This is a genomic window from Microbispora hainanensis, from assembly GCF_036186745.1.
GTDB lineage: Bacteria > Actinomycetota > Actinomycetes > Streptosporangiales > Streptosporangiaceae > Microbispora.
This window is the reverse complement of the sequence record NZ_CP108086.1, coordinates 2443338-2499403: the sequence shown is the minus strand read 5'-3', so window position 1 is coordinate 2499403 and position 56066 is coordinate 2443338. Positions and strand designations below refer to the sequence as shown.

Annotated in this window: 57 protein-coding genes (1 of these 57 only partly in view); 33 read left to right on the top strand and 24 right to left on the bottom strand. The window is 70.6% G+C overall.

The features are described 5' to 3' along the window. Window positions 1-58, top strand: partial view of a hypothetical protein gene (locus OHB01_RS11635; RefSeq protein WP_142650246.1) — the 3' end only. 944 nt of this gene lie to the left of the window's left edge; only the last 58 of its 1002 coding nucleotides appear in the window; its start codon lies off the left edge, out of view; it ends in the stop codon at window positions 56-58. Window positions 59-61: 3 nt separating this feature from the next. Further along, a complete protein-coding gene (locus OHB01_RS11630) occupies window positions 62-892 on the top strand; it encodes a MauE/DoxX family redox-associated membrane protein (RefSeq protein WP_142650245.1) in 831 nt (276 codons plus the stop codon). 105 nt (window positions 893-997) lie between these two features. On the opposite strand, the gene OHB01_RS11625 is transcribed toward OHB01_RS11630, so the two are convergent. Together OHB01_RS11625 and OHB01_RS11620 are read right to left on the bottom strand one after the other, a co-directional pair. Next, on the bottom strand, window positions 998-2179 hold the full coding sequence (locus OHB01_RS11625; protein WP_142567879.1) for an ATP-binding protein: 1182 nt from the start codon (window positions 2177-2179) through the stop codon (window positions 998-1000). Between the two features lie 406 nt (window positions 2180-2585). Beyond that, window positions 2586-3551 (bottom strand): ankyrin repeat domain-containing protein, encoded by a 966-nt coding sequence (locus OHB01_RS11620; RefSeq protein ID WP_142650244.1) that lies wholly within the window; start codon window positions 3549-3551, stop codon window positions 2586-2588. A gap of 125 nt (window positions 3552-3676) precedes the next feature. On the opposite strand from OHB01_RS11620, the gene OHB01_RS11615 reads away from it, so the two are divergent. Beyond that, a complete protein-coding gene (locus tag OHB01_RS11615; protein ID WP_142650243.1) occupies window positions 3677-4087 on the top strand; it encodes a VOC family protein in 411 nt (136 codons plus the stop codon). 12 nt (window positions 4088-4099) lie between these two features. Here the strand turns inward: OHB01_RS11615 and OHB01_RS11610 are convergent, their stop codons facing one another. From OHB01_RS11610 to OHB01_RS11595, 4 genes are read right to left on the bottom strand one after another with little or no spacing between them, the layout of a single operon-like run. Continuing rightward, a complete protein-coding gene (locus OHB01_RS11610) occupies window positions 4100-4450 on the bottom strand; it encodes a hypothetical protein (RefSeq protein WP_328708645.1) in 351 nt (116 codons plus the stop codon). Further along, window positions 4447-6015, bottom strand: coding sequence for a radical SAM protein (locus OHB01_RS11605; RefSeq protein ID WP_147944562.1), 1569 nt, complete (start codon window positions 6013-6015; stop codon window positions 4447-4449). The genes OHB01_RS11610 and OHB01_RS11605 overlap by 4 nt, the downstream gene beginning before the upstream one ends. Continuing rightward, window positions 6012-6617 carry a hypothetical protein gene (locus OHB01_RS11600; RefSeq protein ID WP_328708646.1) on the bottom strand — a complete coding sequence of 202 codons (606 nt, stop codon included), beginning with the start codon at window positions 6615-6617 and terminating at the stop codon, window positions 6012-6014. The genes OHB01_RS11605 and OHB01_RS11600 overlap by 4 nt, the downstream gene beginning before the upstream one ends. Next, a complete protein-coding gene (locus OHB01_RS11595; protein ID WP_221889978.1) occupies window positions 6614-7420 on the bottom strand; it encodes a prolipoprotein diacylglyceryl transferase in 807 nt (268 codons plus the stop codon). The genes OHB01_RS11600 and OHB01_RS11595 overlap by 4 nt, the downstream gene beginning before the upstream one ends. 202 nt (window positions 7421-7622) lie before the next feature. Between OHB01_RS11595 and OHB01_RS11590 the strand changes: the two genes are divergently transcribed. Then, window positions 7623-8429 (top strand): M15 family metallopeptidase, encoded by an 807-nt coding sequence (locus tag OHB01_RS11590; RefSeq protein ID WP_142650239.1) that lies wholly within the window; start codon window positions 7623-7625, stop codon window positions 8427-8429. A gap of 385 nt (window positions 8430-8814) precedes the next feature. Here OHB01_RS11590 and OHB01_RS11585 read toward each other — a convergent pair whose 3' ends face one another. From OHB01_RS11585 to OHB01_RS11575, 3 genes are all read right to left on the bottom strand, one after another. Beyond that, entirely contained in the window at window positions 8815-9207 is a 393-nt protein-coding gene (locus tag OHB01_RS11585; RefSeq protein WP_221889977.1) for a hypothetical protein, read from the bottom strand. Between the two features lie 1441 nt (window positions 9208-10648). Further along, complete coding sequence (gene cutA, locus OHB01_RS11580; protein WP_142650236.1) at window positions 10649-10987, bottom strand: divalent-cation tolerance protein CutA; 339 nt, start codon at window positions 10985-10987, stop codon at window positions 10649-10651. Further along, window positions 10968-11576 carry a helix-turn-helix transcriptional regulator gene (locus OHB01_RS11575; RefSeq protein ID WP_142650235.1) on the bottom strand — a complete coding sequence of 203 codons (609 nt, stop codon included), beginning with the start codon at window positions 11574-11576 and terminating at the stop codon, window positions 10968-10970. Before OHB01_RS11575 ends, cutA begins: the two co-directional genes overlap by 20 nt. 214 nt (window positions 11577-11790) lie before the next feature. Here OHB01_RS11575 and OHB01_RS11570 point away from each other — a divergent pair, with 214 nt between their 5' ends. Genes OHB01_RS11570 through OHB01_RS11550 form a run of 5 tightly spaced genes read left to right on the top strand, consistent with a single transcriptional unit; the run spans window position 11791 to window position 15597 of the window. Beyond that, complete coding sequence (locus tag OHB01_RS11570) at window positions 11791-12261, top strand: hypothetical protein (protein WP_142650234.1); 471 nt, start codon at window positions 11791-11793, stop codon at window positions 12259-12261. 45 nt (window positions 12262-12306) lie between these two features. Then, window positions 12307-12705: an HNH endonuclease gene (locus OHB01_RS11565; RefSeq protein WP_142650233.1), complete on the top strand. Its 399-nt coding sequence runs from the start codon at window positions 12307-12309 to the stop codon at window positions 12703-12705. Between the two features lie 2 nt (window positions 12706-12707). Further along, window positions 12708-14132: a replication initiator gene (locus OHB01_RS11560; RefSeq protein ID WP_312845774.1), complete on the top strand. Its 1425-nt coding sequence runs from the start codon at window positions 12708-12710 to the stop codon at window positions 14130-14132. Continuing rightward, window positions 14129-14329, top strand: a complete 201-nt coding sequence (locus tag OHB01_RS11555) for a helix-turn-helix transcriptional regulator (RefSeq protein ID WP_142650231.1) — start codon at window positions 14129-14131, stop codon at window positions 14327-14329. The genes OHB01_RS11560 and OHB01_RS11555 overlap by 4 nt, the downstream gene beginning before the upstream one ends. Continuing rightward, the gene (locus OHB01_RS11550) at window positions 14326-15597 is read left to right on the top strand and encodes a tyrosine-type recombinase/integrase (RefSeq protein ID WP_142650230.1); all 1272 of its coding nucleotides are present in this window, start codon (window positions 14326-14328) and stop codon (window positions 15595-15597) included. Before OHB01_RS11555 ends, OHB01_RS11550 begins: the two co-directional genes overlap by 4 nt. Before the next feature lie 219 nt (window positions 15598-15816). On the opposite strand, the gene OHB01_RS11545 is transcribed toward OHB01_RS11550, so the two are convergent. Continuing rightward, window positions 15817-16716 (bottom strand): hypothetical protein, encoded by a 900-nt coding sequence (locus tag OHB01_RS11545; protein WP_328708647.1) that lies wholly within the window; start codon window positions 16714-16716, stop codon window positions 15817-15819. A gap of 674 nt (window positions 16717-17390) precedes the next feature. Next, a complete protein-coding gene (locus OHB01_RS11540) occupies window positions 17391-18995 on the bottom strand; it encodes a cellulose-binding domain-containing protein (protein ID WP_328855329.1) in 1605 nt (534 codons plus the stop codon). A gap of 1033 nt (window positions 18996-20028) precedes the next feature. Here OHB01_RS11540 and OHB01_RS11535 point away from each other — a divergent pair. Both OHB01_RS11535 and OHB01_RS11530 read left to right on the top strand, forming a co-directional pair. After that, window positions 20029-20904: an NUDIX hydrolase gene (locus OHB01_RS11535; RefSeq protein ID WP_142650226.1), complete on the top strand. Its 876-nt coding sequence runs from the start codon at window positions 20029-20031 to the stop codon at window positions 20902-20904. A 46-nt stretch (window positions 20905-20950) separates the two neighbouring features. Further along, window positions 20951-22051, top strand: a complete 1101-nt coding sequence (locus tag OHB01_RS11530; RefSeq protein WP_328855328.1) for a hypothetical protein — start codon at window positions 20951-20953, stop codon at window positions 22049-22051. 79 nt (window positions 22052-22130) lie between these two features. On the opposite strand, the gene OHB01_RS11525 is transcribed toward OHB01_RS11530, so the two are convergent. Beyond that, complete coding sequence (locus OHB01_RS11525) at window positions 22131-22811, bottom strand: TetR/AcrR family transcriptional regulator (protein WP_142650224.1); 681 nt, start codon at window positions 22809-22811, stop codon at window positions 22131-22133. A gap of 242 nt (window positions 22812-23053) precedes the next feature. On the opposite strand from OHB01_RS11525, the gene OHB01_RS11520 reads away from it, so the two are divergent. The 10 genes from OHB01_RS11520 to OHB01_RS11475 all read left to right on the top strand — a co-directional run bounded on the left by OHB01_RS11520 (window position 23054) and on the right by OHB01_RS11475 (window position 33052). Further along, window positions 23054-25411, top strand: a complete 2358-nt coding sequence (locus tag OHB01_RS11520) for a xanthine dehydrogenase family protein molybdopterin-binding subunit (protein ID WP_328708649.1) — start codon at window positions 23054-23056, stop codon at window positions 25409-25411. Between the two features lie 20 nt (window positions 25412-25431). Next, window positions 25432-26226, top strand: coding sequence for an N-acyl homoserine lactonase family protein (locus OHB01_RS11515; RefSeq protein WP_142650222.1), 795 nt, complete (start codon window positions 25432-25434; stop codon window positions 26224-26226). A 6-nt stretch (window positions 26227-26232) separates the two neighbouring features. Then, window positions 26233-27129: an FAD binding domain-containing protein gene (locus OHB01_RS11510; protein WP_142650221.1), complete on the top strand. Its 897-nt coding sequence runs from the start codon at window positions 26233-26235 to the stop codon at window positions 27127-27129. Further along, window positions 27126-27662, top strand: a complete 537-nt coding sequence (locus OHB01_RS11505; protein ID WP_147945056.1) for a (2Fe-2S)-binding protein — start codon at window positions 27126-27128, stop codon at window positions 27660-27662. The genes OHB01_RS11510 and OHB01_RS11505 overlap by 4 nt, the downstream gene beginning before the upstream one ends. Window positions 27663-27669: 7 nt before the next feature. Beyond that, the gene (locus OHB01_RS11500; protein WP_142650219.1) at window positions 27670-28848 is read left to right on the top strand and encodes an ABC transporter substrate-binding protein; all 1179 of its coding nucleotides are present in this window, start codon (window positions 27670-27672) and stop codon (window positions 28846-28848) included. 101 nt (window positions 28849-28949) lie between these two features. Further along, on the top strand, window positions 28950-29825 hold the full coding sequence (locus OHB01_RS11495) for a branched-chain amino acid ABC transporter permease (protein WP_168066303.1): 876 nt from the start codon (window positions 28950-28952) through the stop codon (window positions 29823-29825). After that, window positions 29825-30757: a branched-chain amino acid ABC transporter permease gene (locus tag OHB01_RS11490; protein ID WP_142650217.1), complete on the top strand. Its 933-nt coding sequence runs from the start codon at window positions 29825-29827 to the stop codon at window positions 30755-30757. Before OHB01_RS11495 ends, OHB01_RS11490 begins: the two co-directional genes overlap by 1 nt. Next, the gene (locus tag OHB01_RS11485; protein WP_328855327.1) at window positions 30754-31521 is read left to right on the top strand and encodes an ABC transporter ATP-binding protein; all 768 of its coding nucleotides are present in this window, start codon (window positions 30754-30756) and stop codon (window positions 31519-31521) included. The genes OHB01_RS11490 and OHB01_RS11485 overlap by 4 nt, the downstream gene beginning before the upstream one ends. Beyond that, entirely contained in the window at window positions 31518-32243 is a 726-nt protein-coding gene (locus tag OHB01_RS11480; RefSeq protein WP_328855326.1) for an ABC transporter ATP-binding protein, read from the top strand. The genes OHB01_RS11485 and OHB01_RS11480 overlap by 4 nt, the downstream gene beginning before the upstream one ends. Next, the gene (locus OHB01_RS11475) at window positions 32240-33052 is read left to right on the top strand and encodes a sulfurtransferase (RefSeq protein ID WP_328855325.1); all 813 of its coding nucleotides are present in this window, start codon (window positions 32240-32242) and stop codon (window positions 33050-33052) included. The genes OHB01_RS11480 and OHB01_RS11475 overlap by 4 nt, the downstream gene beginning before the upstream one ends. 84 nt (window positions 33053-33136) lie before the next feature. On the opposite strand, the gene OHB01_RS11470 is transcribed toward OHB01_RS11475, so the two are convergent. The 3 genes from OHB01_RS11470 to OHB01_RS11460 form a co-directional block, all read right to left on the bottom strand. Beyond that, the gene (locus OHB01_RS11470; protein ID WP_142650213.1) at window positions 33137-33982 is read right to left on the bottom strand and encodes an MBL fold metallo-hydrolase; all 846 of its coding nucleotides are present in this window, start codon (window positions 33980-33982) and stop codon (window positions 33137-33139) included. Between the two features lie 72 nt (window positions 33983-34054). Beyond that, window positions 34055-34477 carry a nuclear transport factor 2 family protein gene (locus OHB01_RS11465; RefSeq protein WP_328855324.1) on the bottom strand — a complete coding sequence of 141 codons (423 nt, stop codon included), beginning with the start codon at window positions 34475-34477 and terminating at the stop codon, window positions 34055-34057. Between the two features lie 105 nt (window positions 34478-34582). Then, a complete protein-coding gene (locus tag OHB01_RS11460; protein ID WP_328855323.1) occupies window positions 34583-36001 on the bottom strand; it encodes an MFS transporter in 1419 nt (472 codons plus the stop codon). A 127-nt stretch (window positions 36002-36128) separates the two neighbouring features. On the opposite strand from OHB01_RS11460, the gene OHB01_RS11455 reads away from it, so the two are divergent. Further along, entirely contained in the window at window positions 36129-37079 is a 951-nt protein-coding gene (locus tag OHB01_RS11455; RefSeq protein WP_142650211.1) for a sigma-70 family RNA polymerase sigma factor, read from the top strand. Here the strand turns inward: OHB01_RS11455 and OHB01_RS11450 are convergent. The 3 genes from OHB01_RS11450 to OHB01_RS11440 form a co-directional block, all read right to left on the bottom strand. Then, a complete protein-coding gene (locus OHB01_RS11450; protein ID WP_328855322.1) occupies window positions 37076-38623 on the bottom strand; it encodes an FAD-dependent monooxygenase in 1548 nt (515 codons plus the stop codon). The genes OHB01_RS11455 and OHB01_RS11450 overlap by 4 nt on opposite strands. Further along, entirely contained in the window at window positions 38620-39093 is a 474-nt protein-coding gene (locus OHB01_RS11445; RefSeq protein ID WP_147945050.1) for a MarR family winged helix-turn-helix transcriptional regulator, read from the bottom strand. Before OHB01_RS11445 ends, OHB01_RS11450 begins: the two co-directional genes overlap by 4 nt. Window positions 39094-39171: 78 nt before the next feature. Further along, window positions 39172-39849: an alpha/beta hydrolase gene (locus OHB01_RS11440; RefSeq protein WP_328855321.1), complete on the bottom strand. Its 678-nt coding sequence runs from the start codon at window positions 39847-39849 to the stop codon at window positions 39172-39174. A 142-nt stretch (window positions 39850-39991) separates the two neighbouring features. Here OHB01_RS11440 and OHB01_RS11435 point away from each other — a divergent pair, with 142 nt between their 5' ends. After that, window positions 39992-41203: an MFS transporter gene (locus tag OHB01_RS11435; protein ID WP_328855320.1), complete on the top strand. Its 1212-nt coding sequence runs from the start codon at window positions 39992-39994 to the stop codon at window positions 41201-41203. Here OHB01_RS11435 and OHB01_RS11430 read toward each other — a convergent pair. Continuing rightward, window positions 41200-41679: a hypothetical protein gene (locus tag OHB01_RS11430; RefSeq protein WP_261986003.1), complete on the bottom strand. Its 480-nt coding sequence runs from the start codon at window positions 41677-41679 to the stop codon at window positions 41200-41202. The two genes, OHB01_RS11435 and OHB01_RS11430, sit on opposite strands and share 4 nt — an antisense overlap. Window positions 41680-41789: 110 nt before the next feature. On the opposite strand from OHB01_RS11430, the gene OHB01_RS11425 reads away from it, so the two are divergent. Next, complete coding sequence (locus OHB01_RS11425) at window positions 41790-42608, top strand: PIG-L family deacetylase (protein WP_328855319.1); 819 nt, start codon at window positions 41790-41792, stop codon at window positions 42606-42608. A 37-nt stretch (window positions 42609-42645) separates the two neighbouring features. On the opposite strand, the gene OHB01_RS11420 is transcribed toward OHB01_RS11425, so the two are convergent. Next, the gene (locus OHB01_RS11420) at window positions 42646-42906 is read right to left on the bottom strand and encodes a hypothetical protein (protein WP_142650208.1); all 261 of its coding nucleotides are present in this window, start codon (window positions 42904-42906) and stop codon (window positions 42646-42648) included. Window positions 42907-43186: 280 nt separating this feature from the next. Here OHB01_RS11420 and OHB01_RS11415 point away from each other — a divergent pair, with 280 nt between their 5' ends. Next, window positions 43187-43432: a hypothetical protein gene (locus OHB01_RS11415; RefSeq protein ID WP_142650207.1), complete on the top strand. Its 246-nt coding sequence runs from the start codon at window positions 43187-43189 to the stop codon at window positions 43430-43432. A 61-nt stretch (window positions 43433-43493) separates the two neighbouring features. On the opposite strand, the gene OHB01_RS11410 is transcribed toward OHB01_RS11415, so the two are convergent. Then, complete coding sequence (locus OHB01_RS11410) at window positions 43494-44444, bottom strand: helix-turn-helix transcriptional regulator (protein ID WP_142650206.1); 951 nt, start codon at window positions 44442-44444, stop codon at window positions 43494-43496. Window positions 44445-44504: 60 nt separating this feature from the next. Here OHB01_RS11410 and OHB01_RS11405 point away from each other — a divergent pair, with 60 nt between their 5' ends. Then, window positions 44505-45044: a DinB family protein gene (locus OHB01_RS11405; protein WP_142650205.1), complete on the top strand. Its 540-nt coding sequence runs from the start codon at window positions 44505-44507 to the stop codon at window positions 45042-45044. A gap of 2 nt (window positions 45045-45046) precedes the next feature. Then, window positions 45047-45661 carry a GNAT family N-acetyltransferase gene (locus OHB01_RS11400; RefSeq protein ID WP_142650204.1) on the top strand — a complete coding sequence of 205 codons (615 nt, stop codon included), beginning with the start codon at window positions 45047-45049 and terminating at the stop codon, window positions 45659-45661. 191 nt (window positions 45662-45852) lie between these two features. Here the strand turns inward: OHB01_RS11400 and OHB01_RS11395 are convergent, their stop codons facing one another. Continuing rightward, window positions 45853-46587 carry an alanyl-tRNA editing protein gene (locus OHB01_RS11395; RefSeq protein ID WP_328855318.1) on the bottom strand — a complete coding sequence of 245 codons (735 nt, stop codon included), beginning with the start codon at window positions 46585-46587 and terminating at the stop codon, window positions 45853-45855. 246 nt (window positions 46588-46833) lie between these two features. On the opposite strand from OHB01_RS11395, the gene OHB01_RS11390 reads away from it, so the two are divergent. The 4 genes from OHB01_RS11390 (at window position 46834) to OHB01_RS11375 (ending at window position 51237) form a co-directional block, all read left to right on the top strand. Beyond that, a complete protein-coding gene (locus tag OHB01_RS11390; protein WP_328855317.1) occupies window positions 46834-47034 on the top strand; it encodes a hypothetical protein in 201 nt (66 codons plus the stop codon). Window positions 47035-47463: 429 nt separating this feature from the next. Continuing rightward, window positions 47464-49074, top strand: coding sequence for an ABC transporter ATP-binding protein (locus OHB01_RS11385; protein ID WP_328855316.1), 1611 nt, complete (start codon window positions 47464-47466; stop codon window positions 49072-49074). Between the two features lie 297 nt (window positions 49075-49371). Continuing rightward, entirely contained in the window at window positions 49372-50001 is a 630-nt protein-coding gene (locus OHB01_RS11380; protein WP_142650200.1) for a polysaccharide deacetylase family protein, read from the top strand. 51 nt (window positions 50002-50052) lie between these two features. Then, window positions 50053-51237 (top strand): endo-1,4-beta-xylanase, encoded by a 1185-nt coding sequence (locus OHB01_RS11375; protein WP_142650199.1) that lies wholly within the window; start codon window positions 50053-50055, stop codon window positions 51235-51237. A 260-nt stretch (window positions 51238-51497) separates the two neighbouring features. Here OHB01_RS11375 and OHB01_RS11370 read toward each other — a convergent pair whose 3' ends face one another. Further along, complete coding sequence (locus tag OHB01_RS11370; RefSeq protein WP_142650198.1) at window positions 51498-52955, bottom strand: MDR family MFS transporter; 1458 nt, start codon at window positions 52953-52955, stop codon at window positions 51498-51500. A gap of 392 nt (window positions 52956-53347) precedes the next feature. Here OHB01_RS11370 and OHB01_RS11365 point away from each other — a divergent pair, with 392 nt between their 5' ends. Both OHB01_RS11365 and OHB01_RS11360 read left to right on the top strand, forming a co-directional pair. Next, window positions 53348-54460 (top strand): molybdopterin-dependent oxidoreductase, encoded by a 1113-nt coding sequence (locus tag OHB01_RS11365; RefSeq protein ID WP_328855315.1) that lies wholly within the window; start codon window positions 53348-53350, stop codon window positions 54458-54460. Between the two features lie 47 nt (window positions 54461-54507). Then, window positions 54508-54912, top strand: coding sequence for a hypothetical protein (locus OHB01_RS11360; RefSeq protein ID WP_142650196.1), 405 nt, complete (start codon window positions 54508-54510; stop codon window positions 54910-54912). On the opposite strand, the gene OHB01_RS11355 is transcribed toward OHB01_RS11360, so the two are convergent. Continuing rightward, entirely contained in the window at window positions 54802-55980 is a 1179-nt protein-coding gene (locus OHB01_RS11355; RefSeq protein ID WP_328855314.1) for a hypothetical protein, read from the bottom strand. The genes OHB01_RS11360 and OHB01_RS11355 overlap by 111 nt on opposite strands. Window positions 55981-56066: the final 86 nt, after the last annotated feature.

Here is a 56066-nt window from a genome sequence, read left to right as displayed (position 1 = left end):
CGCGCTCGGTGGAGACTTGACCAAGGGCTGCTTCAATGCCCGCGTCGGATTGGGGTGACCGGTGCTTTCGACCATCGCGGCTGCCGCGCTGCCGATCCTCGTGGTGACGCTGGTGCTGGGGGGCGTCGCCAAACTGGCCACGGTCGGGCGCGAGACGTCGCCGGGCGCGCTGGCCCGGCTCGGCCCGGCGGTGCTCATGCCGGAACGCTTCGCCAAGGCCGCCATGATCGTCTGCGCGCTGGTCGAGTTCGCGCTTGCGGCCGGCCTGCTGGTCGTGGACCACCCGGCCGCCCGGTGGCTGCCGGCCGTGTTCTTCGCCGTGGCGACGTACGTGCTGTGGGATCTGCGCAGGCGCCGGCCGGACGTGGGGTGCGGCTGCTTCGGAGACGTGAGCGACACCCCGGTCGGACTGCGGTCGATCGGCCGGGCCGCGGCGCTGACCGCGATGGCGGCCCTGATCGGGGCCGAAAACCTCACGGGACTGCCGCATCTCACCGCGGAGACCATGCCGTGGATCGGCGGAGGGGTCGCCCTGCTGCTCGCCTGCTCACCCGAGATCGACGGTGTCGTCTCGCGTCTGCGTCACCGGGCGCCGTGCGAGCAGCGGCCGATGCCGCCAGGGCGGGCGCTGTCGCGGCTGCGGGCCAGCGCGGCGTGGCGGGCCCACGCCGGGTCGCTGGTGGCGGACGAGCCCTCCGACATGTGGCGTGAACTGTGCTGGCGGTTCTTCGTCTTCCCGGCCCGGGGCGAGGCGGAGGTCGTGTTCGCCGTGCAGCTCAGCGGGCGGCGTCCCGCCGTACGGGCCGTCATGGTCGGGGCGGACGGCCAGGTGGTCGCGCCCGACGAGCTCGGCGACGCCTCTCTGCGGGAATCTACGCCTGTATCGGCCTGACGCTATACACGCGTAGATTCCCGCATCGAGGTCTTTCACTTCAGCTCTCTACGGCTCTCTAGCTTCCCCTCTAGAAAGCCGTAGAGAGGTCGATGGGCGCGCCACTCATAGCGGCTGCGCGCGGAGGAACCTCCCGAAATGCGGCACGGTGAACCCGATCACGCCGCGCTCGGCGCTGTAGATCAGGCCTTTCTTGATCAGGCTGTCGCGAGCCGGGGACAGGCTCGACGGCTTGCGGCCCAGCGTCTCGGCCACCTCGGCAGTCGGCACCGGGTCGTCCCCGAGCTGGGCCATGGCGTGCATGTAGTCGCGCTCGGCGGGGGTGGCCCGCTCATATCGGCTGCCGAAGAAGCCCACCGCGAGCTCCTCCTCGGCCTCCGGGGCCGACACCTTGATGTCCTCGGCCGTGATCGGGCTGCGCGGGGCGAGGTCCCAGGCGACCTTGCCGTACGCCTGGACGAAGTAGGGGTAGCCGTCGGCCGCCTCATACAGCGCGTCGAGCGCGTCGGGAGTGAACTCGACGTCCTCGCGGGCGGCCGGGGCGATCAGCGCCAGGTCGGCGGCGTCGCGGTCGAGCCGGTCGATGCGAGCGTATCGGAACAGCCGCTCGGAGTAGCTCTTGCTCGCCGACAGCACGCTCGGCAGGTGGGGCAGGCCGGCGCCGACGACGATCAACGGGCCGCCGTTCTGCGACAGCTCGTGGCAGGCCGCGCACAGGGCCGAAACGTCGGGCGCCTGCACGTCCTGCATCTCGTCGATGAACAGCGCGATGCCGACACCGAGGTCGGTCGCCACGCCCGCGGCGTCGACGAACAGCTCGGTCAGGTCGATCTCCAGGTCGCCGGAGTCGGCCCGGCCGCGCGCGGCGGGCACGTCGATGCCGGGCGACCAGTGCGAGGTGCCCTTCGCCGCGGCGGGGTCGCGCATCGCGAACGCCTTGAGCACGCCGAGGAACTCCTCGATCCGCTCGGGGGCGCGGTGCCGGGGCGCGAGCTCCCTGATGGCCATGTGCAGCGCGGCGGCAACCGGGCGGCGGATCGACTGGTCGGGCCTGGCCTCGATCTTGCCGGTGCCCCACAGCCGCTGCATGGCCATGGACTTGAACGTGTTGAGCAGGACGGTCTTGCCCACGCCGCGCAGGCCGGTGAGGACCATGCTCCGCTCGGGGCGGCCACGGGCGACCCGCTCGAGCACGATCTCGAACTGCTGCAGCTCGCGGTCGCGGCCGGCGAGTTCCGGGGGGCGCTGGCCGGCGCCGGGGGCGTAGGGATTGCGCACGGGGTCCACGCTCTCGGACTTTATGACGGGATATAGCGGCCGTCGTAGATTTCCGTAGAGAGCGGTAGGGCGTGTCGCCCGGCGCGGCCGCGGCACGCACCGCCCGGCGGCGGGCGGAGCCTGAGCCGGGACGACCGGGACGACGACGGGCGGAGCCGGGGATGGCACGACCGGATCGAACACCACGGATGCGCCGCCGGCCGGAGCAGGGGCGACGGACACCGTGGAAACAGCCATCACACACCCCTTACCAGCCGGAACTCGACCGAACCCGTGTTCGATCCGATGGCCAAGACTGTAGCGCGTCATCGAACACCTGCGCGAGCTTTCCGCGAAAAGCTCCGTCAAACACCGTCGTTCAGCGGCGCACTCACAGGGGTTTCCGCGGCCCGGCCGGCGGGTCGGCTCCAGTCGGTCAGCCCCAGTAGTCGCGGTCGGGGAGCCTTACCCACGTGTCGGGCTGCCCCGCTATCGGTCCCGCGTCCGTCGGGCGTATGCCCGCGCCCGCACAGCAGTACGCAACGGCGTGCCTGTTGAAGAGGTACCTCCGGAGGATCTCCTCTGCCGGGTTCTCCGGCGACGGATCGCCACCACCGGGATGGGTGTCCCACTCCACGATCTCGCCGTCCCGGGCGACGCTGCCCTGGTTGCCGCTCTTGGGGTTGGCGAACATGGCGTAGCAGACCGTGCCGACCGACAGGCGCTCCGTGACACCGGGTGTTGACGGCGTGTATCCCCACGGCTGGCTGACCACACAGCCGCCGGGAACATCGGTGACGCCGACGACGGCGAGGCTGTCGTCGAGGTCCATCCACGGATCTTCCATGAGCGCTTCGGGATCGACCGCCTCCGGGCCGGCTCCCAGGCGGCGTACCACCTCGGCGGCCGTTATCCCTGCCACACAGGCCACGCTCAGGCCGTCGTCGGGGAAGCCACCCACGGCGGCGATCAGACGTCCGGCTTCCTGCACGGCGGCGGCCTCGGCGTCGGTCAGACGGGGCCGCCCGCCGAGATCGCCGAACAGGCCGGGGGTCGGCGTAGCCAGGCTCAGCCGTCCGGGCGACCAGCCGTTCATCATCGGCCGCCACGGGTCGGCTCCGGCCTCGGCCAGGATCCGGGCGTTGTCCGGACGGTCGGCGAAGACGGCCGTCCACAGCGCCGTACGGCCCTCGTGCTCGGCGTCCACGTCGTCGACCCGGGCGGCCAATTCCGCCACCACCCCGGGAGAGCCCCATTCGGCGGCTCTGTGCAAGGGTGGCCCGAAGTAAAAGTCGGCCGCATCGGGGTCGGCGCCCGCGTCGAGCCGGGCCCGGATCAGCCGCAGGTTCTTCCAGGCGTCCCAGCCGATGCCAGACCAGTCCGCTTCCCGGGCGGCAGCCATGATGCTCCCTCGGTGAGTAGGTACGCAGATCATGGCGAAGCCCACCGACAAATTCCGTGACGGAGCGGGTCTCGCGAGAACCAGGCCTTGCCGGGCTCCCCTTGATCATGTGACACGATCGCGGAATGCTGCGACTCACCGATTTCATCATCGACTGCCCGGACACGATGAAGCTGGCGGCCTTCTACTCCGCGGTGACGGGCCGTCCGATCAAGGAAGGCAGCGACGGCAACTGGGCCGGCATCACGTTCGGCGAGATCGAGCTGGCTTTCATCCGAGTGGACGACTACCGCGCTCCGCAGTGGCCCGACAGCGAGCACCCCAAGCAGTTCCACCTCGACTTCGAGGTGGACGACATCGAGTCCGAGCAGCGCCGCGTCCTCGACCTCGGCGCGACGCTGCAGCAGGACTTCATCGGCCCCGAAGGCTACGGCTGGCGGGTCTACACCGACCCGGTCGGCCACCCCTTCTGCCTGTGCCGCAACAAGGGCGTCATCTGGACCGACCAGGGCCCGATCTGGCCCAAGCGCGACTGAAGCCGCATCACCCTAGCGGGACACGTGCGGGAGCACGAGGGCCGCCGCGGCGGCCAGGGCGATCACGCCCAGGTAGGCGAGGACGAGCCGGGTGTCCCTGAGATAGCACTTGCTCCTGGTGAGCCCCGCGCGGCGGGCCCGCCAATATCCGGCGAACCCCAGGGCCGCGAACCCGAGCACGGCCCACGCCCCGAACAGCCAGGCGAGCAGCGCCACCGTCGCGTAGACGCACAGCTTCAGCGGGTCGTACGGCGTGGCCTGCCCGCCGCCGGACGCCTGGGCCTGGGCCGTCTCGGCGGCGCGCGCCTGCTCGTACGCGACGCCGGTCGGCCGGTCGCCGGGCTCCCCGTGCGGGAGGCTCACGTGATCTCCACCAGCGGGAGCCGTACGCCTGCGTCGGCCGCGGCGACGGCGGACAGGCGCTGACGCGCGAGCGCCGGCCAGGCCTGGACCGCGCAGAACGGCGCGCACTGGTCCTGGTCGGAGCGGGTGCCGACGTGGACACAGCACTGCACCAGGCGCTCCTCCAGCATCGTGGACATGTCCATGAAGGGCTTGACCGTGATGCGTACGACCCGTTCGCCCAGCAGCCGGCGCAACCGCCGCTTGCGGCCGGGCAGGGCCGAGGACGCGAGGGTCAGCAGGGTCGTCAGCCCGAGGTCGCAGTTTTCGCAGATGTCGCGCCAGACCTTGCCGATCTCGGGATGCGACAGCGACGACTGCTCCGACAGCAGGCCGAGCAGCGACTCCTGGACGGCCATGCGGAGCTGGCGGGGGATCTCCGAGTCGGCGATGCGGTTGGAGACGAGCCCGAGGTTCTCCTTGAGGCGGTCGTGCCCGATCAACGCGGTCAGCGAGCGCCACTGATCGGCGTCATCCTTGATCATGTAGCCGACCGAGCAGCAGTGCGGATGCGAGCACGGCAGCGCGGTCAGGTCGCGCCAGGTGACCAGGCCGTCCGTCTGGGGGCCGAGGCGTTTGAGCACCCCGGTGTGGGTGAGCCGGTCCATCGGGTCGATCACACCGGACCGCCCCGAGCCGAACTGCGGCTGGATCGACACCCCGCCGACGTACGGCGTGTCGAGGGCCAGGCGCACCACGTCGCCGATCTCGGCGTCGTTCACGCCGAGGGCGGCCGTCATGACCAGCGTCGTGAAGATCTCCCGTTCCGACAGCCGCCGGAGCGCCTCCGCCTTGAGCCGCCGCAGGTCGCCACCTCTGTGGTGCCGGGACGCCTCGGCCGACACGCCGTCGTACTGCAGGTAGACCTCGACGCGTTCGCGGTGCTCGGTGAGCAGGTCGAGCAGGGCGTCGTCCCTGGCCACCAGGAGCCCGTTGGTGTTGATCAGGATGCGGGTGACGGGCCGGGCCGTCAGCTCGGCGAGCAGCTCGGGCAGATCGGGGTGGAGGGTCGGCTCGCCGCCGCTGAGCATGAGCACGTCGAGACGGCCGTTCTCCCGGGCCAGCCGCTGGTCCACGTTGGCGAGCACCTCCCGGACCGGCACGATCCCCCGCAGATCGGGCGAGGAGTCGGTGAAGCAGGTCGGGCAGCGCAGGTTGCACGCCTCCGCGACGTCTTCGAGGAGGATGCATGTGTGCTGGGTCTGCATCTCCGGCAGCCCGCGCAGGTACGCCTCCGGGACCGGATCGAAGTTCCCCGCGACGTCGGGCAGATGCGCCTTGGTGGGAGCGGTCCATTCCTCCAGGTAGGCGAGGATCTCCGGGTCCTCGTCGTAGAGGGTCCTGACCATGCCGTGGGCGCGGCAGCCGCGCTCCAGGTAGACCCGGCCGTCGCGGGCCGCGAGCCAGCCGGACAGCCGCGGCACCTCCGCCAGCGGGCGGTCCGGCCGCTCCTCGTGGCAGCGCGGGCAGAACGCGTTGACGTAGCGGAGGATGCGGTCTCCCCGCAGGGGCATTCCGGTGGTCACAGAAAACCGTCCGTGTAGAGCGAGGGGTTGACGCCGGTGCAGAAGCCGGCAGTGAAGATCGTCAGGAGCGCCCAGCCGATCATCAGGCCCATCCCGAGCCCTCGCGACCACGGCTTGCGGAGGAGGATCAGCAGCGTTCCTCCGCCGAACGCGATCAGGGCGAGGACCACGGCTCCGCCGACGAGCGCGAGGCTCTTGTTGTCGCTCGCGACTCCGTCCGCCACCGCGAGGGTCACGAGGAAGAGCACGAAATTGACGATCCCGTAGGCCACGACCCCCACGATCGCCAGCGCGATGACCACACCGGTCGTGTTCGGGGGCGGAGGCGGCGGCCATGCGCGCGGCGGCCCTGGTGGCCCTGGTGGGCCGGGAGGGCCGGGAGGGCCGGGAGGGCCGGAGGGGCCATACGGCCCACCGGGTCCGTACGGCGCGCCGGGTCCGTACGGCGCACCCGGGCCGTACGGGCCGTACGGGCCGCCGGGACCGGGGCCATGCGGCCCGCCCGGGCCCTGAGGCGGCGGACCTGCCGGGCCGTGAGGCGGCTGGGGGTCGTGCGGCTGGGGGTCGTGCGGCCGCTCGGGCGGCTCGGGGGGTGTGCTCATCTCTCCTCCTCGCCCACAGGCGACAGACGGACGGCCGGTAACAGCGGTCGCCGCTCGCCCCGGAAGGGGAGCAGCCGATCATAGAACCCCTTGCGATATCCGATCCCGAGGCGGACGGCGAGGAGCATGAGCCCCGGGACGAGGAACCACTGCGGGCGGGTCAGGTCGAGCCAGACCGTCTCGTTCGCCCTGGTGAACTCCACGAGGAACCGGAAGACGGCGTACGCGCCCAGATAGAGGGTGAACAGCTCGCCCGGCCTGTCGACCCGGCTCCGCGCCCACAGCAACGCGCCGAAGGCGGCGAGCTGGAACACGGTCTCGTACAGGTGCGAAGGATGCATGGCCTGGCCGGACAGGCATCCGGGGCATTCCGGCACGGTGGCGGGCGCGTGGACGCCCCAGGGCAGGCTCGTGGGACGGCCGGGGGCCTCGGTGAGGAAGCAGCCGATGCGGCCGACGGCCATGCCGAGCGCGACGGCGGGCGCGAACAGGTCACCGGTGCGCTCCCGGTAGCCGATCAGCCGTTTCGCCACCAGCACCCCGGCGTACGCGCCGGTCAGGCCGCCGAGGATGCTCCGGGCGCCGAACATCCACGCCTCGACGAGGCTCGGATTGAGCGCGGGGTCGAGATGCTCGGCCCAGCCGGACAGCCGTATGCCGATCGCCCCGCCGACGAGCGCGCCGGTGACGGCGACGAGCGACTCCTCCCGTAAGGCTCCCCGGCGCCGCGCCTCCAGGACGAACACCACGCTCGCGAGGATCACGCCGAGAGCCACGAAAAACGCGTGGGTCGGCACGCTCACCCCACCGAAACGTAGTTGCTCAAGCACGACGCCACCCTAGCCGCGGCCCCCGACGATTCCGATCGTCAATTCGTACGGCTTGCAGCCCCTCAATACGGCGATTCCGGCCAATTGCCCCAGGCTTTATCCACAGGAGTCCCGTTGTCCACAGAAGCGGGCGCAACCCGCGTGCGCACGTTTCGGCCGCGGGTAACCTGCGCCTATGACCTCCTTGTGGAACCGCAGGTCAGCGGTAGTGATGGCGGCCCTCGTCGGGATGACCGGCTGCGCCGGGGTCGGTGACGCCGGCGCGTCCGCCACCGCCCGGGCCCGGGTGTCCGCGCCCGTCCCGGCGTCATCGGCGCCGGGCTCGTCCGCGCCTGCCGCTCCCTCCTCCGCACCGGCCTCCTCCGCCCCCGCCACCCCGTCGTCCGAGGCGCCCACGCCGAGCCCGAGCGGGCCGCCGCCCTTCTCCTCCAAGATCGAAAACGTGTCCCGCGACGAGGTCCGATACTCCTGGCGTCCGGGCTGCCCGGTTCCGCTGAGCGGGCTGCGGAAGATCACCATGACCTACTGGGGCTTCGACGGAAAGGCCCACACCGGCACCCTCGTGGTCAACAAGAAGGTGGCCGAAGACGTGGCCTCCGTCTTCGGCAAGCTCTACGAGATGCGCTACCCGATCCGCCGGATGGTGCCCGTCGACGTCTACAAGGGCAGCGACTACGACTCCATCGACGCCGACAACACCTCGGCCTTCAACTGCCGCAACGCCACCGGCTCCGGCAGCTGGTCCAACCACGCGTACGGGCTGGCGGTGGACGTCAACCCGCGCGAGAACCCGTACGTCTACGCGGACGGCTCGCACGCCCACCGCAACGCGGACGCCTTCGTGGACCGGCCGCTCAAGAAGCCCGGCGTGATCAACAGCGGAGACCGAGTGGTGCGGGCCTTCGCGCGGATCGGCTGGGGCTGGGGCGGCTCCTGGTCCGGCGCCAAGGACTACCAGCACTTCTCCGTCAACGGCCGCTGAGACCGGGGGCGATATCGCGGACAGGCCTCTGACCTGCGATTCGGCCCCTCATCGTTTCTCGACGTTTCCGGGCGTCTCGCATCTTCGTGTGCCCCCGTTGTGCCCCGCGCGCCTAGGATCGTTTCGTCCCGATCTCTTCGATACGAGCCCTGGATGAGAGCGCGAGGGCAGATCAATGGGTGCCAACCAGTGCCGTCAAGTCCAGCTCGGATGCTGCCCCGTGGGCCGCGTAGCTGTGTCAGCGAACCTGCTGACGAGTCCACTCCCGTCCGCCAGCGTCCAGCGTCGTTCGTCGACGTTGTCACGCAGTTATGCACGCAGACAAGGCACGCCGGCCCAGGCCAGGGATCATAAGTGGTAGATCTGCTTTCCGCGGACCAAGTTCCTATTGACTGAATTTCCTGTACAGATCGCGGTCGCGCCATGAATCAGAGAAGGCCTCCAGCATCGCTTCATAGAGTCGAAGATCACTGACATTCCTCCTGGGCTCCGAAATCCTACTCCTAATCGCTTCCTCAATCACCGGCCACCGCAACTCGTACATGACGAACGAAACCAATTCGACGACACCCTCCCTAATTGAGTCGATCAGGGTGGTGAGCTCGGTCTCAAATTGGGGCCTCAGGTCAGGATTTCGCTGCAGCACCGCGAGCGCACGCTCTAGATCTCGCTCAAGATCCTCAACTCCGCACGTAGCCTCAGCCGTATGCAAGACCTCTTGGATGATGAGCCGAAACTCGGAGACGGGATGAGCAACTGGGAGGTTCCCATCAGACACACTTTCCATCCGCACTGATTCCATTTCTATTTGAATGCGTCCGCGAGCGTCCAAAGTATAGATCGGGTTTGTCCTCAAGGTCGTCCTGTAGGCCGGGTTCTAATTCTGCAGGCTCCTCACCTGCATCGAATCGCCCTACGTGACTAGCAACCTGCGAGAACGCTTCCGTTCGTTGTCATCGCTTGCCAGCACTTTCCGACGCCGTGTGCCCCCAAGTGCCCCGGCCCGTTGGGCAAACCGCACGCTCGAAGTCAGAACGGCACTTCGACTCCGGCGTCACGCAAGTACGCAAGCGCGAAAGAGAGGCACTGCCCTGCGCTGACCCCATCAGTCCGAATGCCTTGGCTCAGTGGGCCGCCGCTAACGGCGAACGTCCATGGAGGCAGTCCCTCAGCCAATCTTTCCGCGTCAACCCTGATCATGGCGTTTATGCCTTGCTCAGCTAACCATTCCAGGATGAGCAGCGCGGCATCTTCGATGCCGCTGTTCTGATCGACCTTTGGCCATCGCCTCTTATGTGCCGTCACGACAGGACCCTACCGACAGGCCGAGCAAATGAGCAGCCCGTATCCTGATCTCTCGTCTGCCGTCGACCCATCGCGAAGCGACAGCGGGCCGGGGACGGAGGGTCAAGCCCTGCCTCGCGTGTACCTGCTCCCGGTGACCTTCCCCGCACGCTGGTTGCCCTACCGGCACGGCTGGGCTTGACCTGGAGGAGCCGGACTGCTGGGCTTGCCTGGGTCGATGGCAGGCGAGCGATCAGGACTTCCACCCCAGCCCGCTACGGCGCCAGCTCGCGGCTCCCTCTCGGAGTCGGAGGCCCCGGGGTTTGGGGCAGCGCCCCAAGGTCCTGTCCCCCTGCACCTTCCGCCTGCCTCCCCTCCCCGCCCCCTTCTTCCTCTCTCCCCTCGTCTGCCAGCGTCGCCCTCATGGTCTCCGGGTTCTTCGGCGTCGTGGTGCCGCTCATAGCCAACGACCCCGTTCACCACTTGGGGAGAGAGATCACTTCTCGCACATTGCCGCTTTGCCGCCATCGGTTGAACACCCGCGCCGCTTGTCGGCGCAGGGTGCGCGCCGCCTGCCGGCGGGACCGGCCGGAGAGCCGCAGCCCGCCGGCGGGGCGGGCGCGCGGCCCAGCGGGAGACACACTCGTGTCCGCGTGCCTTCCCCTTCGGGAGTGCGGGCCGTGATGGCTTCTGGCTGCGCTGTGCCTCCCACCGTCGTTCGACCCCCTCACGGTGTCACTGGAAGACAGCTCAGGAAACAGCCCGCTCCTCTGCCGATCCCTTCCCCGGCGGGTCCTCCTCTTGGTGGCCCGCCTTCTGTCTTGGATCGTCGAGCCTGCCGCTCCCTCGCGCATCCTCCCCGCGGTGCCTTCCCTCCCCTTCCACCGCTCCCCGCCGAAGGCGGCTTGAAGACGTAAGCGAATCCGTAACAGCGCCTACGCTGGCTCGGCGGTCTCGGCCAGTATCCAGTTCAGATATTTCTGATCTCCGCTGGTGATCGGCAGTGTGACCACGCATGGGACCTCGTATGGATGCTCCCGGTTGGTGCGCTCGATGATCTGCGGGACGAGATCACGCCGCGTGTGAAGCGCTACGCGGCCTTCTGGGCGGTCGTAGATCTCGCCCTGCCATCGGTAGATGGAACGGATCGGCGCGAAGTTGTGAGCGGCTGCGCATAGCCGGTCAGCGACGAGGCTTCGGGTGAACTCGACAAGCCAGTCGGGGTCCGGGGCCGTGATGATGACTTCGCAGACCTCATCCAACGCTCTGGCCATCGCGTTCCTTGAGCTCGGCAATGAGGTCTCGGGCCTCGTCTTCGGTCTTGGCCATGGATCCCCAGCCGGTCATGATCTGGCCGTCGTAGCTCAGGCCGACCCACCGACCGGCCATGTTGATGCCGTGGGTGTGCAGGACGAAGTACATCGTCCCCTTGGACCGTACGGAGCCGTCGTTGGCGGCGTACCAGCCCATCAGGATCTCGTTGTCCCACAGCCGCAGCTCACCACGCCACATGTATCCCCCGTCCTCGACGGAGATCCCACGGGTGATGGTCTCGAGCTGGATCAGTTCGCCTTGCTGGCGGAATCGCACTTCCTGGGAAGTGATGATCTCTTCGCCGTCCTTGAAGGTCTGCCAGGCCGCCCACCAGTCGCCGCTGAGGTTGACGCGGTGCTCGGGCATGCCGGCCAACTCGCCGACGGATATCTGTAGGGCGTTCGCGATCGCTACCGCGACGGACAGGAGCGGTTGCTGGTCTCCCGCCTCGTAGCGGCGGATCTGGCGTGTATCGACACCGGCAGCGCGGGCGAGGTCGGCCTGGGACATTCCCAGCTCGGTGCGCCGTCGGCGGATGACTTCGGACATCTCCACTGCTCCATTCTCCGAGGACTTATTAGTCCTTGACAACCGGACTCCTACGTCCTCATCATAGGACCTGTAAGTCCCCCATAGGACTAAGAGGGCAAGAGCGAGACATCACAACAGAAAAGGCCCCAGTGGGCTGCCACCCACTGAGGCCAGAGCATCGAGAGTTAGGACCCCTGCGATGCATGTTCAGGTTACGCCTGCGCTTGGTTCGGTGGAGACGGTACCGACCGAGGTAGCTCTCGGATCGATCCGAGAGGTGCCCTTCGGGGAACTGATCATCGCCCTGTACGCCTCCGACATGCCGGACGCCGGTCCGGCTCCCGAGGATCTTCCTGTCGGTCAGCTCGTCGGCTGGGCCGTGCAGGGCATCGCCCGGTTGGGTGAGGTCGAAGTCTGGCACCGCGACTACCGGATGCGCAGGAGACAGATCGACTCCTGCGAGGTGTTCGGCAACGCCACCCGCGAGCAGTACGCCGCCGATCTGGCCCTGCGCCTGGACGAGGCCATGGAGCAGATCGGCATCGACCGTGAGCCGCCCTTCGGCTGGGTCTGGGTGCTGCCGGACGGCGAGGACTTCGCGTGGCAGCAGTGGATGTCGCTGCGCGATGTGGAGTTCTGCTTCCGCCTGTGCGGCCACAGTCCGCAGGAGGCTCGGCGGCGGCTGGCGGAGGTCACCCAGTGACCATCACCGCCTCCCCGGCATCCGCGACCATCGCCCCCGCCCCCGGTGCCTCCGCTCGGCCAAGCGGGTGGGGGACACAACCGGCCCACCGCTGAGCGGCGCCGACAGATCCGCCGGTCCCTGGCCAAGCGCGACGGCGCGTGCTGCTTCTACTGCGGCACCGCCTTCGCCGACCTGGCGGAAGCGACCTTGGACCACCTGATCCCGCAGGTGCAGATCCCCGGCTGGAAGCTCGCCAACCTGGTGCTCGCCTGCTACCCGTGCAACCAGGCCAAAGCGGGGATGCTCCCGCAAGGCTTCCTGCGCCCGGTCGGCCGCTTCGCCCCGGGCCTGCGCCCCCGCCCGACCCTGCTCGATCGCCTGCGGGCCGCCTTGATGCGTCTGCCGCTGGCCGTCCGGCGTGCCGGGGGCCGTCGCTCGCTCGGTGCGGGGGTGAGCGCGTGAGCATGGCCGTTGATCCGGAGATCTCCCGGTACTTCTCCCTCGTCGGCGGGCTCAAGCGGCGCTATCGCGACCTGTCCCGCCTCGGCGGCTGCTCCCAGCCCATCCGCGTGCGCGGTGAGCTGTCCCGCGTCGATACCGACGGCGTGCAGCGAAAGATCTACAGCACCCGCCGCGAAATCGGCGGCGTCATGCTCGTCGCCTGCGGCAACCGGCGTGCCTCGCGCTGCCCGTCCTGTTCGGAGGTCTACCGGGCAGACACCTTCCACCTGATCCGCGCCGGTCTGCTCGGCGGAGACAAAGGCGTCCCGGAGACGGTGCGCGAGCATCCCCGCGCCCTGGTCACGCTCACCGCGCCATCGTTCGGGCCGGTCCACGCCCACCGCACCCGCGAGGACGGGACCGTTCTGCCGTGCCGTCCGCGCCGGTCTGCCGGCACCTGCCCGCACGGCAAACCGCTGTCCTGCACAGAGCTGCACGGGCCGGATGACGTGCTGGTCGGGCAACCGCTGTGCGCGGAGTGTTACGACTACGACGGCCACGCGCTGTGGAACGCCCACGCCCCGGACCTGTGGCGCCGCTTCACCATCTACCTGCGCCGCGAACTGGCCTACGCGGCGGGCATGACCGCCAAAGCCTTCAACGCACAGGTACGGGTCTCGTTCGCCAAGGTCGCCGAATACCAGGCGCGCGGCATCGTCCACTTCCACGCCGTGGTGCGCCTCGACGGCCGCAGCGAGGACAACACGCCGTTGCCGCCGCCGGACTGGGCGACGGTGGATCTCCTCGACCGTGCGGCCCGCACCGCTGCCGCCAGCGTCCACGTGGACTCCCCGCACTGCGAACAGGTCGGCGGGGTGCGTCGCCTGGTGTTCGGCTCCCAGGTCGACATCAAGCCCATCGTCGCCGGTGAGCTGACCGAGGACGCGCTGACCGAAGCTCAGGTCGCGGGCTACATCGCCAAGTACGCCACCAAGGGCGCGACCACCGAAGGCACCGTCGATCGCCGGATCAAGGACCTGTCGGAGCTGAACGCGGTCACGCTGACCGCTCATCAGCGGCGGCTGATCGAAACCTGCTGGCACCTGGGCGACCTGGAGGAGTTGAAGCCGCTGCGGCTGCGCGGCTGGGCGCACATGCTCGGCTTCCGGGGCCACTTCTCCACCAAGTCCGGCTCCTACTCCACCACCCTCGGCAAGCTGCGCGATGCGAGGCGTTCCTTTCGCGCCCGCCAAGCCCGCGAGCACGGACACGACGCCCTGACCGGCACGCCCGCCGATGACTCCACGCTCGTCGTCGGCTCCTGGCGCTACGCCGGACAGGGCTACACCCATCCGGCAGATCTGTACGTCGCCCAGCTCATCCGCGAGGAACGCGAAGAACGCCGCCGCTCCCGCTGGCCTGTTGCTGCTGAGGGAGCCGCCGCATGACTCGGAAGGAGGGAACGCTGACGGCGGAAGCTGATCGTCTCTGGAGCGTGGAGGAAGTCTCAAGGTTCCTCGGTGTGCCGGTGGCCACGGTTTACCAGTGGCGCTATCTGGGTGTGGGCCCAAAGGGGCACAAGGTCGGTCGGCATGTGCGCTACATCCCGGCTGACGTGTTGTCGTGGGTGCGTGAGCAGCCGTGACGGTCTACGACCGGTGGCACAAGTCTCGACCGAAGGCGGGCGAGAAAGCGTGCTCGGAGCACAAGCGCGTGCCCTCGACGGATCACGGGAGGGGCGAGCGTTGGCAGGTACGCTGGCGCGACGATCGCGGAGAACAGCGAAAGCGGAACTTTGACAAGCGTGCCGCCGCGGAAGCCTTCGATGCCAAGATCAAGCATGATCTCTCGCTGGGGACCTACGTGGACCCCAACGCGGGCAGGGTCACCTTTCGCGAGCGGGCCGAAGAGTGGTTGAAGTCCGCTCCGTTCGATGAAGCCGTACACGATCAGGTGGCCATGCGGCTCCGCAAGCACATCTACCCCGTGCTCGGTCACCACGAAGTGCGAGTCCTGGCTAACCGTCCCTCGCTGGTGCAAGCCTGGCTCCGAGGGCTGCAAGGCAAGCTCGCGCCTTCTTACGTCAAGGTCCTGCTTGCCCATGTCTCGGCTGTCTTCGCTGCCGCGCTAGACGATGGGTTGATCGCTAAGAATCCCTGCAAGGCATCTGTCGTTCGCCCGCCCGCACTCGTGAAGGAGAAGATCAAGCCCTGGAAGCTTGAATGGGTCGAGCGCATGCGGAAGGAGCTCGCGCCGCGCTACTCCGCCATGGTGGATGTCGGAGCGGGCCTCGGTCTTCGGCAAGGCGAGATTTTGGGGCTGAGCGTTGACGACATCGACTTCCTCCGTCGCGTCGTGCATGTACGTCGCCAAGTAAAGATCGCAAGAAACAAGCAGCTCTTCGCCCCTCCCAAGGGCGGCAAGACGCGAGACGTGCCGCTGCCGGACACGGTTGCCCTTCGCCTTTCCGTGCACCTGGCCGCGTTCCCGCCCGTCGAGGTGACTCTCCCCTGGGTTGAGCTGGCGGGCAAGCCGGTGAGCCACAGGCTCGTCTTCACGACGCCCAACGGGCGGGCCGTACATCGGGAGTACCTGAACGAACGCCAGTGGCGACCGGCTCTTGAGCGGGCCGGCATCGAGGTCCCGCCCAACGAAGATGGTCAACGGCGGTCGTACAGGGAGAACGGGATGCACGCCCTACGGCACTTCTACGCCTCGGTGCTGCTCGATGGCGGCGAGAGCATCAAGGCCCTGAGCGAGTACCTCGGTCACCATGATCCGGGCTTCACACTGCGGACCTACACCCACCTCATGCCATCGAGTGAAGACCGCACGCGGAAAGCCGTCGACAGTGCCCTGGGGGCACACGGCGCGTCCCCGAGTGCCCTGGATGTGCCCTCGGCGGACGACTGAGGGCCGTTGTCCCAGGTCAGCCGGTGCGGGTGCTGGGTATTTGCGGACTACCAGCACTTCTCCGTCAACGGCCGGTAGTCAGCCGCCTCGCCCCGCCCCTCCCGAGCCGCCTGTGGGCCGCGTTCGCCTTACCGCGCCCGCGTCTGAACGTGGTCCTGACACGCCCGCAGAGGCACGGACGGCTCGCGCCCCGTCGGGCGCGAGCCGTCCGTGCGTTCATCAGCTCTTCTTGAAGGACCAGACGCCGTCAGCCTTGATCGTGACGAGAATCGTCCCGCTGGGCAGTGGAACCTCACCGTGCCAACTGCCGATCTCGTTGACGATCAGTTCCCTGCTCGTCTCGGTCCAGGCCTCGACGATGAAGTTCGCGCTCCCCGAGTGCCGTGCGTTCACCGTCGTGAGGCCTACGCTCGGCGGGGCGACGATGGCCACCTCGTCACCACGACCCGTGAGCGAGCCACCGGACCACACGCGGGCCATCGACAACGGCTTCAGCACGATCGTCCACGCCCCGTCGGCCTGGATCTTCAGCGCGGCCGTGTCCTTGCCGTCGTCCTCGTTCAGCAGGACGCTCCCCTTGTAGTCACCGATCTCGTTGACGATCGCGCCCTGCTCGGCGCCGCCCGGGTCGAGCGGGGAGACGATGAAGTTCGAGCCTCCGCGGTGGGTCAGCGTGACCAGCCATACGGCCGTCCAGTCGCTCTTGCGCAGCTTGAGGACCTTCGCCCCGGCCCCGCTGTAGGTGCGCGGCTTGGGCTGCGAGCTGGGCGGCGAGGACGGTTCCTCGCTCGCGCCGGCCTTCTCGGCCGCCGTGGCGTCGGAGTCGGCCGCCGCGCTCGGCTTGTGCGCCTTCGCGGCGGTGCTCGTCGTGCTCGACCTGTCGGAGGCGAGAGACCCGACGGCGGCCATGCAGCCGAACAGCAGGACGAACGGGAGCCCGATCACCAGCAGCCAGAAGCCGGGCCCCTTGCCCTTCTTCCGATGCGGGGGCGGGGGCTGCCAGGCGGGTGGCCGCTGAGCAGGCCCGCCGAACGGAGGCTGGTGGGGGTGTCCGCCGTACGGGTGCTGGCCGGCGGGTGATCCGTACGGACCGTTCGGGGGGCTGGGCTGCTGATGCATGCCGTTACTCCAGAGGCTCGGGTTGCTCCGTGCGGTAGGGGACGTGCTCTCAACGGGCAGGGTTGGCGGCCGAGATTGGACCGTTGCAAAGCCTCATCGAGCACCGCCCGGGATCGCATGCAACGGGGGATATGTCGAGAACGAGTCGAGGGTGCCGCCCGCGTGACACCGCACCGGCACGACACCCTCAACGTGATGGCGGCCCGGCCGGCCCAGATGGGCGGCGCGTCGCCGTCTGTTCCGCCTGCCGTCCCGAACCGGCAGGCGGAAGCCTCAGCCACGGCTCCGCTGTCCCTTTCGGGAGCACCGCGAGCACATCCGCTCGATGTCAGCCGGGGTCGGCATGCGTCCCCGGATCAAGCGAGGCTCGGCCGGGCACCTCCGGGTCGGCATGATGCGTAGAGCCCCCGCCCACCGTCTGTCCGCGTACGGGATGGTGGGCGGGGCGCCCTGCCGGTGACCCCGGTTACGGCAGGCGGGGCCGGGTCGTGGCCAGCCGCAGAGCGCATGCCACCGCCGGCGACCGAGCCGAACGCGGGACTGCTCCAATGGCTACCGGTCCCGACGTGATCCGCCGACGACGAACGGCTGTCGGCCGACCCGATCTGCCAGCGGCCAACGGCCAACGGCCGGGCCGCTGCGGCGGCCCGGCCGTACCCTCGGGGGACGACGGGTCAGGACGTGACCGGCCTGCCGCCGAAGGTCACGATGAGGTGGCCGTCCGAGGCGAAGGACCAGCCGAGAGCGCCGGTGTAGGAGGAACACCGGGATCCGTTCGAGCCCGCCCAGAACTGGTTGGAGCTGTCCACGTTGCCGACGGTCTTGTCGTTGGACCCGCTGCCGCTGCGGCAGGAGGTGTTGCCGCGGAAGACCGAGGTGCCGGTGTCGAAGGAGAAGTTGCGCTCGGCGTTGTCGATGCCGGCGTTGTCCGAGATCGTCATCGTGCCGGGGTTGCTGTTGTAGGTGAACCCGTGGTGGCCGTTGCGATAGGCGATGTTGCGCCGGACCACGTGGTTGACGGCGATCTTGTCGCCGCCGAGCTTGTAGCCGTTGCGGTCGCCGTTGCCGGACTGGCCTCCGTTGCTGAGGGTGCCGTTGTTGTAGGCCAGGGAGTCTTCGATCGTGACCGGTCCGATGGCTCCGGTGTCCGTCTTGGTGTAGAGGTCCCAGCCGTCGTCGATGTTGTTGTGGGACACGTCGTAGCGGAAGACGTTGCCCGTGCCGGTGGTGAGCTTGGCGGCGAAGCCGTCGGCGTCCTCGCCGTCGGAGTCGGCGTTGTCATGCGACTCCGAGCTGAGGATGAGGTTGTTCGACGGCCACTGGTCGCGCGGGGTGTCGGAGGCGATCCGCCCGAGCTGCAGCCCGGTGTCGCGGTTGTAGCGGGTGATCGTGCGCTCGATGATGTTGTTGCTGCCGCCGATGTAGATCCCGTTGTCGCCGGCCCGCTCGACCACGATGCCGTACACGTGCCAGTACGAGCCGTTCAGCGTGAGCCCGCGGTTGGACGACGACTCGCTCTGCGCCGAGAAGTTCAGCACCGGAGTCTCGCCGGGGTAGGCGGACAGGGTCTTGCGGGCGTTCGAGGTGCCGTTGTTGCCCGGCGCGATGGTGATCGTCTGCGTGAAGTCGTAGCGCCCGCCGCGCAGGTAGATCGTGCCGCCGGGGGCGACGCGGGTGATCGCCGCGGTGAGGGTCGTCGGGTCCGACTGCGTCCCCGCCGCGCCGTCCCTGCCGTTCGGCGACACGTACAGCGCACCGCTCGACGGCGTGGGCGAGGGCGTGGGTGAAGGCGAAGGCGAGCGCGTGGGCGTTACGGAAGGTGAGGGTGAGGGCGTGGCGGTCGGCGAGGGTGATGAGGTGGTGATGGAGCCGGTGCAGGTGACGCCGTTGAGCGTGAACGACGCAGGCTTGGGGTTGGACCCCGACCAGCTGCCGTTGAAGCCGATGGACACCGACGCGCCGGTGGCGATGGCCGCGTTGTAGTCCACGTTCGTGGCCGTGACGTTCTGCCCGCTCTGACTGAAAGTGGCCGACCACCCGGTGTCCACCTTCTGACCACTCGCCGGGAACGCGAACCCCAGACTCCAGCCGTTGATCGCGCTGCCCAGGTTCTGGATCGTGATGGCGGCGGTGAACCCACCCGGCCAGTCGTTGGTCGTATAGGTCACGGCACACCCGGTGGCGGCCTGCGCCGCCGGGGCGACGGCCACACCGGCCAGGGCGACCACACCGGCCAGCGCACCGATCACCCCGGCACCCGTTCTGGTTCTGCTTGTCACAACCGAGCTCCTTGCAGGTCACGCAGGGCCCCTGACCGAGGAAAGACTCCCGACCCCACAAGGCTTTTCGTGCACCCGAACGACATCCACACCCGGACATCCACACCCAGGAACACCGCACAGCAACGTACGACCCCACCGATCACCGGTCAACGACACCCCACAGCGGCAACCGCGCACACCGGCCCCCACAAGCACAGAAACCACCGGAGACGGCACACCGGAACCCGGGAGCGGGTGAAACGTTCAGGCGAGAACGAGGAAAGCAAGGGCGGCGGCAGCCGCGGGTGGGCTCGAAGGGCCCGAGCGCAGGCACGGCGTTTCACCGGCTGCGCGCCGACGGAGACCTCGGCGCTCGACCCCAGGTCGACACGCTCACCGGGCTGCCGCCGCCACGCCTGCGCCGTCCCCTGCCGGGATCGATGGACCGGCAGGGGACGGCGACGGGCAACGGTCACCGCCACCCGCGCCGATGACGGCGCGAGACGGAGGAGAAAAGTGGGAGGACAACGCCCGCTCCTCCGGCCGCAGGAAGCGGGCGCCTCTCCAGATATGACATCTCCTGATTCTCCGGACAATGGGGGAATCACGAGTGAGGGCTCAAACGCTAACGGGCTAGGGACTCCAGGCCAGAAAGGATCGCTTACCGGTTAATAACGATCGGCCTACGACCCCGTCACGCACTGGCGATCAACAAGGCCCCATGGGTCAACTTCTCTGGAAACGGCCTGACGGGAGAGACATGTCCGGTTGGCACCACTCAGCTCCTCTTCCCCCTGTATGGCCGCCGGACCGGTTCGAGGTCCGCTCGATCCGGCCCGTCCCGGACGGCGAAGCGGCCGATCGCTATCACTTCCCGCAGACCGCCCACGAGGCCGCCACGCGCCTACGGGAAGTACGTTTCGCGACACAGATCCAGGTCGTCCGCATCATGGACGGAGTGACCCTCTTCGATCTGACCGCAGGGGTGGAGGTCCCTCTCGAACACTGGTGACCCTTAGAGCGCCTCGGCAGGCTGCGGCAAGATGGGTGCATGACGGCGAAGGACGGCGACGGCTGGGCCCTGTGCTCACTGGGACACCAGCACTGGGGGCTGTACGGCGCCGCCGGCCTGCTCACCGTGCACCACACGCTCGACGGCATGCCGTACGTGCTGATGCAGAAGCGTTCCTGGTGGAGCCATCACGGCGGGACGTGGGGCCTGCCGGGCGGCGCGCGTGACAGCCACGAGGACGCCATCGCCGGCGCGCTGCGAGAGGCCCGCGAGGAGGCGGCGCTCGACTCCGAGCTCGTCCGGGTGCGCGGGCTCTACGTCGACGACCACGGCGGCTGGTCGTTCCAGACGGTGATCGCGGAGGCCGAAGGGCTGCTCGACGCCTCGCCCGCCAACGGCGAGAGCGCGGACATGCGCTGGGTGGCGGCCGACGAGGTCCCGGCGAGGGAGCTGCACCCCGGCTTCGCCGAGTCGTGGCCGAGGATCAGGCCCGCGCTGAGCCCGGTGGTCGTCGTGCTCGACATGGCCAACATCATCGGCGCGCGGGCCGAGCACGGCTGGTGGAAGGACCGGGCGGGCGCCGCGAACCGCCTGCTCAACGAGCTGGTCCCGCTCTGCGAACAGGGCATCGGCGAGATGCCCGAAGGCGTGCCGGCCCTGACCCGGTGGTTCCCGCGCATGGTCGCGGTGCTCGAAGGGGCGGCGACCGGTGCCGCCGACTCCGGGCCGGTGACCGGGGACCTGACGGTCGTGGCGGCGGGAGGCAGTGGGGACGACGCGATCGTGGAGGCGGTGCGCGACATGCGGCCCTGGGAGACCACGCTCGTCGTCACCGCCGACCGCGGGCTGCGCGAGCGGGTGACGGCCCTCGGCGCCGTGGTCGCCGGTCCCCGCTGGCTGCTCAAGCAGCTCTGAGCTGAGACTTTTATACCATTCGTCCCATTTGGGCAGGATAAAGCATGTGATCCTGCTCTTCCGCCGACTGGCCGCCACCTGGACCGTGACCGTCCCGATCCTCGCCGTGGCAGTGCTCGCGCTGGCGTGGGGACGGACCATTCCTCTCGTCGTCGTGGTGATCGCGGCGCTGTTCCTCGCGGTCTCCGTGCTCGCGGCCGTGCACCACGCCGAGGTCATCGCCCATCGGGTGGGCGAGCCGTTCGGGTCGCTCGTGCTCGCCGTGGCGGTCACCGTGATCGAGGTGGCCCTGATCATCAGCCTCACCGCGTCCGGGGGCCCGGCCGCGTCGTCGCTCGCCCGCGACACCGTCTTCGCCGCCGTGATGCTCACCTGTAACGGGATCGTCGGCCTGTCGCTGCTGGTCGCGGCCCTGCGGCGGCGGGTGGCGGTGTTCAACGCGGAGGGGACGGGAGCCGCGCTGGCCACCGTCGCCACCCTGTCCACGTTGAGCCTCGTCCTGCCGACGTTCACCACGAGCAGCCCCGGCCCCGCCTTCGCCCCGGCCCAGCTCGCGTTCGCGGCGCTCGCCTCGATCGCGCTGTACGGCCTGTTCGTGCTCACCCAGACCGTGCGGCACCGCGACTACTTCCTGCCCGTGGAGACGGACGAGGATGGCGGAGATGCCGCCGAACACGCCAGCCCGCCGAGCACGCGGGCCACCGTGGCCAGTCTGGCGCTGCTGCTGAGCGCGCTGGTCGCCGTGGTCGGCCTGGCGAAGGTCGAGTCTCCCGCGATCGAGACGGCCGTGAGCGCGGCGGGCCTCCCGCAGTCGGCCGTGGGCGTCGTGATCGCGCTGCTGGTGCTGCTGCCGGAGACCCTCGCGGCCGTGCGCGCGGCCCGGCGGGCCCGGGTGCAGGTCAGTATGAACCTCGCCTTCGGCTCGGCCATGGCCAGCATCGGGCTCACCATTCCGACGATCGCCGTCGCGTCGTTGTGGATGAAGGGCCCGCTGCTGCTCGGGCTCGGCCCGACGCACATCGTGCTGCTCGGCATCACCGTCGTCGTGGCGACGCTGACCGTGATGCCCGGCCGGGCCCACCTGCTGCAGGCGTGCGTGCACCTCACGCTGTGCGCCGCCTTCCTGCTCCTCGCGGCGAGCCCGTGAGCCCGTACGCCCGTGAGCCCGTACGCCCGTGAGCCCGTGAACAGCGGAGGGCATGTCCTCGAAGGCCGATCGAGCAGGTCTACCGTACGGGCGTGGTGGTCAGCACCCGGAGCAGGATGTCCACCACGTGCTCGGTGCGTTTGCCCACGAAGGCGGGGGTCCACGCGCGGTACCCCATGCCGGCGAGCATGGTCGCGTCGTGCTCGAGAGGGAAGAAGCACAGCGCCACGATGCTGATCAGCAACTGGTCGGGCTCGACTCCCGGACCGGGCGGCGGCGACAGCGCCGCGAGGAACCCGCGCACGCTGCTTTCGTAGGCGGCCGAATGGCGCGGCTCGGTCGCCCGGCCGCTGCGGGTCATCTCGAGGGCGTCGCGCGCCATCAGCTGCACGAACGTGGGGCGCGCGAGCAGGAACCGCAGATAACCGCCGACCAGCACCTCCAGCCCGCGGCGGAGCCCGTCCTCCTCCTTCAGCACGGCCGTCGCCGCCCTGCCCAGCTCCTCCAGCGCGCGGTTGCGCTCCTCGAACAGCCGGTCGATGACCGCCGCGTACAGGGTCGCCTTGTCGCCGAAGAAGTAGCCGGGCAGCGTGCCCGAGACCCCGGCCGCCTTGCCGATCGCGGCCATGCTCGCCCCGTCGTAGCCCTCCCTGGCGAAGACCTGCTCGGCCGCGTCCAGGATCGCCTGCCGGGACCGGTCGGGATCACGACGCCGCACCTTGCCGTCCACGGCCGACCCATCGCGATTCTTGACGGTCACCCGGGCTCTCCTTTCACAGCGGACGGGGGTGCGCGGCCTCGATCACCCTAACGTGCAGAATTTCCGACACAGCCGGTAGGCTATGTATGCTGTTCCTGTTCGAGCAAACAGGAACGGACTCCGCTGCCGGACTCGCTCCGGTCAAAATCACTGATCAACCCAGATGATCACGACCTAACGAGCATGGCCGGCAGGCGTGACTACAACTATCAGACCGAACTGTTAGATCCTCGGAAGGGGACATGAGCGAGCGGCTCACCGGTTCCGGCCCCAGCGAGCGGGCACTGGGCGCACGCCTGACGCGGCTGGAGGACGCACGGCTCCTCGCCGGCGCGGGGAGGTTCCTCGCCGACGTCACCGTGCCGGGGATGACGCACGCGCACTTCCTCCGCTCGCCCCACGCGCACGCGAGGATCGTCTCCATCGACACCAGCGCGGCCCGGTCGCTGCCCGGGGTGCACGCGGTGCTCACCGCGGCCGAGCTTCCACACCGGCCGCTGGTCGACTCCGTCGCCGTACCCGGGCTGGTGAAGACCCCGCAACCGGCCCTCGCCTCCGACCGGGTGCGCTACGTGGGAGAGCCGGTGGCGATCGTGCTCGCCGGCAGCAGGGCGGTGGCCGAGGACGCGGCGGAGCTGATCCGGGTCGGCTACGCGCCGCTGCCGGCCGCCACCGACCCGCTCGCCGGACAGCACGGCCGGGCCGAGCCGCTCTTCGAGGACATTCCCGGCAACGTGATCTACGCGGGCAGCCGGACGTACGGGAACGTGGACGACGCCTTCGCGTCCGCCGCACACGTCGTCACCGGGCGGTTCACCACCGGCCGCTTCATCGCCGCGCCGATGGAGACCCGCGGCTGCCTGGCGGACTACGACGCGGCCGGCGACCGGCTGACCGTGCACTGCTCCACCCAGTCGCCCCACCTGCTGCGGCGGAAGCTGGCGCACTGCCTGGAGATGGGCGAGGGCCGGATCAGGGTGCTCGTCCCCGACGTCGGCGGCGGCTTCGGCCAGAAGATCCCGGCGGCCCCCGAGGAGATCGCCGTCGCGCTGGCCGCGCGGGCCACCGGCCTTCCGGTGCGGTGGGTGGAGGACCGGCAGGAGAACATCACCGCCGCCCCGCACGCCAAGGACCAGATCGTCGACATGGAGCTGGCGCTGTCGGCGGACGGCGCGTTCGAGGCGGTCCGCGCACGGATCGTCGGCGACTGCGGGGCCTACTCCTTCAACAGCGCGAGCGCGCTCATCGAGTGCTACCTGTCGGCCGGGCTGCTGCCCGGGCCGTACCGGATCCGCAACGTGGCCTGGGAAGTCACCGCGGTGCTGACCAACAAGTCCCCGATCTCCCCGTATCGGGGGGTCGGCTGGACGGCGAGCCACTCCGCGCGGGAGGTCCTGATCGACCGGGCCGCCCGGCTGCTCGGCCGCGACCCGCTCGACCTGCGCAGGCAGAACCTCGTCCGGGAGTTCCCCTACACCTCGGCCACCGGGATGGACTACGACAGCGGGAGCTACGTCGAGTCCCTCGACAAGGCGGCCGGCCTGATCGGCTACACCGGCCTGGAGGAGCGCCGCGCGGCCGCCCGCGAGCGCGGCCGCTACCTGGGCGTCGGCGTCAGCCCGTACGTCGAGCCCAGCGGCTGGGGCACCGCAGGGGCGCTGCAGTCGTCGTGGTCCTTCGCCTCGCACGACCACGTGCGGGTCACCATGGAGCCGTCCGGCGAGGTGACCGTGGCGGTCGGCACGCCGTCCCAGGGGCAGGGGCACGCCACGGTTCTGGCCCAGGTGGTGGCCGACGTGCTGGGCGTCGACCCGGCGACGGTGACCGTGCTGGCCGACGACACCGCCGCCGTCCCGATCAGCACGGCGGGCACGAGGGCCAGCCGGACCGCCACGGTCATCGGCGGGGCGCTCACCCTGGCCGCCCGCGACCTGCGGGACAAGCTCGCCCGCCTCGCCGCCGGCCTGCTCGAGTGCGACCCCCGCGACCTGGAGTTCGACCAGGGGCACGTCCGGGTCCGCGGCGTGCCGGCACGGAGCGTGCCGCTGGCCGAGCTGGCCGGCCGGGCGCACTTCGATCCCGCCGTGCGCGAGCACCTCCCCGAGCCCGACCTGGTCGCCAACCGCTTCTACGACCCCCCGGCCACCTACTCCAACGGCTGCGTGGCCGTGGTCGTCGAGGTCGATCCGCTGACCGGCGACGTGGCGGTGGTGGACGCCGCGGCCGTGGAGGACTGCGGCACGATGCTCAACCCCCTCATGGTCGAGGGCCAGGTCCTCGGCGCGTTCGTCCAGGGCGTCGGCGGCGCGCTGTACGAGCACGTCCCCTACACCGCCGACGGCGTGCCGCTGGCCACCTCGTTCTCCGACTACCTGCTGCCGACCGCCGCCGAGATCCCCCACGTACGGCTCGGGCACTGTTGCTCGCCGTCTCCGCTCACCGTCAACGGCAGCAAGGGAATGGGCGAATCCGGAGTGATCGCGACGCCGGCCGCCGTGGCCTGCGCCGTCGCCGACGCGCTCGCCCCCTTCGGCGTCGAGGTGGACCGCACCCCGCTGACGCCCGCCTACGTGTCCGGTCTGCTGCCCGGCCCCTTCTGATCCCCGACAAGGAGACAACGTTGTTCACGATCGAGCCCATGGTCGTCGCGTACGGACCGCACAGGGAGAAGAGCCGCTTCACCTACATGCACAACGCGGGCGTGGCCATCGACATCCCGTACGTGTCCTGGCTGGTGCGCGGCAAGGACCTCAACGTGCTGATCGACGTGGGCTGCAGCGCCCGGGACTACGCCGAGCACATCCGGCCCAAGGACCGCCAGCTCGTGCACGTCGGCCAGGTCTTCGCCGACGTGGTCGACGTCAAGCCGATCACCGAGCACCTGCGCGACCGCGGCCTGGCCCCGCGCGACATCGACTTCGTCGTCCTGTCCCATCTGGACTGGGACCACTGCATGACGATGGACCCGTTCACGGAGAGCACCGTCTACGTGCAGCGCAGGGAGTGGGAGACCACCCCGTCGCACGAGATGTTCGCCACCTCGTTCGCCCCCAAGGAGCACTACGACAAGATCGCCGAGGGGAACCTGGAGCTCCTCGACGGCACGCACAAGATCGCCGAAGGGCTCGAGCTCATCCTGTCCCCCGGGCACACCTTCGGCGGCCAGTCCGCGATCGTCAAGACGAGCGAGGGCACCTTCGTCATCGCCGGCATGTGCGTGCTGAAGGAGAACTTCTACCCCACCGAAGAGCAGCAGGAGCACTTCAAGGTCATCCCGCCGGGCGGCCACACCGACCTGTTCGAGTCGTACGAGACGATGCTCAAGCTCAAGGAGATCGGCGGCGACAACGTGCTGCCGCTGCACATGTCCGAGGCCTGGGACATCACCCGCATCGGGTCCCCGATCGGAGCCTGACCCCCGATGAGACCCGCCGCCTTCGACTACGTGCGCCCGCGTTCGCTGGAGGAGACGCTCGCCCACCTCGCCGGGAATCGGCACGCCCGGGTGCTCGCCGGCGGGCAGAGCCTCGTGCCGCTGCTCAACCGGCGGGCGGCGCGCCCCGGGACGCTGGTCGACATCAACGCCGTCGCCGGCCTGGACGTCCTGCGGTGGGACGACGACGCGCTCCACATCGGCGCCACCGTACGGCAGCGCCGCGTGGAGCTGGACGCGGACGTGCGCGCCCGGATTCCGATCCTCTCCGAGGCGACGGCGTTGATCGGCAGGATCGCCATCCGCAACCGGGGCACGATCGTCGGCAGCCTGACGCACGCCGACCCGTCCGCGGAGCTGCCCGCGGTGGCCGTGGCCTGCCGGGCCGAGGTGAGCATCGCGTCCGCGGCCGGGCTCAGGACGTGTCCCGCCGGCGAGTTCTTCCTCGGGGCGAACCACACGTCGCTGGCCCTGGGCGAGATGGCGATCGGCGTGCGGTTCCCGCTCCCGCCACCGCGCACCGGCCAGGCGTGGGTGGAGTACAGCCGCAGGCACGCGGACCTGCCGCTGGTGGGTGTCGCCTGCGAGCTGACGCTGACCGCCGGCGGCGTGATCGCGGACGCCGCCCTCGTCTGCGCCGGGGTCGGGCCGCGTCCGTGGCGCGTGCCCGCGGCGGCCTCGCTGATCGGCGCCGCTCCGGAGGCGTCTGCGGAGGCGTCCGCGGCGTCTCCCGAGGCGTTCCGGGCGGTGGCGAGGGCCGCCGCGGTCCAGTGCGAGCCGTACGGCGACGCCCGCACCGACGCCGCGCACCGGCGGCGGCTGGTGTACGCGCTGACGCTGCGGAGCCTGGAGACGGCCTGGTCCCGGGCGGGTGAGCAGCGGTGACCACCGGTCCCGGGGAGCGTGACGAGCGGATTCTCGTCCGGCTGCGCGTCAACGGCGTGGAGCACGCCGTACGGGCCGAGCCGCGCGAGAGCCTCGCCGAGCTGCTGCGCGAGAAGCTGCGGCTCACCGGCACGCATGTCGGATGCGAGCAGGGGGTGTGCGGCGCGTGCACGGTCCTGCTCGACGGCGCGTCGGTGCGGTCCTGCCTGCTGCTGGCCGTCCAGGCGGATGGGCACGAGGTCACCACCGTGGAGGGCCTCGCCTCCGGCGCTTCGGCCTCCCATCCGCTGCGGCGCGCCTTCACCGACAACCACGCCCTGCAGTGCGGGTTCTGCACCCCCGGGGTGCTGATGACGGCGTACGAGCTGCTCAGCACCCGGCGGGGGCTGTCCGAGCGCGACATCCGCGTCGCGCTGTCCGGCAACCTCTGCCGGTGCACCGGCTACCAGGGCATCATCGCCGCCGTACGGCAGGCGGACGAGCAGTGGGAACGCGACGTTCCCGATCAACAGCACACCGATCGGCAGCACTAGGAGAAACATGAAGACAAGGCATGGGCTCGCCGCCGCACTCTCCACCGCGGTCCTGGTGGCCGGCTGCTCGGCCGGCGCGGACTCCGGCGGCGGCGAAGCAAAGACGATCAAGGTCGGCACGCTGTTCTCGGTGACGGGCCCGGCGGCGAACGTCGGCGACAAGATGCGCAAGGGCATCGAGCTCGCCATCGACCAGATCAACCAGCGGGGCGGCATCGACGGCAAGAAGATCGAGTGGAAGTTCTACGACCCGGCCGGCGACACGGCGACGGCGGTGTCGCAGACCCGCAAGCTGCTGACCAGTGACAAGGTCGACGTCGTGGTCGGCGGCGGCAGCGCCAGCGGCATCGCGCTGGCCATGGCGCAGCTCACCGAACCGGCGAAGAAGCTGTTCGTCGCCACCGAGGGCGCCCGCAACATCGTGCAGCCGGAAAGCGCGCACGCGCTGACGTTCAAGGCGACCTTCAACGACACCGTCGTCATCCAGAAGATCATCGAGTTCTGGAGGGCCAAGGGCGTCTCGCGGGTCGCGATGCTGCCCGACACCACGGGCTTCGGGCAGTCGGCGCTGGAGGTGGCCAAGCAGGAGGTCCCCGCGGCCGGCATCAAGATGGACGTCGCGTCCTTCGACACGGGCACCAACGACTTCACCCCCACGCTCGGCAAGCTCGCGGCCGGCAAGCCCCAGGCCTACCTCGCCTGGACCACCGACAGCTCGGGCGTCGCCTTCATCAAGAACGCGCGGGCGCTGGTGCGCGACGACTCGGTGCTGATCCAGCACGGCCACGGCTTCGTGGACGACAGGTACATGCGGCAGGCGGGGGAGGCGAGCGTCGGCACCGTGCTGGCCTCCCCCAAGCTCCCCGTCTACGACCTGCTGCCCGACTCCGACCCGCAGAAGAAGACGATCGGCGACTTCGTCACGGCCTACCAGGCGAAGTACCAGGAGCAGCCCAACGTCTACGCGGGCCAGGCGTACGACGCCATGATGATCACCGCCGAGGCCATCGAGAAGGCGGGCACCACCGACGGCCCGGCGCTGGCCAAGGCGCTGGAGAACCTGGGCGAGTACGTCGGCCTCACCGGCGTGTTCCGGTACAGCGCCCAGGACCACAGCGGCCTCGCCTCCGACGGCGTGACGATGATCAAGTGGGACGGCACGCGCTTCGTGCCCGCCGGGAGCTAGGTCGTGTCCGGCGTGGTTCGCCCGAGCGGAGACCTGGCGGGGGGCCGGACGACCCGGCCCCCGCTCTCCCGCGCCGGGTGGGAGGCCCGGTGGGAGGCCCGGTGACCCTGCTGCTCCAGGTCCTGTTCGCCGGGCTCAGCGTGGGCGCGGTGTACGCGCTGGTGGCCGTGGGCTTCGGCGTGGTCGCCAACGGCACCGGCGCGGTGAACTTCGTGCAGGGCGAGTTCGTCATGCTGGGCGGCGTCATGGCCGGGATCGTCAACGAGTGGCTGCGACCGCCGCTGGTCGTGAGCCTGCTCGCCGCCCTGGCCGTCGGAGTGGCGGCCGGCCTGCTGACGGAGCTGGCGGCCGGTCGTTTCTCCCGCTCCCACAACGCCGACGTGATCACCCTCGCGACGATCGGGCTGACGTTGGTGATCAAGGCGGTGGTCCTGCTGGCCACCGGCGCGCGCACCTACCAGCTTCCCCACTTCCTCGGGGAGGCGCCGCTGCACGTCGCCGGAGCGGTCGTCGACACCCAGGCGCTGTGGAACCTCGCGGTCGTCGTGGTGGTCGCCGCGGCGCTGTCGGCGTTCTTCCGGCGCACCCGCCGGGGCACGATCCTGCGGGCCGCCGCCGACGACCCCGAGATGGTCGCCTCCCTTGGCGTGCCGTTCCGTACGACCGCCCGCTGGGCGTTCGTGCTCGCCGGGGTGCTGGGCGCGCTCGCCGGGGTCGGCCTCGCACCGCTGTCGGTGATGTCCTACGACTCGGGGACCCTGCTCGGGCTCAAGGGGTTCGCCGCCGCGATGCTCGGCGGGCTGGGCAACCTCTACGGCGCCCTGGCCGGCGGGCTGCTGCTCGGGCTGACCGAGGCCGTGGTCGCCGGGTACGGCTCGGCCACCTACAGCGACGCGGTCGCGTTCGTCGTCCTGCTGATCGTGCTGTTCACCCGGCCCACCGGCCTGTTCGCGCAGCGGAAGGCGGTGCGCGTCTGATGGCCGTCTCGCGTGTCCTGTCGCCGCCGGTGGCGACCGGCGTCCTGCTCGTGGCCCTCCCTCTGGTGTTCGTCTCCGACTACGCGCACTCGGTGCTGGTGCAGTTCTGCGTCATGCTGCTCCTGCTCACGGGGCTCGACTTCATCAACGGCCACGCCCGGATGATCTCCCTGGCGCAGGCGGGCCTCTACGGCCTCGGCGCCTACACGGCGGGCATCCTCAGCGCGCGCTCGATCCTGCCGCCGGTCCTGGCCTTCGTGTGCGCGCCGCTGCTGGTCACCGTGGTCGCGCTGCTGATCGGGTCGGCGTCGCTGCGGCTGCGGGCCACGTACTTCACGATGGCCACCCTCGCGGCGGGCTACGTGCTCTATCTGCTGTTCGGCCGGCTGACCTGGCTGACCGGCGGGCCCAACGGCCTGCTCGGCATCCCGCCGCTCGGCGAGGCCGTGAGCGGGACCACCGCGATGTACGTCCTGGCCGCCGCGCTCGCCTTCCTCGGCGTGCTCGTGGCGCACAACGTGGCGTCCTCGCGGGCGGGCCGGGCGCTGCGGGCGCTCGGGTCCTCCGAGCCCGCCGCCGTGGCGAGCGGGGTGCCCGCCTACCGGCTGAGGCTGTTCGCCTTCGGCCTCAGCGGCTGCTACGCGGGGGTGGCCGGAGCCCTGCAGACGTTCCACGACACCTTCGTCAGCCCCTCGTCCTTCGGCTTCTTCACAGCGGTGCTGTTCGTCGTGGGCCTGACCGTCGGCGGCGCGGGCCGTCCCACCGGCCCGCTGATCGGCGCGGCGCTGCTGACCGGCCTGTCCCAGCTCGGCACCGAGTACGCCGGGTTTGAGTCGCTGATCGTGGGCGTGGTGTTCCTGGTGGCCGTCCAGGCGTTCCCCGACGGCGTCGGCGGCCTGACCGCGCGCTTGGCGCCGAGGAGGGCCCGATGAGCGAAGGACTGGTGATCACGGGGGTCTCCAAGAGCTTCGGCGGGGTCCGCGTGCTGAACGACGTCAGCCTGACCGTGCGGCCGGCCATGGTGACCGCGTTGATCGGCCCCAACGGAGCCGGCAAGAGCACCCTGGCCAACATCGTCTCCGGCTTCGAACGCCCCGACCAGGGCAGGATCGAGGTGGCCGGCCGCGACCTCACCGGACAGCGTCCGGAGCTGCGCGCCTCGGCGGGCCTGGCCCGCACCTTCCAGAACCTGGAGATCTTCAAGGGCCTCACGGTGCTGGAGAACGTCATGATGGGCGCGTACGGCCGGGGCGGCAGCGGGCTGGTCGGCGCCCTGCTCGCGCCGCCGGGCGCGCGGCGGGAGGAACGGCGGCTGCGCACGGCCGCCCGCGAGCTGCTGGAGCGGTTCGGCCTGGCCGACTCGGCCGACGTGCCGGTGGAGTCCCTGCCCTTCGGCCAGGCCAAGCTCCTGGAGCTGGCCAGGGTACTCGCCCTCGACCCCCACGTGGTCGTGCTCGACGAGCCGGCCGCCGGGCTGCCCGCGACCAGCGCGCGGATGGTGGGCGAGCAGGTGACCAGCATGGCGCGGGCGGGCGTGGCCGTGCTGCTCATCGAGCACAACATGCAGCTCGTCATGGAGGTCTCCGACCACATCGCGGTGCTCGACCACGGCGAGCTGCTGACGGTGGGCGACCCGGCGGAGGTACGCGCCGATCCCCGCGTCATCGAGGCGTACCTGGGAGAGGGGACACCATGACGGCCGCGCTCACCATCCGCGACCTGCGTGTCGCCTACGGCCGCATCGAGGTGGTCCACGGCGTCTCGTTCGAGGCCGCCACCGGCCGGGTCACCTGCCTGCTGGGAGCCAACGGCGCGGGCAAGACCACCACCATCCGGGGCCTGCTCGGGCTGCAGGCGGACCGCTCCGGCGTGGTGAAGGTCGGCGACACCGACGTGAGCAGGCACGAGGCGCACAAGATGGCCGGGTTCGGCATCGCGTACGTGCCCGAGGGGCGGCGCGTCTTCGCCCGGCTGTCGGTCCGCGACAACCTGCGCATGGGAGCGGCGACCCGCCCCCGGAGCTGGCGGAGCGACGACGAGCTGGACCGGGTGCTCGGCACCTTCCCGGAGCTCGCCGACCGGCTGGACGCCCCGGCCGGGCTGCTGTCCGGCGGCCAGCAGCAGATGCTCGCCATCGGCCGGGCGCTCATGGCCCGGCCGACCCTGCTGATCCTCGACGAGCCGTCGATGGGCCTGTCGCCCAAGCTCGTCACGCGGATCTACCAGGCGCTGGCCCGGCTGCGCGACGAGGGCCACACCATCCTGCTGGTCGAGCAGAACGCCAAGCTCGCGCTGGACCTCGCCGACCACGCCTACGTGCTGGAGACCGGCCGCATCGCCGAATCCGGCCCGGCCGCCGACCTGTCCTCCTCCACTCGCGTCCGCGACATCTATCTCGGCACAAAGGAGCGATCATGACGTTCATCGGCACCGCCGAGCTCGCGGCCCGGCTGACCGACCCGGGTGTCCGGATCGTCGACGTACGGTGGCGGCTCGACGACCCGGAGGCGGGCGCGCGCGCCTACGCGGACGGCCACATCCCCGGCGCCGTCTACCTGAGCTGGCTGCGCGACCTGTCGGACGAGGACGACCCGGTCGAGGGCCAGCTCGCCACGCCGGAGGCGTTCGCCCGCGTGCTCGGGGCCGCGGGCATCGGGCCGGACACGACCGTGGTCGCCTACGACGACGGCACGATCTACATGGCGGCACGGCTGGTGTGGGCGCTTCGCCAGTACGGGCACGCCGACGCCCACGTCCTCGACGGCGGGCTGCCCGCGTGGCTGCGCGAGGACCGGCCGGTCACCGCCGAGGTGCCCGCGCCCGAGCCTCGTACGTACCCCGTGCCCGGACCCCGGGACCTGCGGGTCACCAAGCACGACGTGCTCGCGGCCCTCGGCACGGGGGACGTCACGATCGCCGACTGCCGGATGGACGAGACCTACCGGGCGGCCGGCGCCCACATCCCCGGCGCGGTCAGGTTCCCGGCGCCGGCCCTCTTCGCCGACGGCGGCCTCCTGCGCGCCCCGTCCGAGATCGCGGAGCTCGCCGAGCGGGCCGGCATCGTACGGGACCGGCCCACGATCCTCTACTGCGGTGGCGGGGTCTCCGCCAGCGCCGCCTTCCTGGCCCTCCGCGAGATCGGGTTCGATCGGCTCACCGTCTACGACGGCTCGTGGTCGGAGTGGAGCGCCGATCCCGCCACTCCGAAGGAGAGCCACTCCGCCTGATCGCGAGGTCCGTACGGCCGGGGCAGGACAACGCCGCGGCGGCGTTCTCACCGCGTGGTGAGTCCTCGAAGGTCCCCGGTGCGGTCAGCCGGGCCCGACGACCGGGCGGTGCGGGCGTACGCCGGCCTTCCGTACGGGCAGGCGGTAGGTCTCGCCGCGCATGAGGTAGTGGACCATGTGCGACAGCCCCGCTCGCCGGACGTGCTGCTGGAAGTCCTTGAGCGGGGAGGCGAACGCCGCGTAGTCGTCGTAGTGGACGGGCAGGGCCGACTCCGGCTGCATCAGCCCGAGCCACTCCACCCCCTGGGCGCCGTCCATGGTCACGGTGACGCCGAGGATCCGCGTGCCGCCGAGGTGCAGGATGCCGACGTCGATGTCGGGGAAGCGGCGCGGGATCTCCGACAGGCACTCGTCCATGATCGTGTCGCCGCTGATGTGCAGGCGCAGATCGACCTCGCCCGCGTGCGCGAAGTCGAGCACACTTCCCATCACCGGCGGCATCATCGAGTTCACCGGGCCCGGCGCGTGCCGGGCGGGCGTGGCCGTCACGGTGAGCGTGCCGTCCCCGTGGCGCTCGTGGTGATACTCCCACGGCTCCAGGCCGATGGCGCGGACGAAACCCTGGCGGCGCAGCCGGGCCGCCGCGTGTCGGGTGGTGACGATCGGCAGGTCCTTGTCGAGGCCTTTCCTGGCGATCCTGTCCCAGTGGTCGCCGTGCATGTGCGACAGCACGACCAGGTCCAGCGGCGGGAGCTCCGTGATCTCCATCGCCGGCTCCGTACGGCGACGGGTGCTCAGCCCCCAGCCGAGATGGGCCCGCTGCCCCTGGTGCAGGAAGTTCGGATCCGTCAGCACGGTGAAACCGTGAGAACGGATGATCATGGTGGCGTTTCCCACGAAGAACACGGTCGCGTCCGCTGGATCGGGCATGACGCCTCCCCTCTCCCAGGCTTCCAGGCTACGTAAACCACCACAAATCACCCGAAAGCGGGGTGAGGTTAGCTAGTCGATGTCGAGCGAGAATCCGAGCTGGCAGTACAGCTCCAGCAGGTCGAAATAGTGCCGATGGGTGGCCACGAGGCCGTTCTTCGTGTGGAACACCCCGCAGCCGCGCAGGGTGATCCGCCGGCCGCTCGCGTCCGCGACGACGTCCGGCAGCGCGATGGTGCCGGTGTGCGTGCCCGTCATCATCCACTCGTTGAAGCCGGGCTCGGTGTACTCCACCCTGTTCCAGACCGTCATGGCCAGGTCGACGAAGCCCCCGAACAGGTCCTTCCAGTAGCCGATGATCCGATCGCGCCCCTCGCACATGCTCAGAGGGGTGACCAGGACGGCATGCCGGTCGTAGCACGCCGCCAGCCGGTCGAGGTCATGCGCGTTCACCGCGTCCAGCACGCGGTCGGCGAGCTGTCGGCCGTGAGGCATGACGGATCACTCCCCCAGGGCCCCAGGGCGTACACCCCACGGTAACCCCGCCTTGGCAAAGGCCGTCCGCAGGGGACGCAACGCCGCCGGACGCGGCACCTGGCCTCACGCGGGCCGGGCCCGTACGGCACGGGCCAGGGCGACGGCGCTCACCGCGCCGGCGGCCGCGGCCAGCGCTAGCCACCAGGCGGTCGCGCCCATGGCCTCCGGACGCGGCGGATCGGCCAGGGCGAGGAACACCGCACCGAACACCGCAACCCCGCTGAGCTGGCCGAACTGCATGGTCGTCGTCAGCAGGCCACTCGCGTCGGCGGCGCGGGCGGGCGGCACGTGGACCAGGGCGTGGGTGAGCAGGCTGGTCGAGACGCCCAGCCCCGCGCCGAGCACCACCAGCGCGGCCCACATCACCGGGTCGCCGGTCGCCGAGACGGCCAGGGCCGCGGTGCCGACGACGCTGAGCGCCAGCCCGGCCGGTGGCAGCAGGTGGTGGATCCGCCCCGGAAGCCTGCGCCAGTGAAAACTGCCCAGCCCGAACGCCGCGGCCATGGGCAGGAACGTGAGCCCGGCACGCAGCGGGCTCTCCCCGAGCACGCCCTGCAGATGCAGGGCGAAGGTGAACAGGAACCCGCCATAGGCGACCATCAGGGCCAGCAGCGTCGTCAGCCCCGAGGGCATGCCGGTCGCCCGCAGCACGTCCAGGTTCAGCAGCGGGTCGCCGCCGCGGGCCGCCGTACGGCGCTGCGCCACGACGAACACGGCGGCGAGCACCACCCCCGCGGCCATCGACGCGTACGTCCACAGGGGCCACCCGGCCTCCCGGCCCAGCACGAGCGGGAGCACGACCAGCAGCGTGGCGGGCAGCGCGAGCGCGAGGCCCCGCAGGTCGAGCCGGCGCGAGCCGCGCGGCCGGTCCGGCGGCGCGTCCGCGGGCACCAGCCGGGGCACCACGACCGTCAGCACGACGCCCACGGGCACGTTCACGAGGAACACCGGCCGCCAGCCGGTGCCGGCCAGGTCGGCGCCGACCAGCACCCCGCTCAGCGCCAGCCCGACGACCGAACCGGCCGAGAGCACCGCGGTGTACGCGCTCAGCGCGGTGGCCCTGGCCCTGCCCGTGAACCTGGTCTGGATCACACTCATGATCTGCGGGACCATGACCGCCGCCGCGGCCCCCTGGACGAACCTGAAGACGATCAGCGTCCCGGCATCGGGCGCGAGCCCGCACAGCAGCGAGCCCCCGGTGAATCCGGCGACCCCGATCACGTACATGCGGCGCCTGCCGTACAGCTCGCCGAGCCGGGCGCCGGTGATGAGCAGGGTCGCGTACGCGATGATGTAGCCGCCCACGACCAGTTGCAGCGCGGCGCCGGACGCCCCCAGCTCGGCGCCGATCCTGGGGATCGCCACGTTGACGATGTAGAGGTCCAGCAGCCCCATGAACTGGCCGGCGAGCAGCACCGCCAGCATCGGCCAGGGCCGCCCGGCACGGGGCGGCGCGGGGCGGACGGTATGGCTGGTTGTCACGTCGTGTCCTTCCGCAGTGGGTTCGCCGGTACCTACCGGGGCCGGCCGGAAAACTCATCGGCGACCGATGAGTCCGGCGCGGCGAGGCGGTAGATACCGGTGACGGCCACGCGACGCGGGAGAACACATGTGGAGTGACGAGGAGTTCGAGCAGATCACCGGGCCCTACCGGCGTGAGCTGATGACGCACTGCTATCGGATGCTCGGCTCGGTGCACGACGCGGAGGACCTGCTGCAGGAGGTCATGCTGCGGGCGTGGCGGGCGTCCGGCGACTACGACGAGCGGCGGGCCTCCCCGCGCACCTGGCTCTACCGCATCGCGACGAACGCCTGCCTCACGGCGCTCGAACAGCGCGGGCGCAGGGCCCTGCCGTCCGGCCTCACCGGCCCGAGCGACGACCCGGAGGCGGGACCGCAGCGGCGGCTGCCCGAGGTGACCTGGCTGGAGCCCGTTCCCGACGCGCTGGTGGACCCCGCCGCGCTCGTCGCGTCGCGGGGCGGGGTCCGGCTGGCGTTCGTCGCGGCCCTGCAGCATCTGCCGCCACGGCAGCGGGCGGTGCTCATCCTGCGCGAGGTGCTGGCCTGGCGGGCGAGCGAGGTCGCCGGCCTGCTGGAGACCTCGGTCGCCGCGGTCAACAGCGCCCTGCAGCGCGCCCGCGCCCAGCTCGACCGGGTGGCGCCCGCCGAGGACGACCTGGTCGAGCCGGACGACCCGGCCTGCCGCGACCTGCTCGACCGCTACGTCGCGGCGTTCGAGAAGGCCGACGTCGAGGCCCTGGAGCGGCTGCTGCGGGAGGACGCCGTGCTGGAGATGCCGCCGTTCCTGTCATGGTTCGCCGGGCGGGAGATGTTCGGCGACTTCATCCGCTGGGTCTGCGCCGCCCGGGGCCCCTGGCGGATGGTGCCGACCCGCGCCAACGGACAGCCCGCGCTCGCGGCCTACGTGGACGGCGGCGACGGCGTCTTCCGGGCCCACTCGCTCCAGGTGCTCACGATCTACGGGGACCGCGTCGCGCGCAACGTCGTGTTCGGCGACCCCGCCCTGTTCGCCGTCTTCTCGCTGCCGCCCATGGTCTAGCGACGTCTCCCGAGGCAGGAGAGGAGCGCCTCGCGCATCTCGGATCGGGTCCTGATCCGTGCCGCGATGACGCCGTCGGGACGGACGAGCAGTGCGCCCGGGTCCCACACCGCGTCCCACCGTTCGCGGTGGGCGGGGTCGACGACGCCGGGGTCGACGGGAACTGCGGCCACGGGAACGGCGGCGACGAGCTCACGGAGCTCATCGAGGCGGGCCGCGAGATCGCGGACGACCGGCTCCGTGCTGCGGCCGACGAGGCTGAAGCGGGTGGGATCGAGGAGGTCGAGCGTGCTGCGGCCGTCGCCGAGGCGCACATGCGGCATCCGGGTGCCCGGCCGGCCACTCGGCCGGGCGGGGTCCTCGACCGGGGCGCCGCCGTCGTGCCCGTAGTCGTGCCCGTATCGGAAGCCGAGCGCGAGCGCGACGGCGTCGATCTGCTCCGGTGGCGGCGCCTGTCCGGGCCTCTTGCGGGAACGCAGGAGTGCCTGTGCGACGGTCAGCTCGGCGATCGGCCGCCGTTCCGGCTCGTAGGTGTCCAGCAGCGTCTCGTCGGCATCGCCACGGCACACGGCGGCGATCTTCCAGGCGAGGTTGTGGGCGTCCTGCACTCCGGTGTTGCCGCCGAAGCCGCCGTAGGGCGGCATCACGTGGATCGCGTCTCCGACGAGGAACACCGGGCCTGCGCGGAAACGGCCGGCGACGTAGGCGCCGGTCGTCCACCGCGCGGTGTCCTCCATCACCGGACGCAGGTGGGGCAGGCCCGTCGCCGCCCGGATGACCTCGACGAGCCGGTCGTCCAGCTCGCCGGGCTCCAGCGCGGCCCATCCCGGCCGGAGGTAGGTGCCGAGCTGCCAGGAACGGTCGTCCTTGGTGCCGCGGGCGAACAGGAACGCGCCGGCGTCGCGACACATGATCGCGTTGACCTCCCGCCCACGCAGGGCCGGTGCCAGATCGGCGCGGAAGACCACGCTGACCGACTCCCCCTTGATCTCCTCGCCGCGCAGCGCGATGCCGAGCCGGGCGCGGATGCCGCTGCGGGCGCCGTCCGCGGCGACGAGGAACCGGGCGCGTACGAACCTCTCCTCGCCGTCCTCCCCGCGCAAACCGACCGTCACCTGGTCGGCGGTGATGTCCGTCAGGACGGCCGTGGTGCGGAACCGGACCTCCGCCCCCAGCTCTCGTGCGCGCCGCAGCAGGATCGGTTCGAGACGCTGCTGGTCGCACGAGTACGGCACGGTGGGGCTCAGGCCCGCCGCCTCGACCTCGTCGGCCGGGGGCGCGATCCACGTTCCCCACTCTCCCGCCAGGGTCTCGGCGTTCTCGAACCCGCTGTTCGCCTCGCCCGCCGCGCGGACCTCCGCCTCGATGCCCAGGGTGCGATAAAGCTCCATCGACCGGACGTTCACCAGCCGCGCCTTCGGATGCACCGAGGTGCCCGGGTGCCGGTCGACGGCCAGCACCCGCACCCCCTGCCGGGCCAGGAACGCGGTCGCCGCCAGGCCCGCCAGGCCCGCGCCCACGACGATCACATCGACGTCGCTCATGACGACGTCCGCCACGCGTTCGGCTTGCGCTCCGTGGCCGGGCGGGCGGGCGCGTCCGAGGCGAGCGAGGTCACCAGACGGTCGAGCTGGTCGGCGAAACGGCGGATCTCCTCCGGCTCCCAGCCGGTGAGATGCGCCGAGAACCGTGCGGTCATCTCGTCCCGGAACCGCTCACGCTCCCGGCGCCCGGCGTCGGTCACCTCGATCGCGTACGACCGTCCGTCCGAGGCGTCACCGACGCGACGCACGAACCCGAGCCGTTCCAGCTCCGCGACCGCCCGCGTCACCGACTGCGGCGGAACATCCAGCTCCGCCGCCGCCGCGCTCGGCCGCACACCGCCCTGCGCCGCGAGATTCAACAGGCCGAGAGCCACGGGCCCCGGTTCGGAGGCCGCCGCAGCTCGCCGCTGTATCTGGGCCGCCCGATGCAACGCCCGTACGATCGTCCAGACCGAACTAGTTACTTCCATGAAGGAAGTATATGCCGCGACGGGATCGGGCCACCGGCCCTGTCAGCCGGTCTGGCCAAGGAAGGCCGTGACCTCGCTCTAACCGAGGAAGGCCGTGACCTCGCGGACGAAGGCGTCGGGGGCGGTCTCGTGCACCAGATGCCCGGCCGGGATCGTGACGTGCACGGCGCCGGGGATGCGGCGGGCCATCTCGGCGACCCGGTCCTGCGGGATGTGGCTGTCCGGCCCGCCGCCGATCACGAGCGTGCGGGCGGTGATCCGGCCCAGCCGCTCCAGCCAGGCCGGGTCGGGCTCGTCGATCTGCGGCCTGATCGCCTCGACCATGGCCCAGTCGAACGACAGCGGCCCCTCCGGCCGTACGAGCGGGGGCGGGACACGCGGCACCGGGAGCGGGACGTCCTCCAGGACCAGTGTCCGCACCCGGCCCGGCCGCTCCGCCGCGAGCAGGTAGGCGACGACGCCGCCCATGGAGTGCCCGATCACGTCGACCGGGTCGAGCGACAGCGCGTCGAGGAAGGCGAGGACGTCGTCGCGCATGAGTTCCAGGCCGTAGTCCCCCGGCCAGTCGCTGGCGCCGTGACCGCGCAGGTCCAGGGCGTACACGTGCCGGCCGACGGCCAGCGCGCCGGCCACGCCGTCCCAGCCGGCCATGCCCTCGCCCAGACCGTGCAGCAGGATCAGCGGCGGGGCGCCGTCCGGACCGTACGTCCGGTACGCGATCCCGATGCCGTTGGCCTTCACCCTCGCGCTCGCCACTTTGCGACGATAACCCCCGGTAAACCCCTATGGGAGCAACGGGCACAGCAAGTAGCATGTCGCCGAAAACGGGATCACCGTTGATCGTCGGCCGATCCCGCTTGCCGGGTGGCCGGAAGGCTGCTCGTACGCGGGAGGTCAGGTGTCCGCACTGCGGCGCGAGTTCTGGGCGCCGGTCGCGCTTTCCTACATCACCTTCGTCCTCGTCGGCCTGAGCTCCGGCGTGGGCGGGGTGCTGCTGCCGGCGCAGATCGACGACTACGGCCTCGACAAGGCCACGATCGGCACCCAGTTCTTCGCCTTCTCCGCCGGGTTCATGCTGTCGGGCTCGACCGCGGGCCCGCTGATCCACCGCCTCGGGATCCGGGCCTCGCTCATCCTCGGCGGCGGCACGTTCGCGCTGGCCGGTCTCCTCACCGCCGTACGCCCGCCGTTCCTGGCCTTCCTGGTGATCCAGATCGTGGCCGGATATGGCACCGGCATCTTCGAATCGGTGCTGAACTCCTACCTGACCGACCTGCCCGGGGCGACGACGCTGCTCAACCGCCTGCACGCGTTCTTCGGCGTCGGCGCCCTGCTCGGGCCGCTGCTGGCCACGTGGATCCTGACCTTCCTGCCCTGGACGGCCGTGTGGCTGGTGCTGGCCCTGGTCTGCCTGCCGCTGCTGATCGGCTTCTATCTGACCCTGCCCGCCCGCGAGGCCCCGCCGCCCGCGACCGCCGAGGAGCACGCGGAGCGCTCCGGCCTGCTGGCCACCGCCTCACGGCAGCCCGCCGTCCTGCTGGGCGCGGTGTTCCTCGCCGTGTACGTCGGCCTGGAGATCAGCGTCGGCAACTGGGGATTCAGCTTCCTGGTCGACGAGCACGGGCAAAGCGGCCTGCTGGCCGGATACACCGTCTCCGGGTATTGGCTCGGGCTCACCCTGGGCCGCTTCCTGATCAGCCCGATCGCCACCCGGCTCGGCATGACCGCGACCGGGATGACCTTCCTCTGCCTGGCCGGGGTCACGCTCAGCACGACGCTGGCCTGGCTCGTGCCGGGCGCCGTGATGGCCAGCGTCAGCTTCGTGCTGCTCGGCTTCTGGCTCGGGCCGATCTTCCCCACGACGATGGCCGTGGCGCCCCGGCTCACCGTGGCCCGGCTGGTGCCCACCGCCATCGGGCTGATCAACGGGGTGTCGGTGATCGGCGGCGCGGTGTTCCCGTGGCTCGCCGGGGCGATCGCCCAGGGCATCGGCGCCTGGACGCTGCCGCCCTTCGCCGTGGCGCTGGCCCTGCTCCAACTGGTCATCTGGTGGCTGGTGACCACCCGCATGACCCCGGCCGCGAGCACCGCCGCCTCCTCCTCTAGCTAGCGCCGGCGGCGGGACCTGGTCAGTTCGAACGCCGCGACCGTGGCGAGGCCATAGCCGAGGTGGGGGACGAGGTCGGACATCCAGCCGCCGACGCCCCACTCACGCGGGTCGGTGAGCCCGAGCGCGGTCATCGGCGCGCTGCCCGCGACCGCCGCCGCCATGCCCACCCCGGTCGCCGCGGCCGGGAGGCTGACCCTCCGCCGTACGGCGTGGCGGAACAGGCCGTAGGCGAGGCCCACACCGACGCCGGTGAGGATGCCGAGCATGGGCCCGAGCCCCTGCTCCCGGTTGCGGGCGTCCTCCTCCTCGCCGAGGCCGACGTGGAGCCGCTCGCTGACGGCGCCGGCCGCCTGCTCCGGCAGCGAGCTCGCCGGACGGGCGCGCACCGCCATGTCCAGATAGGTGATCGCGTTGAGCACGGTCGTCCCGGCCGCTCCCGCGACCGCTCCCGCCGCCATGTCTCGATAAATGCTCATAGCGGTCGCCTAACCGGGCCGGGCCGCCCCAAACGGCACGCGCCCGCGCGACGTTCAAGGGGCGATATAGGCTCGTCCGGTTGACGGTAAACGACACTCCGGGGGACGGAATGGACCGACAGCTCACCCTCATGGCCGTGCACGCGCACCCCGACGACGAGGTGATCGGCACCGGCGGGATCCTCGCGAAATACACCGCCGAAGGGATCCGTACGGTCCTGGTGACGTGCACCAACGGCGAGCAGGGGGACGGCCCGGGCGGGGTGAAGCCGGGCGAGCCCGGTCACGACGATGCCGCCGTCGCCGAGCGGCGGCTGGCCGAGCTGCACGAGTCGATCGCCCACCTGGGGATCGACCACCTGGAACTGCTGGGCTACCGCGACTCCGGCATGGACGGCTGGGACGGCAACGGCCACCCCGACGCGTTCGCGAACGTCCCGGTCGAGACGGCCGCCGCCAGGCTCGCCACGCTGATGGAGCACTACCGCCCTCAGGTCGTAGTCACCTATGACGAGAACGGCAACTACGGGCACCCCGACCACATCCAGGCCCACCGCATCGCGGTCGCGGCGGCCGAGAAGACCGGTATTCCGGACAAGTTCTACTACGCCGCCGTGCCGCGTGAGGGCATCCGGCAGATGTTCGAGTTCATGCGAGCCAACGGCATGGCGCCGGACGACTTCGAGCTCCCCGACGACTTCGGCACGCCCGACGAGCTCATCACCAGCGTCGTGGACGTCTCGCCGTACGTGGAGAACAAGCTGAAGGCGCTGGCGGCCCACGCGAGCCAGGGCGACAACATCCCCTTCCTGAAGATGCCGCCGGAGGCCCAGCACCAGGCGTTCTCGCGCGAGTTCTTCGTCCGTACGACGTCCCGGGTGGCCGCCCCCGACAAGGAGGACGACCTGTTCGCCGGCCTGCGCGACTGAGCGCTCAGCTCGGGACGCCCTCGCGCATGAGTGCGACCTACCCCTCCTCCAGCGACGGCCGGACCGGGACCGCCGCTGGGTCCGGCCCGTCCTGGCTGACCACGCGGTAGCGCGTGCCGTCGGGCCCGCCGACCGCCGACACGACCACGCCGGTGGCCGGGGGCGTCCCGCGAGTGACGACCTCCCACGTCGCGCCCTGGGCACGGTCGACGATGCCGGTCACCGGGTCGGTGAACATCACACGGCCCGCCGCCATGACGGCGACCTGCCGCAACAGCTCCGGATCCGTCGAGTCCATCGTGATTGGGTACTGTCCGGACGCCGGGGTTCACGGCAAATCGGGGTAATTGACATCACAGTGCACCGGCGCGGCACAGGGGGAACCGCGTGGGCTGCGGTGAGTGAAGTGTGCCTGGCTCGGCAACGGCACCGGCCCTTACGCTTACGGCGAGAACAGAGGGGAGTATCCCTTCGCGACGGCCTCGTCATTACGGCGTGAGCGCCCGGGGCCGCCGGTCCGGCCACAGGATGGGCGGGAGAGACCTCTGGTCAGCTTCGCGCTGCCCGGGAGGCCGTTCGTGACCGAGTTCTTCAAAACCGTGGGCATGGGGGCGTCGATCGTGCCCGTCGCCGTCGCCGTGGTCGTCGTGGCCGCCGGTCTGACCGCTATCTGGGCACCGTCGGCCAAGCGTCAGACCCGCGCGGTCCAGGTACTGAAGATCGTCCTGCGGGTCCCTTCCCCCACGCGACGGTCGCAGGTGCAGACCCCGCCGAAGACCACGGACCTGGGCGAGTTGCCGCCGTTTCCCGGACGGGAGAAGTGACAGTTGGACGCCTCGCGCCGGGGCCGCGAAGTCCCCCGCGGCGGTTTCGCCGGCCGGCCCTTCAGCGATGCCCGAGAAGGCGCCGGCCCAGGGCTTCGGCGGCCTCGCGCAGTTCGGGTGACCCGACAATGCGGAAGGGCGCCCGGATCGCGGTGAGCTGCCGGACGTACCAGTCCGGTTCGTCCGTGCTGCCCACCAGGCGCGTGGTGGTCGCGTCGATCGGCTCGCGGTGGCCCAGGCTGCGCGGGATCCACTCGGCCACGGCCTCGGCGGGCGCGTCGACGACGACCTCCACCTGGTGCCGCCACCCCGCCGACAGATGGTCTTCCAGCATCTCCGCCGGGTCGAGATCGGCCGGAGGGCCGGCCGGCACGTCGAGCACCTCGACGTCCGCCACCTTGTCCACCCGCAGCACCCTGCGGGCGTGCTTCGTGTGCGACCAGCACAGCAGATACCACCGGCCGCGGCGTACGACGACGGCCCACGGATCGACCTCCATGACCCGCTCGTCTCCCGGGCGGATGCGATATCCGAGCCGCAGCCGGCGGCGCCCCGCGCAGGCCTGGACGAGGGCGGCGGTGGTCTCCGGGCTGGGCGGTCTGGCCCCGGGCTCGGGGTGTCTCGTGCTCAGGCTCCGTACGGCCGCGGCCGGCCCCGCGACCGCCTCGGGAAGCACCCGCAGGATCTTGCCGAGCGCGCCGCCCACGGGATCGGCCGCGTCCGCCGAGTCGTGGTGACCGTCGAGCACGGCCATCACCAGCCCGAGCGCCTCGGCCTGCGTGAACATCAGGGGCGGCAGCCGGAGCCCCCGGCCGATGCGGTATCCCCCGTAGGGGCCGCGTTCGGACTCCACGGGGATGCCCGCCTCACGCAGGATGCCGACGTAACGCCGGGCGGCCCGCTCCGAGACGCCGAGCCGCCCGGCCAGCCGTTCCGCCGTGATGCCGGGACTGCTCTGGATCAGTTCGAGGAGCAGGAGCGCCCGCGCCGTCGGGCTCTCGTCGTGCGTCATTCGGCACACCCGCCATATTCCGGAAGTGGATCGTCCGGAATGCACCGTAGCCTGTGCCGCATGACCGAAAACGTCCTCCATGAGCCGCCGGTCGCCGGTGACGAGATCGACACCTTGCTGGGCTCCCTTGACCGCCAGCGCCGGATCTTCGCCTGGAAGTGCGGCGGGCTCGACGCGGCCGGTCTGCGGGCGACCACCGCCGCGTCGTCGATGACCTTGGGAGGGCTGCTCAAGCACCTGGCGCTGGTGGAGGACGACATGTTCTCGCAGAAGCTGCTGGGGCGACCTCCTGCGCCGCCGTGGGACACGGTGGACTTCGACGCCGACCCCGAGTGGGAGTGGCGCACCGCCACCGACGACACCCCCGAGCAGTTGACGACGTTGTGGCAGGACGCCGTGGCCCGCTCCCGGGCCAACGTACGGCAGGCGCTGGCCGAGGGCGGCCTCGGACGGCTCGCGGTGTACACCAGCTCACGCGGCGAGTCGCCCAGCCTCCGCCGCCTGCTGATCGACATGATCGAGGAGTACGCCCGCCATGCCGGGCACGCCGACCTCATCCGCGAGTCCGTGGACGGCCTGGTCGGAGAGGACCACCCGTAGAGATGAGGCAGGACATCACCGAGCCGATTCCCGCCGATCGACTCGTCGTCGTCCCCGCCGACCAGGCGTCGTGGGACGACCTGGAGGCCGTCTTCGGCACGACGGACTGCCATTGCCAGCGCTACAAGATCTTCACCTACCAGTGGCACTCGGTGTCCGACGCGGAACGCGCCGCGCGCCTGCGCGAACAGACCGGCTGCGGAACCCCCGGCGCCCGGTCGACCAGCGGTCTCGTGGCCTACCTGGACGGTGAGCCGGTCGGGTGGTGTGCGGTCGAGCCCCGTACGGCCTATCCCCAATTGACCCGCACCCGCGTCCCCTGGAAGGGGCGGCAGGAGGACCAGGCCGACGACAGCGTCTGGGCCGTGACCTGCTTCGTCACCCGCAAGGGCTTCCGCCGGCGCGGGGTGACCTACGCGCTCGCGCACGCCACGATCGACTACGCGCGTGAGCGGGGAGCCCGGGCCCTGGAGGCATACCCGATGATCACCAGGCCGGGGGTCGAGATCACCTGGGGCGAGCTGCACGTCGGCAGCCGCGACGTCTTCCTCGACGCCGGGTTCACCGAGGTGAGCAGGCCGACCCTCGCACGAGCCGTCGTACGGATCGACTTCTGACCTGCCGATGTTCGGCGTGCGGCGGGTCGGCGGCGCGCTCAGCTGACCCGGCGGTCGGCAGCGCGGCCGGCCACCGGCCCGGCCGACCGGAGCTCGGCCGGCCGACGGGACGGCCCGGCGATCGGCGGCCCGGTCGGGCGACGATCAGCCGACGGCGCAGCTGGCCGGCGGCTTGGTCCGCCGGGGCGCGGTCAGTCGGCGATCGCGATGCGGAGGCGGCGGAAGCCGCGGCCCTTGCTCTCGATCTTGGCGACCTTGATCCTGCCGATCTGCTTGGTCGAGGCGACGTGCGTACCCCCGTCGGCCTGGGTGTCCAGGCCCACGATGTCGACGATCCGCACCTCGGGGATGCCCTCCGGCACGAGGTTCGTCGCGGTGCGGATGATGTCGGGGATCGCGAACGCCTCCGCGCGGGGCAGCACCCGTACGTCGATCCGGCGGTCGGCGGCGATCTCGGCGTTGCACGCCTCCTCGACCGCCTCCTTGAACCCGGGCGGCACCTCGGGGAGGTTGAAGTCCATCCGCGCGGTCATCGGCTCCATGTTCCCGCCGGTGACCAGGGCTCCGTAGTCGCGGAAGACGACGCCGCACAGCACGTGCAGACCCGAATGTGTGCGCATGAGCGCGGAGCGCCGCTCGTCGGCGACCGCCGCCCGCACGACCGTTCCGGCTGGCGGGATCGGGTCGTCCACAGCGGGGATGAGGTAGAGGTCGTCGCCCTTGCGTACACCCTCGATGCGGGTCTCGACGCCCTGCCACAGCAGCACGCCGTGGTCCGGCGGCTGGCCTCCGCCGCCCGGATAGAAGGCCGATCGGTCCAGGACGATCCCGTCCGGCGTGGCCTCCAGCACGACGGCCTCGAAGGACCGCAGATCCTGGTCGGTCAGCTCCAGTCGCCTCGTCCGCCCATGCAGATCGAACGTCACCTCACCGAGTCTAGCCACGGCAGGCGAGGCGGGACCGGCCCGAGCACAAGCCGCACGGCCCAGTTAATGCCGTCGGTCAGAACCGGACGAGCCCGGTCGGCGAGAAACGCTTTGACGGAATGAGTGCTCACTCCGCACGGTCGAGGCATGACGAAATTCCCACCGAACGCCCCTGACGCAGCCCCTGCCGGACGCCGCCGGCCAGGCGCCGAGGGCCCGAGCATGAGTGCCGGGCAACGCCGCGCCGTGAACGTGACCGTTCCGCTTATGGCCGAGCGCGGAGCCGCGGTGACGATCGGTCGGATCGCCCCGGCGGCGCTGTCCGCCCGGTTTCGCCGGCCCGACGCGAACGGCGAACCGGCCCGCCTGACCTTGCCGATCGAGCCCTTCCCGCACGGCGCGTTCGAGCACGCGAAACCGCCGGCCAGGTCTCAGGGCGGTGCTTAGTGGACCGGGGTGGGGGCGGTACCGAATCGGCGATGCGCCGCCTGCCACTCGGGTTGGACGACCCGACCAGCATCGCCGACAGCGGGCTGACCGGCCCTATCGACATTCCGGACCCCAAGCCGCGCGAACAGCCCAGAGACCTGAGGTCGCGGTGGCGGCGGATCCGGCAGACGGTCGCCGGCACCGCGCGCGGGCTGCCGCGCGTGGTCGGGCTGACATGGCAGGCCGGTCCCGTGCTGACCGTGGTGATCGGCGCGGTCACCATCGTCAGCGGCCTGCTGCCCACCGCCTCGGCGTACATGACGAAGCTGCTGATGGACTCGGTGGTCGAGGGCATCCAGGTGCACGCCCAGCACCGTTCGGACGTCGTCATGCTGACGGTGCCGCTGTTCCCGGGCATCGCCATCGTCGGTCGCCAAGATCGTCGCGGTGGCCGCGCTGCAGTTCCTCCTCTTCACGGTGACCACGGTCGTCACGTCGCTCACGAACATCGCCCAGCAACTGCTGCAGGAGAAGATGGTGCTCACCATCCGCCACAAGGTGATGGCGCACGCGAGCGACCTGCATCTCGCCTTCTTCGAAGGCTCCCAGTCCTACGACCTGCTGCGGCAGGCCGACCAGGAGGCGCCCAGCCGCCCACTGTCGATGATGAACTCCGCGTTCGGCCTGGTGAAAACCGTGATCACGTTCTGCACGATGATCGCCATGCTGATCGCGATCAGCCCGTTGCTCGCGGTCGTCGCGCTCGTCACCCCGATCCCCGCGTTCGTCTCGCAGACCCGATATTCCGCCAGGAGCTTCGCGTTCAGCTTCCTCGGCTCACCGATCCGCCGCCGGATGGAGTATCTGGCCGGGCTCGTCACCACCGACACGTACGCCAAGGAGATCAAGCACTTCGGGCTCGGCTCCTATCTCGTCGACCGGTTCCACCGGCTCGGCCAGGTCTACTACGAACGGCAGCGCAAGCTGATCGGCACCCGCAACGCGGCCGCCGCCGCGTGGAGCATGCTGACGACCCTCACCAGCTCCGGGATCTACCTCTACATCGCGGTGCAGGCCGGCTCGGGCCGGCTCACCCTGGGTGATCTCGCGCTCTACACCGGCGCCGCGACCGCCGTGCAGGGTGCCGTCCAGGGCCTGTTCCTGGGGTTCAGCGGCATGTACGAGAACAACCTGTTCCTTGACCTGCTCTACCGCTTCCTCGGCACCCGCCCGGAGATCCGCAGGCCGGAGCGGCCCCGCCCAGTGCCGGCCGACGTACGGGGTCACGTGCGGTTCGAGGATGTCTCGTTCAGCTACTCCGGTTCCGACGTCAAGGCGCTCGACCGGGTCGGCTTCGAGATCCGTCCGGGCGAGACCGTCGCGGTCGTCGGTCGCAACGGCGCGGGCAAGTCCACCCTGATCAAGCTGCTGTGCCGGTTGTACGACCCGACGGAGGGCCGGATCCTGCTCGACGGCGTCGACATCAGGGAGTACGACCCGGAGGACTACCGGGCCAGGATCAGCGCGATGTTCCAGGACTTCGTGACCTATCAGGCCACCGCGAGCGAGAACATCGGCCTCGGCGACCTCTCGCATCTTGAGGACAGGGAGGCGATCGCGGACTCCGCCGAGCGGGCCGGGATAGCCGAGCGCATCGAGCGGCTGCCCAGGGGCTTCGACAGTCCGCTCGGCCGGTGGTTCGACCAGGGCGTCAGCCTGTCCGGCGGTGAATGGCAGAAGATCGCGCTGGCCAGGGCGTTCATGCGCGAGTCCGCGATCCTCGTGCTCGACGAGCCGACCTCCGCGCTCGACGCGCAGGCCGAGCATGATCTGTTCACCCGGCTTCGCGCCCTGGCGGCGGGACAGACGACGCTGTACATCTCGCACCGGTTCTCCACCGTCCGCCAGTCCGACCGGATCATGTTCCTGGAGGACGGCAGGCTCGTGGAGGACGGCACCCACACCGAACTGATGCGGCTCGGGGGCGGATACGCCGAGCTGTTCACCCTCCAGGCGTCGGCGTACCTCCACGACGAGGAGGCCGGCCGTCTCCCCTGATCACACCCCTTCTAATCCGAAAGTTTCGGAGGGGCTGCCGGGTGTTTTACGGCGGTCGGGAACCCGCTGGCATGCCTTTCATCAGCCACGACGCCGTGTACGCGAGCTTGCGGGCGGTTTTGACCTCTTGACGTAGCACTATCGCGTTCCTATGGTCTGCATTACTTTCGTAATGTCACAGAAACTTTCGGGCGTACGTCGTCTGAAGATGGAGTCATCGTGGTCAACCGAAGCCGTCGCCCACGCAGGCCACGTCTTCTCGCCGCTCCACTGGCCGCGATAGGTCTGCTGCTGGGCATGGCACACCCGGCGCTGGCCGACAACCCGACTCCCACGGTCGTCGACTCGGCCCGCGGCGGCGGGCGGTCGGTCAGCTTCACCTTCGACGACGGGCCGAACCCGCCCGACACCCTGCGCCTGCTCGACGTGCTGCGCGAGCACCGCGTGAAGGCGGTCTTCTGCCTCTGGGGCGAGCATGTGCGGCAGCACCCGGAGGTCGTCCGGCGGATCGTCGCCGACGGGCACACGCTGTGCAACCACGGCATGCGCCACGACGACATGGCGACCTGGCCGGCCGAGCGGATCCGCGCCGATCTGCTGGAGACGACCGCCGCCATCCGCGCGGCCGTACCAGGGGCGCGCATCCCGTACTTCCGTGCCCCGTACGGCAACTGGGGACAGACGCCGGCCGTCGCGGCAGACCTCGGCATGCAAGCGCTGGGCTGGCGTCTGGCCATCGGCGACTGGGAGACGCCGGGCACCGCCGAGCTGGTCCGCCGCCTGAGAGAAGGGATCACACCGGGGGCGGTGGTCCTGATGCACGACGGCGGCGGGGACCGAAGTCAGACCATCGCCGCCGTCGACACGGTCATTCCCGCGCTCCGGTCGGAGGGATGGCGCCTGTCGCTGCCCGCCCGCCGGGGCTGACCCGATCGCAGTACCCATCAACCCCCCACTTTCATCCCCCGAGGAGTTCGTGTGCTTCGTTCCGCACTGTCCATCGGCCTCGTGAGCGCCACGGTCCTGCTGAGCGGGGCGGCTCTCACCGGCTCGGCCTCGGCCGAGCCCGGCGCCGCCCCCGCCCCTCCTCCGCCCGGCCCCGGGCACTCCGCGCCCGTCCCCGCGGACTCGCTGCGCGCTCTCGGCGACCGCATCGGCCTGCGCATCGGCACCGCCGTGAACACGGATGAGCTCGGCAGCAACGCCGAATACACCCGGATCACGGCCGAGCAGTTCTCCAGCGTCACCCCGGAGAACGTGATGAAGTGGCAGCTCGTGGAGCCCAACCGCGGCACGTACGACTGGGCCGCGGCCGACCGGCTGGTCTCCTTCGCGAAGAAGAACAAGCAGCTGGTCCGCGGTCACACGCTGGTGTGGCACAACCAGCTGCCCACCTGGCTCTCCTCCGACGGCTTCACCACCACGCTGTCGAACAACGAGGTGAAGGCCGTGCTCAAGAAGCACATCCAGGACCAGGTGAAGCACTTCAAGGGCGACATCTGGCAGTGGGACGTCGTCAACGAGGCGTTCGACGACGACGGCAAGCCCCGCGAGACCATCTGGTACAAGGCGTGGGGCGGCCTCGGCTACATCGCCGACGCCTTCCGCTGGGCACACGAGGCCGACCCCAAGGCCCTGCTGTTCTACAACGACTACAACCTCGAGTTCACCGGGCCGAAGAGCAACGCGGTGTACGACTTCGTCAAGACGCTGAAGGCGCAGCGCGTGCCCATCGACGGCGTCGGCTTCCAGGGCCACCTGGACACCCAGTACGGCTTCCCCGACCTGCAGAACAACCTGCAGCGCTTCGCGGACCTCGGCCTGAAGGTGGCCGAGACCGAGGTGGACGTCCGCACGTTCACCGAGGCCGCGCCGAACGTGAACACCCCGACCAACCCGCTGGCCGTCTACGCCCAGGAGAGCTACTGGTCCCGCGCTCTGAAGGCCTGCCTGGCGGTGCGCGAGTGCATCTCGTTCACCCCGTGGGGCTTCGGCGACACCTACTCCTGGATCCCCGGCTGGTTCGCCGACCCGCAGGAGGGCGCCGCCCTGCTGTATGACGCGGACCTGAAGCCCAAGTCGCAGTACTACGTGATCCAGCAGGACCTCGCACTCGCCGCGGGCGCGCCGCGCCGCGACGGCGGAGGCCCGGGCCGCCCCTGACCGACCCGGCAGAACCGGCCGAACTGACCGAACCGGCCGAACCAGCCGGACTGATCGCATCGGCCGACGGGCACGGGGCCGCACTCCACGAGGCGGCCCCGTGTGCCACATCCCGCCGTACGACGCCTGGCGGCGGCGTCCTCTTCCCCAGGGATATGCCGCCAGGCGCTGTGACCGCCGGATGACCAGATCCGCTCGTTCCGCGATCGCGGGGCGGGCGGATCGACCACAGGCGTCCCTCCGCCAATGTCAGGCCCATCTCAGTGGACGGGCCCCGCCGACTTGACGGCGCTGTCCGCTCGGGCGGGCAGGAGCACGGCGGTGACGACCACGGCCACAGACAGCACGGCGCCGATGACGAAGGCCAGCCGCATGCCGTCGAGGTCGGCGAGCGCCTCCGCGACTCCCGCCGATCGCAGGGCATCGGCTCGCGCGCTCATCACGGTGATCACCAGCGCGGTGCCGAAGGCCGCGGCGACCTGCTGCAGCGTGCTCAGGATCGAGCTGCCGTGGGAGTAGAGGTGCGGGGGCACCGCGCCGAGCCCGAGGGTGAACACCGGGGTGAAGGTCGCGGCCAGGCTCACCATCAGCAGCGCGTGCAGCGCCAGGAGCTGCCAGTAGGGCATGGTCATGGTGACCTGGGTGAAGCCGGCGAGCGCGAGCGCGATCCCGACAGCGCCGGGAATGACCAGGACCCGGCCGCCGAACCGGTCGAACAGGCGGCCGACGGGCGGACCGAGCAGCCCCATCGCGAGACCGCCCGGCATCACGAGGAGCCCGGTCTCCAGGGGGCTGAGCGCGCGGATGTTCTGCAGATACAACGGCAGCAGGATCATCGAGCCGAGCATCGCCATGAAGGACACCGCCATCAGGATCAGCGCGACCGTGTAGGTGCGGTGGCGCAGGGTGCGCAGGTCCATCAGCGGCACGCCGCGCTTCTGCAGCGACATCTGGCGGACGACGAAGACGGCGATGGCGGCCAGACCGCCTCCCACGATCGCGGCGGCCACGCGAACGTTGCCACCCTCGAACCGGCTGAGCCCGTAGACCAGTCCGCCGAAGCCCACGGCCGAGGTCACCACGCTCAGCCAGTCGATCGAGCTGACCTGGGTCTCGCCGACGTTCTTGAGCTGCTTCAGGCCGCGCCAGGTGATCATCCCGGCGATGGGGAGCACCACGGCGAACAGCAACCGCCAGGAGCCGAACTGGAGGATCACGCCCGACACCGTCGGGCCCATCGCGGGCGCGACCGAGATGGCCAGGCTGACGTTGCCCATCACGCGGCCCCGCTCCGACTCGGGCACGACCTGCATCAACGTGGTCATCAGCAGCGGCATCATCACGGCCGTGCCGCACGCCTGAATGATGCGGGCGCCCAGCAGCACCTCGAACGACGGCGCGACGGCGGCCAACGCCGTGCCGAGCAGGAACAGGCCCATCGCGGTGGCGTACGCGCGGCGCGTGGTCACCCTTTGCAGGAACCAACCGGTGATCGGGATCACGGCGGCCATGGTCAGCATGAAGGCGGTCGAGAGCCACTGCGCGGTCTGCTCGGTGATGTGCAGAGCGCCCATCAGCCGCGGGATCGCGTTGATCATGATCGTCTCGTTGAGGATGACCACGAACGTGGCGAGCACCAGCAGCCGGATCACGGCCGGGGTGCGTCTCGAAACCGCGGTCGCGGGTTCGGCTGGGGAATCGACCTGTGCGATGGACATGGCACCTCGATCAAGGGTTGTAGGGGGACGACGTGGTCGCTGCTGGCGTCCCAGCCTGGGCTCCCACAAGGACTTGAGGTTCACGGCAAGCCTGACAGGCGCCACCGACAAAAGATCTTCGCCCCGCCCGTGCCGGCCGGCGCGTGTGCCGGCCGACGGAAAAGGGCCGTGGACCAGCGCCGGCCGGATCTCCCGGCGGCCCGTCATGGTTCCGTAAGCATTCGCGAGGCCGGGCGGCGGTACGGTCGCGATTGTGCTTCCGAATGTCCTTTCCGGCGCGGGCGGCGCGGATCATGGTTCGCCGCCGTTCCGGGAAAAGAGGCCGCGCCATGGTGCGTGATTCCGTCGTTGATTCCGCCGTGAGAGAACGGGCCGAAACACTTCTTCGAAGTGTGCCCGGCCGTTTCGGCAGCGTGCTGCATTCCGAGCGCGTGGCCGCCCGGCTCGGCATGTGGCTCGGGATCAGCTTCACCGTGGCCTTCGTGACCGGCCTGATCAGCCACTTCATGCAGCATCCACCCGGTGGCCTGGCGTGGCCGTCCCGGCCGGTCGGGCTTTATCGGGTGACGCAGGGGCTCCACGTCATCGGCGGGCTTGCGACGGTTCCGCTGCTTTTCGCGAAGCTCTGGACCGTTTATCCGAAGCTGTGGCAGTGGCCGCCGTTCCGGTCGCTCTCCCACGCCATGGAACGCGCGCTCGTGCTCGTTCTCGTCGGGGCTTCGCTATTCCAGTTGGTCACTGGATTGCTGAACATCTCGTACGTTTACCTGTGGCCGTTCTCTTTTCCCGTCGCGCATTACTGGACGGCATATCTCCTGTACGGCGCCCTGATCATCCATGTCGTCAACGAGTGGGCGAAGATACGCGGGAACCTGTGGACGCGGGAGCAGGTCGATCCCCCGGAGACGGTGACGGCGCGGCGCCGCTTCCTCGGCACGGTGGCCGCCGCGTCGGGCCTGACCGTGCTGTTCACGGTGGGCGAGACGTACGCGCCGCTTTCCAGGCTCGCCCTGCTGGCGCCGCGCGACCCGCACATCGGCCCGCAGGGCCTGCCTGTCAACAAGTCCGCCGAGGCGGCGGGCGTGACCACCGTGATCCACGACCCGGGATACCGGCTCACCGTGACCGGCGCGGTGCGCACGCCGCTGTCCCTGGCGTACGACGACCTGCTGCGGCTCCCCCAGCACACCGTGCGGCTGCCGATCGCCTGTGTGGAGGGCTGGAGCGCCGAGGCCGAGTGGTCGGGCATCCGGCTGCGCGACCTCGCCGCCCTGGCGGGCATCGCGCCGGACGCCGTTCTCACGGTCGAGTCGCTGGAGAGAGGCGGGGGCTACCGGTCGAGCGAGGTGCGGCCACCGCACTGGAACGACCCGCTCACGCTGCTGGCGCTGCGGATCGGCGGCGCGCCGCTCGCCCCCGACCACGGCTTCCCCGTACGGCTGATCGCGCCGAACCGGCCGGGCGTGCTGCAGACCAAATGGGTGTCGAAGGTGGTGGCGGCGTGAACGCACCGCGCTTGCCGAGACGCTTGCCGAGACGCTTGCCGAGACGCGTGAACGCACCGCGTCTGCTGGGATACGCGATCGGCGGCGGCCTGGTCCTCACCGGACTCACCGGCCTGCTCGTGGACGCCCGCCACAGCGACCCGCTCGGCTGGGCGCTGTGGTTCGGCGGCTTCGTCGTGGCGCATGACGGGGTGCTCGTGCCGCTCGTCCTGCTCGTCGGCGTGGCCGCCGGGAGGCTGCGTACGCCACCGTGGGTGCGGGCCGGGCTGATCGTCGCGGCCGTGCTGTCGTTCGTCGCCCTGCCGATGGTCACGGGTCTCGGCCGCCGGGCCGACAATCCGTCACTCCTGCCGCTGGACTACGGGCGCAACCTGCTCGTCGTCCTGGGCCTGGTCGCGCTGGTGACGGCGCTCGGCACGATCGCCACGCGGCTGCGGCGCCGCCGCGGTTAGCAGCGCGCTCAGCCGGTGGTTGGTCTCGGTCACGGCGTCGACGAGGTCCCGGTAGGGCTCGTCCCAGGGGTCCTTCAGCCCGAATCCGCGGTGGGGGTTCTCCAGCCAGCTGCACCAGTGCCAGCCCAGGCACCACGGGCGGGCGGCGAACGCCTCGGCCGCCGTCGCGTACCCCTCGCCGCGTTCGCGCTGGTCACGGCAGGACCCCGTACGGCCAGGGCTCATCGTCGTCGGGCACCAGTTGCCGGTGTCGGCGATCAGGACGGGCCGGGTGGTGCGTTCGTGCCACCGTTCGATGCGGTCGAGCGCCGCATCGAGGTGGCCGGGCCCGGGAGGGGGGAACGTCTGCACCGACAGCACGTCGACGTACGGCGCCATGGCGTCGAGCACCGGCTCGGGCACCCCGGCCCGGGTGCCGTAGCGGTCACCCAGGATCAAATGGTGGGGATCGTGCCGCCGGATCGCCTCGGTGGCGACGCGATAGTAGGCCTCCGCGATCGCGGAGAGCTCGTCGGGCGGGAAGCCGCCGCCCGCCAGGTGCGGACCCCAGCAGGGCACGTCGGCGAGGAAGTAGCCGAGCAGGTTCGGGTCGTCCGGGCGGCACAGCGTCCTGGCCAGGTGATCGCACCACTCCGCGAAGGCAGGCGTACGGGGATCGCGGTAGGCCGGTGACCCGTTCCACAGCTCGATCTCGGCCACCCGCAGCGACAGCGTGTACGGCAGGCCCGACGCGGCCAGCTCGTCGGGCGGCAGGCCGTCCGAGTGTCCGAGGTCGACGGGGCCGCCCTCCGTGGCGAGACCGGTGCCGCTGACGTACTCCGAGGTCCAGCCGATCGTGTTGAACCCCCACGAGGTCATCTCCGGCACCAGTCCCTCGCGCAGCCAGCGTCCGCGTGACCCGCCATAACGCGTCCGGTAGATCCCGATGTTGTGCGGATAACGCAGGTTGGTGTCGTCCGCGTGGACGACCCCGACGGACAGGAAAGGGGACCCGTCAGGCGTACGCAGCGACCAGCGGTCGCGGCGCTCGATGGTGAAGCGGCCTCCGGCCGCGGGGTCTCCGGTCACAGCGCGCCTCCTTCACGGCTTTTGACGAGACGAGACATCTCGTCTCGCGACGACCATACACGAGACGAGATGTCTCGTCTCCACTA

Bases quoted from the DNA above. Each gene is read 5' to 3' on its own strand.
- OHB01_RS11620 (WP_142650244.1), bottom strand. From the start codon at position 3,551: ATGGCTGCCGCCCGGGAAGCGGACTGGTCTGGCATCGGCTGGGACGCC.
- OHB01_RS11615 (WP_142650243.1), top strand. From the start codon at position 3,677: ATGCTGCGACTCACCGATTTCATCATCGACTGCCCGGACACGATGAAG.
- OHB01_RS11600 (WP_328708646.1), bottom strand. From the start codon at position 6,617: ATGAGCACACCCCCCGAGCCGCCCGAGCGGCCGCACGACCCCCAGCCG.
- OHB01_RS11590 (WP_142650239.1), top strand. From the start codon at position 7,623: ATGACCTCCTTGTGGAACCGCAGGTCAGCGGTAGTGATGGCGGCCCTC.
- cutA (WP_142650236.1), bottom strand. From the start codon at position 10,987: ATGGCCAGAGCGTTGGATGAGGTCTGCGAAGTCATCATCACGGCCCCG.
- OHB01_RS11575 (WP_142650235.1), bottom strand. From the start codon at position 11,576: ATGTCCGAAGTCATCCGCCGACGGCGCACCGAGCTGGGAATGTCCCAG.
- OHB01_RS11560 (WP_312845774.1), top strand. From the start codon at position 12,708: ATGGCCGTTGATCCGGAGATCTCCCGGTACTTCTCCCTCGTCGGCGGG.
- OHB01_RS11555 (WP_142650231.1), top strand. From the start codon at position 14,129: ATGACTCGGAAGGAGGGAACGCTGACGGCGGAAGCTGATCGTCTCTGG.
- OHB01_RS11545 (WP_328708647.1), bottom strand. From the start codon at position 16,716: ATGCATCAGCAGCCCAGCCCCCCGAACGGTCCGTACGGATCACCCGCC.
- OHB01_RS11535 (WP_142650226.1), top strand. From the start codon at position 20,029: ATGACGGCGAAGGACGGCGACGGCTGGGCCCTGTGCTCACTGGGACAC.
- OHB01_RS11520 (WP_328708649.1), top strand. From the start codon at position 23,054: ATGAGCGAGCGGCTCACCGGTTCCGGCCCCAGCGAGCGGGCACTGGGC.
- OHB01_RS11510 (WP_142650221.1), top strand. From the start codon at position 26,233: ATGAGACCCGCCGCCTTCGACTACGTGCGCCCGCGTTCGCTGGAGGAG.
- OHB01_RS11500 (WP_142650219.1), top strand. From the start codon at position 27,670: ATGAAGACAAGGCATGGGCTCGCCGCCGCACTCTCCACCGCGGTCCTG.
- OHB01_RS11490 (WP_142650217.1), top strand. From the start codon at position 29,825: ATGGCCGTCTCGCGTGTCCTGTCGCCGCCGGTGGCGACCGGCGTCCTG.
- OHB01_RS11485 (WP_328855327.1), top strand. From the start codon at position 30,754: ATGAGCGAAGGACTGGTGATCACGGGGGTCTCCAAGAGCTTCGGCGGG.
- OHB01_RS11480 (WP_328855326.1), top strand. From the start codon at position 31,518: ATGACGGCCGCGCTCACCATCCGCGACCTGCGTGTCGCCTACGGCCGC.
- OHB01_RS11475 (WP_328855325.1), top strand. From the start codon at position 32,240: ATGACGTTCATCGGCACCGCCGAGCTCGCGGCCCGGCTGACCGACCCG.
- OHB01_RS11470 (WP_142650213.1), bottom strand. From the start codon at position 33,982: ATGCCCGATCCAGCGGACGCGACCGTGTTCTTCGTGGGAAACGCCACC.
- OHB01_RS11465 (WP_328855324.1), bottom strand. From the start codon at position 34,477: ATGCCTCACGGCCGACAGCTCGCCGACCGCGTGCTGGACGCGGTGAAC.
- OHB01_RS11455 (WP_142650211.1), top strand. From the start codon at position 36,129: ATGTGGAGTGACGAGGAGTTCGAGCAGATCACCGGGCCCTACCGGCGT.
- OHB01_RS11450 (WP_328855322.1), bottom strand. From the start codon at position 38,623: ATGAGCGACGTCGATGTGATCGTCGTGGGCGCGGGCCTGGCGGGCCTG.
- OHB01_RS11445 (WP_147945050.1), bottom strand. From the start codon at position 39,093: ATGGAAGTAACTAGTTCGGTCTGGACGATCGTACGGGCGTTGCATCGG.
- OHB01_RS11430 (WP_261986003.1), bottom strand. From the start codon at position 41,679: ATGAGCATTTATCGAGACATGGCGGCGGGAGCGGTCGCGGGAGCGGCC.
- OHB01_RS11425 (WP_328855319.1), top strand. From the start codon at position 41,790: ATGGACCGACAGCTCACCCTCATGGCCGTGCACGCGCACCCCGACGAC.
- OHB01_RS11420 (WP_142650208.1), bottom strand. From the start codon at position 42,906: ATGGACTCGACGGATCCGGAGCTGTTGCGGCAGGTCGCCGTCATGGCG.
- OHB01_RS11410 (WP_142650206.1), bottom strand. From the start codon at position 44,444: ATGACGCACGACGAGAGCCCGACGGCGCGGGCGCTCCTGCTCCTCGAA.
- OHB01_RS11405 (WP_142650205.1), top strand. From the start codon at position 44,505: ATGACCGAAAACGTCCTCCATGAGCCGCCGGTCGCCGGTGACGAGATC.
- OHB01_RS11400 (WP_142650204.1), top strand. From the start codon at position 45,047: ATGAGGCAGGACATCACCGAGCCGATTCCCGCCGATCGACTCGTCGTC.
- OHB01_RS11380 (WP_142650200.1), top strand. From the start codon at position 49,372: ATGGCACACCCGGCGCTGGCCGACAACCCGACTCCCACGGTCGTCGAC.
- OHB01_RS11370 (WP_142650198.1), bottom strand. From the start codon at position 52,955: ATGTCCATCGCACAGGTCGATTCCCCAGCCGAACCCGCGACCGCGGTT.